Here is a 57,671-nt window from a genome sequence, read left to right as displayed (position 1 = left end):
ATTCACTGAATGGTTCTTTGGATGAAATAACCAAGCGCTATGAAGCATCGGTACTATCGCGTTTATATCGTGATTATCCGAGCACACGAAAATTAGCAAAACGTTTGGATATTTCGCATACGGCAATTGCCAATAAACTCCGAGAATATGGTCTTAATGCAAAAAAAGAGCAAGATTAAATAAAATGAATAAACGTTTAATGTTTACATTTGCGACAGTCCTGTTTGGTGCGAGTGCTTTTAGTCAGGCTGATACAACCATCCCAAACGACGGATTGAATAAATATTGCCAAGATGAAAATCAAACCATGGATGAAATCTATGAAAATGGGGCTCTGACTAAATGTTATTTTATGGGCAATACTTTATCTGAGGCGTATAAACAATACCGTAGTGGATTAACTGAAGATGGTCCGCTATTTTTAGCTGAAAAATTAATCATCAAGAAAAATATGGCAATGCCTTGCCCAGTAGAAGGGTGTATTGCAATTAATTACCGCTGGGATGGCGATAAAAAGTTAAACATTGTTCAAGAGTTTGAGGGTGGTGAAACACAGTTACAATTTACACAAGAGAATAAAGGTACCGCGTTAGAAATAACTCAACAGATGGACTAATTTTTTTTAATAACACAACGATGAATAAGCGGAGAAGGGTAAGGTATTTCCTTTAAACTCTTTTCGGCTTATTTTGCAGTTTACCTATTCTTTTTCTTTCCTATCTGAGCATACATTGAGCAATTCGCTTGCTTGTTGGCTATTTTTCCTGCTATATAACATAGACAGCTGCTGTATTGGGTACTCATCTTTTTTAATGGGGTTAAGCCTACAAGGAGTTGCCATGGATCAATTCACGATTAATTTTGTTGTCAATCTTAAGCTACGCGAATATATGGACCAATGTCATTATAAGAATGATATGTTTGAGTCAGCGGCGTCAGCAGCAGAGCTTTACTTAATGAATAAAGCGGCGGTTAAATACCTCACGAAGAAAAACCGTTTTACGTGGGAAGTGTTGGTCAAGAATGGACATAAGCCCCGTGATTTAATCATTGATATTCTAACGTCTTGTTGCCCTGTTACGCAGGATCAAGCGCTAAAAATTTTAAGTACCTTATCTCATACATTGATTAGCTACATGAAGGGTAATCAACTGTTTATTAATGTTGTTAATGCTAAAAATCATCACCCCCTTTATTGGGCGTATGTTGATTAATATGATAGCGATTGACAGATAATTTTGAGAGAAAAAGAGTAAAAAGCGGGAGAGCATCCCGCTTTTTTATTAGGAACCCGATAACCAAATAAGCTTATTTCAAGCTGTTTAATGCGCTATCGTAGTCAGGTTCTTCAGTGATTTCAGGTACTAACTGGCTATAAATGACTTGGTCATTTTCATCTAATACAACAACCGAGCGAGCGGTTAAACCTTTTAATGGACCACTTGCAATTGCCACACCATAATCATCAGCGAAAGACGGGCTGCGGAAAGTGGATAATGTAACGACATTATCAAGGCCTTCAGCACCACAAAAACGAGCTTGAGCGAAAGGTAAGTCAGCAGAAACACACAGAACAACGGTATTATCAAGGTCGTTTGCAAGCTGGTTGAATTTACGGACAGAGGCAGCACAAACACCTGTGTCAACACTTGGGAAAATATTTAATACTTTACGTTTACCGACATACGTTTCTAGTGTGGCTTCGCTGAGATCTTTTGCGACTAAAGTAAAAGGTTTTGCTTTCGTACCAGATTGCAAGAAAACACCATTAACTGCGATATCATTACCTTTTAATTTAACTGTTTGCGACATGAATTTTTCTCCCGTTTATAAGTTGTATCAGTGCTAACTTAACCTGTTTCTTAAGGAAAATCTTTGCGATAAAAGGTTTTCATTCAGACTAAGTTAGACCTTTTGAGTTTTACATTCTATTGATGACCAAAATAAACTGTATACCGAAAAAACTAACTGTATACCTTAACGCATAAGTGGCGCAAGGACGTTACTTGTATAGCTGATTAGTTTCTCATAGTCAGCGATTATATAACTGATAATCACGAGTAGAGTTTACGTTTTTTATTATATTGTCTTTTAAAATACATTATTGATTGTAACAAAAGTAAGGCTATAAGTATCGGTTTCTTTAGCAATCATCAGTTTATCAGCGGAATTATAAGGGGACGGGCGAATGCATTAGAGGGCTATAACAATTAAAGTAAGTCTTCTATTGAAAAATCGTACCAAAGATTAATTTCTTATTCAGCAAGTGTATTCATAAATTAAACTGGATGTATGGATTTTTAAAACATGAAAGCATATGATGCGAAAAGGAAAGTATTCTACTCTGTATGGATGTACCCACGATAAATTCGGTAGTGCTGTTAATGCGTTAGTCTTTTTTCAATACTGTGTCGCTAAACATTTAGCTGATTTCGATTATATTAACAAGATAGAAAATAACATGCATAAACCTTCATTCTCTCCTTTAGCTGTATTGTTCACGTCATTTTTTCTTGCTACACCAGCTATTAGCGCAGTTATTCCTGCTGGGGTAATTTTAGCTGATAACCAAAAAGTAACTCGCCATTTGAAAGATGAGCCTGCGTCTTTAGATCCTATTAAATCTGTCGGGTTGACCGAAGCACAAGTTATGCGTGATTTATTTGAAGGCTTAGTGAACCAAGATAGCCATGGCAAACCTGTTCCTGGCGTTGCGCTCAAATGGGAGACCGCAGATAACCGTATTTGGACATTTACGCTAAGGCCAGACGCGCGTTGGTCAAATGGTGAACCTGTCACTGCGGATGACTTTGTGTATAGTTGGCAGCGTTTGGTTGCACCTACAAATACATCACCATTTGCATGGTTTGCTGCACTGGCTGGGATTAATAATGCGCAAGATATTATTGATGGAAAGTTACCTGTAGAGCAATTAGGTGTAGAAGCGGTTGATAAACACACATTAAAAATTACGCTGAATAAACCTGTGCCGTATTTTCCCTCTTTAGCTGCAAATTTTAGTTTGTATCCAGTTCATCGCACAACGATAGAAAAATTAGGGGCGGACTGGATAAAAGTAGGAAATTTAGTTGGCAATGGTGCTTTTACGTTAGCTGATCGTGTTGTAAATGAAAAAATTGTTTTAACACCGAACCCGTTTTATTGGGATCATAAAAATACGGTGATTACCCAAGTCACATTTGTTCCTATTAACCAAGAATCTCATGCGACAAATCGTTATTTAGCAGGGGATTTAGATATTACTGAATCATTCCCGAAACAGCGTTATCAAAAATTATTGCAAGATATTCCTAATGAGGTTTTCACACCAGACCAATTAGGAACCTATTATTACGCATTTAATACACAACGTGCGCCAACGAGTGACGTAAGGGTGAGAAAGGCATTATCGATGGCCATTGATCGCCAATTAATTGCCGGTAAAGTATTAGGCACTGGTGAAAAACCAGCTTATTATTTCACTCCTGATGTGACGGATGGCTTTAAACCTGAAAAGGGGCTTTATAACAGCCATTCGCAAAAAGAGTTAGATCAACAGGCGAAAACATTATTACAAGAAGCAGGTTTTGGGCCAAATCATCCATTAGAGCTAACCTTATTGTATAACAGTTCAGAAAATCACCAAAAAATTGCTATCGCGATTGCATCGATGTGGAAGAAAAAATTAGGGGTGAATGTTAAGTTAGTGAATCAAGAATGGAAAACATACATTGATAGCCGTAATACAGGGGATTTTGATGTTATTCGCGCATCTTGGATTGGTGATTTCAATGAGCCTTCAACATTTTTATCACTGCTAACATCGCAACATAGTGGCAATATTCCGAAGTTCAATAGTTCGCAATATGACCAAGTGATGAGCTCAGCAAGTATTGAAACCAATGCACAACTGCGAAACCGTTATTACAATAGTGCAGAGGCTATTTTGGCAAAAGAAGCACCAATTGCACCCATTTATCAATATACCAATGCACGGTTAATCAAACCTTGGCTTAAAGGCTATCCTATTGAAAATCCAGAAGATGTAGCGTATAGCCACAGCTTCTACATTATTAAACATTAAGCGAAAGTATTCGGCATGATCTGCGGTCTGTATTATGTACAGGCCGTTTTTTATTTGTGGGAGTTTAAAAAAACTCCTTCCACTGGAGAATGGGAAGGAGGACCAAAAAGGAATAAACACTACCTTTTTATCATAAGAAATTTATAAGTAAGTTTATTGCTTGTTTGTGTCAAACTAGTGGTATTTTTTAACAAAAATGGCTATCTTTTTTTATTAAAGTCTATTTGATTATTTTTTGTATCTTATTGATCTCATTCGTTAGCTATGGATAGATACGTAAAGCGAATTATCAAACATTTCGTTGAAATAATTGCAATATTTCCTCTATTCAATTAAAAATAACTTATTATTTATAAAAGGGAGATATTGCATGGCGTTGGTTTATGGTTCGTTATTTGAAAACTCAAATCCGGTACATGCATTTCAATTAAATGGAGATGGAGGGCTACTCCCGATTGACGTTAATGCGAGTGCAACGCAACAATCTCCGTTTTGGCTTCATTTTGATTATAAAGACCCGCAAAGTTTTAATTGGATACAACAGTCTGAGCTATTTAATGACCAAGTTAAATCCGCGTTGTCAGGGCTGTCAGGGCGCTGGCGCTTGATTCGAGTTGGTGATGGTATTTTATTGACACTACAAACTTTAAATACCAATGCAGGGCAACGTCCAGAGCAACTTGTTGCATTTCGTGTGTTTATTAATAACCGCATTATTATTTCCAGCCGTCATCGTAAAGTGAATTCATTGGACGCTGTAATTGATGACCTGAAAGAAGGTGTCGGAGCGCAAAGTACAGGTGACTGGCTTGTTGAAGTCGCAGATTCGATTACAGACGAAATTAGTGATTTCACGGACTCTTTGCATGAACGCTTAATTGAATTAGAGGACGTGATATTAAATGGCGAAATTCCTGAACGTGGTGAGTTAGCTTTATTACGTAAACAAATTATTGTTGTACGCCGTTATATGGCGCCACAAAGGGATATGTTATCCCGTTTAACGACAGAAAAATTACTTTGGTTGGATGATACTGACCGTCGTAGAATTCAGGAGGTTTCGGACAGATTAGGCCGTTGTATCGAAGATTTGGATGGTTTTATTGCTCGAACTGCAATTATTTCTGATGAAATCACCAATATGATGACCGAAATGATGAACCGCCGTATTTATACTATGTCGCTGATGGCGATGATTTTTTTACCAACGACATTTTTGACGGGATTATTTGGTGTCAACTTAGGCGGGATCCCAGGAAATGAATTTCGTTTTGCCTTTAGTGTATTTTGTGTATTACTTGCTGTATTAATCGGAACAGTACTGTGGTGGCTACGAAAAAGCCGCTGGCTCTAAATTCGATAACTTATTTTGTATAACCAGACCTAGTTTGAGATAAATCAATAAAACTAATGGAGTTTTAGGGCACTATTACTCCCGCAGGTGAATGCAACGTTGAGCGATGAACGTTGTGCTCCATAATTGTAGTTTTTCTCATATTGAGTTCTTATACAGAATAATTGACCACTGTAATGCCGATGTAATTTACATCGGCTTTTTTTTGCTTAAAATCTGATAGCAAAAAATAACCTCCAGTCAGGAGGTTATTTAAACGTTTATTTCACTTCGACAATATCTAAGCGCTGCGCAGTAAAATCGGGAGCATCATCTTCATCAATGAAGGATTGTGTTGGCATCTCTTCTCTATCAAAAGCTAAATCACCACCATCAATGACGTCATCACCATGAGAAATATTTTTGAAATCAAAAAGTTCAGTGTCACATAAGTGAGAAGGGACAACATTTTGTGTAGCACGGAACATGGTTTCAATGCGGCCTGGATAACGTTTATCCCAATCACGTAACATTTCTTTAATCACTTGGCGCTGTAAATTTGGCTGTGAACCGCACAGGTTACAAGGAATAATTGGGAATTCTTTCGCTTGCGCAAAACGTTCAATATCTTTTTCACGGCAATATGCAAGTGGGCGAATAACGATATGCTTTCCATCATCACTCATCAGTTTTGGCGGCATGCCTTTTAATTTGCCACCATAAAACATATTTAAGAACATGGTTTGCAAAATATCATCACGATGATGCCCTAACGCGATTTTTGTTGCGCCTAATTCTGTTGCTGTCCGGTAAAGAATGCCTCGACGCAAGCGTGAGCATAAAGAACAAGTTGTTTTTCCTTCAGGTATTTTTTCTTTCACAATACCGTAGGTATTTTCTTCAACGATTTTATATTCAACACCTAGATTATCGAGATAAGCAGGTAGAATGTGTTCAGGAAAACCAGGTTGTTTTTGGTCAAGGTTAACGGCGATTAACGAAAACTGGATTGGTGCGCTTTTTTGTAAGCTTTGCAAAATGGAAAGTAAAGTATAGCTGTCCTTCCCACCGGATAAGCAGACCATAATGCGGTCGCCATCTTCAATCATATTGAAGTCAGCAATAGCTTGCCCAACATCACGGCGAATTCGTTTTTGCAATTTATTTAAGTTGTACTGCTCTTTATTGGTTGTCATTCTATAAGATTCTATTGCGGGTTGTCATTTATGTTGCTGATAGATAATGGTTTTATAAAGTTTAATTAATGTTTTTATTATTCGTTTATAAATCGCTATTAGCAAAAATCTGTGAAAAGAGGCTCATAATAACAGAATCGAGGGGAGGAGTGATACTTGTTAGTAAAAAGACACCTTGAACATACGAAAATCATTTAGCTCAAGGGTTATATATCATGTTTATCTGATTGAATAAATAGGGGTTAGCATTTAGGCTAAAATAAAGAGGAGGAAATATGCCAGCAACGAACCCTGTAGATCTTATTGCACTAACACTCGCAAATACAATAAAAATGGTTGTAACCCCAATCGATTATGCATTCCAGAGCGGGGCGGTCGGGGATTTATTTTACATTAGTTGGCTTTTGTTCAACTAGCTGTAGATAAAATGATGCTATCTAAAAAGGGAAGCTATAGCTTCCCTTACTTGCTTATATAATGAAATAACGGTACTAAAATGGTTTAATTAACCCGCTAATTCATTGCATAACGTCTGTAATTCATTGACGAATCGGCCTACATGAAACCCATCGCAAACCGCATGATGGACTTGAATCGAAAGGGGCAATAGTATTTTATCGCCTTCACGATAGAATTTTCCCATCGTAAAAATAGGTGTGAAATTACTAGTGATATTGGCAATATTCAAATTAAAACTTTCAAAAGACACCCAAGGCAATGAAGAAATATAAAAAATATTTTCTGCTTGCACTGGTTGAGGGGCTAGTTTTACATCATCTTTATGTAATGCTAACTGATGATGGTAATTTTTCATAAAAGTCTGAATGTTATCAGAATACTCGCACCACAAAGATGAGAAGGTTTCTGTTTGATTATGAAAAATAGTGAAACTAGGGTGTACTTTTTCCCATAAAATAAGCTCATCATCTTTTTTCGATAATTTAAATTCATCGTGCCTATTCACCAATGAAGAAAGTAAGTAAATCATCGTAGGATAAAAGCGATAGTCACGTAATGATATAAAATTACCTAACGATGTTATGTCAACCTTGACTGTTAGGCTGAACCCATAGTTCACGTGTTCATTATAAACATGGTAGTGTTCTTTTCGTTGCCACGTTTCAACGTTAAATCGAATATAACTCATTGTTTTTCCCTTCTAATAATAAAAAAATAACGTTATTAGAAGGGATGTTTTTCTGCTTTTGAAAACAACATAAATTGCCTCTTGATAGTCATGGATAGTCTTATATTAATAATCTCATGAATATTGTCGAGAACAATATTAGTAACGTCATAAAAAGAGCATTTTTGACGCGAATGTTGCGTTGTAATTAGCGTAATTTAGTTTTACCTTTCTGAATTTAGGTAAATGTTAAATAATAAGTTTAAATCTATGTTAAATATTTTAGAAAACATAACAAGATGGTCAATGAATATTGATAATGAGCCATCTTCATACTTTAGATAAGTGGTTTCAGAAATGGAAATTTTCTTCGCCATTTCTTGAGATGATATTTGGCATTCTAAGCGTTTTTTCTTAATGAAATACCCTAAAGCTATATTACCTGATTTTTTATTTGTCATAGTGATTTTTCTAAAGTTAAATTTTCTTCGATTATCATGAATAAAAATGAATATTCAATAGGAATAAATCTGTAAATCAAATAGAGAAAAAAATTTGATAATCGATGGATAAACCTTTATGAATAATAAAAAACATGAATTAGTCATTAAACGATTTTGATTTAAATCATTTAATAAAGCTAAAATATATAAATATAGTTTTTTATTCTAAAATTAAACTTGGATATTTGGCTGGGTTTATGAAAATATTGAGTAATAGCAGATACTATCTTGATTTTTTTTATTTAAAGATAGTATCTTCACATTTTTATATTAAATCGATAACGCAATTTCGACTGCTTTTTCTGCATGAATCGCGGTGGTATCAAAAATTTTTACGCTTGTATCTTTCGAACCAACCAGTAGTGTGATTTCAGTACATCCTAAAATGATACCTTCAGCACCTTGTTCAACAAGGGATGCCATAATTCGTTGGTATTCTTTCTGGGATGAATTGTGGACTTTTCCTAGGCACAATTCATTATAAATAATGTCATGGATAATTTTTCTATCATCACTATTTGGTGTCAGCACATCTAATCCATATTGTTCTACTAATCTATTTTTATAAAAAGATTGTTCCATGGTAAATGCCGTACCTAATAAGCCAATTTTTTTTAATCCAGCTTGAATAATACGCTCACCAGTGGCATCGGCGATATGTAGTAATGGGAGCTGTGCATGAGTTTCAATCTCATTAGCGACCTTATGCATTGTATTGGTACATAGGATGAGAAAGTCTGCACCGGCAAGTTTTAATCGTTTTCCTGCATCTGCTAAACATTGAGCAGCGAGATCCCACTGGCCATGAGCTTGATAATGTTCAATTTCAGCAAAATCAACACTATAAAGCACAATTTTAGCTGAATGTAGGCCGCCTAAACTTTGCTTGATGGATTCGTTTATTTGTTGGTAATAAAGTAATGTGGATTCCCAACTCATGCCACCAATTAAACCGATTGTTTTCATTTGAAGACTCCGAGTAAATGATTTAGTTGTAGGGCTCACTATACTGATAACGCTTATATAAGCACAAGATAAGAGTATAAAAGCGTTAAAAATGAGGTTGTAAAGATGTAAGTTATCGGTTGGTTTTATTTGAATATTTAAGTTAGTTTGTATTTATTTGTGGATTTAACATTAATAAATGTATGGTTATTGAAGCTCATAGAGGCAAAGTTATATATTTAACTAGTAAAGTAAATAATATTTACGCTTTAATGATGGATTTTAAGCGATATACAGCTATTATCATAAATGAATATACGTTATACCTACAATTAATGGCGACAATAAAATGAATTTTTTTAAAGTGATCATCGCGATACTTATTTTTGGCGCTGCATTTTTACTCGGTGCATTGTACATGAAGCCAACACAACTAAGTTTGGTTGAGCAAGTTAAAAAAAATGTAAATGATGTTCTTGCATATCCACAAGCTGCAAAATTTAAAAATATTGAATACCATTTTTCTCGTTATACTGCGGATGATGGTAAGGTAGGTTATGTTTGTGGAGAGGTATTCCGTTACAAAAATGACAAGCCTGACGGATATAAGCGTTTTATCGTAAAAGCATACACCCATGATGATGAATCACGAATGGATATTTCTATCCCTTTTGTTGAAGGTGGTCATGAAATTCTATTACCAGAACAAGTTAATCAAATTTGGAATGAAAAGTGTTCTAGCCCCGCATCTCCACTAGAGTAATTAAATGCGTACTAATGACAGTTAGTGCGTATTTTTAATACTGCTGCTATACAATCTTTTATTCGGCACCTTTTAAGATGATTGGGCCTTCAATAGGTATTAATAACCAATACTGAGTAGGTAAATCTCAAATAGCATTTACCAAGCGAAATTACTGACTAAGAATGTAATTATATTATTTCATTTCACATTGAAATTAATAAGTTTAATTACATTAAATAACATTAAATTACTGCTATACTGGTTAGGTTATATTTTGTTTTATGTTTGATGTAAAACAAAAAAATGCCCTTGTGGTCAACGAAGACTATATTTTTGATATTCATGAAGCTAATGAATTTAAATTGACTAGTATAAGGAGTCGATAATGGTTAGTAATAACAGTGCACGTCGTTTATTAGGAATGCCTTACAAGCAAAGTCGTTCTAAAAAAAATATTCGTGTATCAATAGGTTCACAAGATAATAAAACTGTCGCTGTTCAAAAAAATAAAGCGACAGAAAAGAAAACATACCATTCAGTAACTGTGTTTTACCCTGAATATGTTGTGAGTTAACTGAGTGTATGTGACCCTCTAGAGTTTTCTAGAGGGTTAAATATGACTGAGAACTGTAAATTATATTTCCATCCTCTTTATCCTTCCTCAAGATATTTTGATCAAATTTTGTGATCGCGACATTCAATTTTAGTTTCTTCAAAAATAAGTGATAGTCATAAATAATTTTAAACGATAACATTAGTATTCAACTAAAAATGTAGAATAGAATATTGGATGCTTTAGAATGAAGTCTCAATTTTTGTTTTGGTTTGTATTTTGTTTTTTCCTTTCAGGGTGCTCAACTCAACTCAAATCTGATGAAGAAACCAATCGTTTAAAATTTAGTATTCAACACGCAAATACTGTACCGATTAAAGATACGGTAGAACCGTTAGCAGTATCTGATATGTTACCTGGCGATATTCTGTTGTCATCTGCGACGGGCTTGAATTCTTGGGGAATTCGTTTGTTTAGTATCAGTGGCGTAAGCCATGCCTCTATCTATTTAGGCCTTGGGGAAGTCGCTGAGTCTGTTGGTAGTGGTGTGAGGATCATTACATTGCAGCAAGCGGTTAAAGATTCGAATAATATGGTGGTATTAAGGCAGGCTGGGTTAACCTCGCTTCATGCGGATAAGCTACGTGAATTTTCAGTACGTAATAATGGAAATAAATATAACTATAAAGGCATCGTTATGATAGCCCCGTGGATGATCACAAAACGGATATGTGAATTACCTTTAATAGGTGAAACAGTGCGGAATTTTTGCCTTCGTACATTAGCAACTGTTCAATTAGGGGATGATATTGACCAAGCGAATGGCTTTTTTTGTTCGCAGTTCGTCTTAGATGCTTATAAATATGCAGGTATTCCGTTATTTGAGGGAAATTCATCTTGGATAACCCCTGCGGATATATTGCATATGCACACAGATGATGTGCCGACATTTATGCCAACTCAACGCTTAGTTTATGTCGGCCACTTAAAGTCATGGAGCTTTAGTAGCGCAATACGTAAAAAATGACAACATGCTGAAAAATAAATAAAAAAAAGGCCAACAACTAAGTTGGCCTGCTAAACTGGAAGCAATGTGAGCAATGTCGTTTGTGACAAACCTGAGTGATTTACTCAAGTATTCACGAGGTAAAAGATAACCATTCTCATTTAATAAATCAACCCCTTTTTTTGTATTGCTACTACGGGTTTTTTAGTGGCTGAATTGCCTTTTATTTCAAATAAAACAATGTGTTGTGTTTTTAATTGCTACATTTTTGAGTTTTTCGACAAAAAAATTTTTAAAAAAAATCATAATAATGAGATTATTCCCGTCTAGATAAATCACTTAAGAGCGAAATTAAGATGGGTAAATTAAAGATTGGAGTTATAGGTCTAGGAGGAATTGCGCAAAAAGCCTATTTGCCTATTTTAACCAAAGAAGAGAATTGGCAATTCGTTGGTGCATTCTCGCCAAATCAAGCAAAAGCAAAAATCATTTGCGATAGTTATCGATTCCCCTTATTCAACAACATTGATGCACTTGCCGCTCAATGTGATGCTATCTTTGTTCACAGTGCGACGGCGAGCCATTTTGAGGTGATACAACGCTTATTACAGGCCAATGTTCATGTATATGTAGATAAACCATTGACTGAACAGATTGCGCAATCTGAGCAATTGATTGAATTAGCACATCAACAGCAAAGAACCTTAATGGTTGGTTTTAATCGCCGATTTTCCCCTTTCTATTCAGCGTTAAAACAAAATACACAATGCTTTTCTTCTATTCGTATGGATAAACACCGCACCTATAGTGTTGGGCCTAAAGATGCGGCTTACACATTGTATGATGATTATTTACATGTAGTTGATACTGTACTTTGGCTCGGGGGCTTCGAGGCTGTTTTGAGAAGTGGAAATATCCAACAAACCAATAGTGGTGAATTATTTTATGCGGAACATCATCTACAGGCAGGTAATTGCTGGCTAACAACCTCAATGCACCGTAAAGCGGGCAGCCAACAAGAACAAATTATTGCTGTTGCTGAGGATGAGCTGCACCAAATCACTAATATGGATCATTGGCGTTGCGAAACCGCCGCAGGGATCAGTGAGAAACAGCCAGGTAATTGGGATTCCATTTTAGTGCAACGTGGCTTTGATGGCGTTGTACGTCATTTCATCGACTCAGTAGCAAACCAGACACAACCGCTCATTAGTGCAGAGCAGGGCATTATTGCCCAACGAATGGTTGAATCTATGTTGTTACAGTTACAAAATGGCTGAATCAAACAAAATGGCGAACATTAAAAATTGGGGTGTTCTGCTCGGTATATTTAATCGACTCTGAAAATACATTATTGAGGTCACATCATGTTAGATTTACAAGATAGCTCGGATGTATTGTTTATTGCTGGATTTGGCCCAATAGTGGCTGATTTCGAAAAAAGTCAGCATTTTTATTTAGGTGTTTTAGGGCTGCCATTAAAACCGATAGAAAATGGTAGTCAATATTTGATTTGCGAGCCGGAACATCTTGATGGTGTTAAACATTTTGCACTTTGGCCTTTAACTCAAGCCGCACAATCGTGTTTTAACAAAGAGCAATGGCCTGCAGATATTCCTATTCCACAAAGTTGGATAGAGTTTGAGGTTTCTGATATTGAAAAAATGACCCAAACCTGCCAAAAGCAGGGTTATAAATTGCTAGTAAATAACCGGATGGAACCATGGGGTCAAACCGTAACACGTTTATTAAGCCCAGAGGGAATGCTAGTGGGTTTAACGGTCACACCATGGTTAAGGGAATAGTGTTTGAATTTGTCGCTAGAGATCTCATTTATCTTTTAGAATAAGAGACATTTATGCGTAATTGTTTATAATTTTGTTGTAGAGCTTAATTTTAACATTTATTTAGGAGGGGTTATGTATAAAACGATTCTGGTCCCTATTGATTTAACTGAAGACGAATTAACCAGTAAAGCGGTTCGCCATGCAGTTAATTTAGCAAAACAATCAGGTGCAAAAATTCACTTAATCCATGTTTTGCCTATTTCATCTGCAATCATTAATGCATACGCGTTAGGTTATATGGAAATAAAAGATCGTGCGACAGTAAAAGCGGAAGAAGACATGAAAATGTTGATGGATACGATTGACTTACCTCATGAGGATGTCAGTTATACCATTACTTTTGGCTCACCACGTGATGAAGTCATCAATACTGCGAAAGATATTAATGCCGATATCATAGTGGTTGGTTCTCGCCGTCCTAATATCACCACTCACCTATTAGGTTCAACTGCGGCAGGTATTGTTCGTTACGCAGAAACATCAGTACTTGTTGTTCGTTAATTAATATGAAAGGAGCCTACATATGTTGTAGGTTCTTTTTTATTTGTATTGATTAAGCTATAGAGGTAACGGTGTTTAACCTTATATTTGTTCAATTTAGTTAATAATAAGGTTCCGTTAGGTTTATATGGAAAAGTTTTCGAAAGAATTACTGCGTATTGAGCATTTTGTTCTCAGAGTAATACGTTTTTATTTACTCGCTCTTTTGGTTTTTTTCCTTGGATTATTGCCTGGTATTATCGGTTTTTATTTTATTGAAGGGCACTCCATTGTGGAATCAATGCTAAATGCACTCTCAATGTTGAGTGGGCAATCTATTGAACCCGCACCGATAACACAGGGCGGTCGTTTTTTTATTGCAATTTATGGTTTATTTTTGCAAAGCGTATTTATTATTAGTATTGGGTTGCTTGTGACTCCCTTTATTCATCGTATTTTGCACAAATGGCATTTAGAAGAATAAACTTTTTGTAGTAAAAGCAGGGAGCTTCACAGCTTTTTAACGATAGCAATACTATACTTTTAACGGCTTAATGATAATTATTCACCCGCAATACCTAATAATCAGATCGTGAAAATGAACAATAATACGGTTTGAAAAACGGACAAACACAATTAATAAGGGGCATCGTATGTATAAAACAATTTTGGTTCCCGTGGACATATCTGAAGATGTTTTAACAGATAATGCATTAAAGCATGCGGTCTATTTGGCAAAAATTTCGAATGCAACAATTCACTTATTTCACTCTGTTCCCGATGTTTCAAGATTTTCGATGAGCTACAGTTATCACTATGATTTACTGTCTTCATTTGCGAAAAAAGCAGTAGAGCGTTCTGAAGAACAACTCAAAGAAATTATTGAAAAGATTGATTATCCTTCAGATAAAATCACTTATAAGGTGGAGTTTGGTTCCCCAAGAGACAAAGTTTTAGCAGAAGCGGAAACTATTAATGCTGATTTAATTGTGATCGGCTCTCGTAATCCGAGTATTTCAACGCACTTATTAGGTTCGAATGCATCCGGTATTGTTTCTTATGCGAAGATATCGGTACTTGTTGTCCGTTAAAATAAAAAACAGCCTGATTTTCAGGCTGTTTTTTTGAATGCATGGAAGATAGGTTTATTTGGTTTTAACCGCTTCTTTAGCTTGTTCAATCGCTTTTAGTGCTTGGCTGCAAGCTTGCTCTTGAGCATCATCTGGGTAGCTAGCCAAGGCTTTTTTCGCCTCTTCTAACTGAGACTTCATCAGCGCAATTTGCTCTCCCGCGTTGGCTTCATCTTTATATTGTTCTTCAGCTTGTTTAACAAGTTCATTCATTTCTTTAAAGTAGGTATCACACGTTGCACCTGCATTCGCATTAAAGGCAGCAACAGCTATAAATAACCCACATACAATCGGAAGAGTTTTTTTCATCATATTTTCGCTTTCAAAAGTCACAATATAATCAGGATAACATTCCATATTAAAAAACGCACCACTCAACCTTTATTAATATTTTAAGTGATATTAATTTTAGTCATATTGAGATTATTCTTGCACAATAATTTATGGAATAGCATGTTTTGCAAAATACAAATGATAATCATTATTGACTGGTCTTAAATGAAAAGTGTACACTCTGGTACACTTTAATGAAGCTCAGTGAGATTGTTATGCAGAATAAAATTATGGTGAATACCAACAATTGGCCTGTTTGCATTATGAATGCATTCCCATCTTCGATGGACGAAACGCGTTTATGGTTAGAGGAAATGGACTTACTCCTTGCGCGAAGAGAGCAATTTAGCTTGGTATACCCACCGATTGCGCCGAAAGAGAAACCATCCGCAGAGGATATTGAAGGCATGAAATATGTGCGTCGTTGGTTAAAGCATGCCAAAGAACCGATGGAGCAACATTGCCGTGGGATGATTGTGACATTATTGCCAGATGGGAGTGATAGGGCGGAAAAAGAGCGTTTAGCGCCGATGCTATCTGCGTTGTATGGCCCAGAGGTGTTATTGGCGAAGGATATCCATGCCGCTAAAGTACAAGCTCAATCCATTTTAGCCTGATGGAAAGGCTAAGCACTTATTTTACGAATATAACTGGCGATGATATCAACAGAAAGCGCAATTTGCTGATTGATAAATTCATCGCTGGGTTTGAAGTTTTCGACACTGAATGTGGTAATAAATACATCTGCTTTGAGCATTTCCAAAAACCGTGATGAAATACTTAATAAGGTTTTCTCATCGACATTAACGTCAGGTAACACGACTAATTTTTGGGTGAGTAACCGATAGCTTTTTACAGGGCCTTGTTCGAAAAATGCTTGGCTGATTTCAGGGAAGCGGTTGTACTCCCCGAGGATCAATCGGTATAAACTGATCGATTGTGGTTTAAGCACACTGAGTAAGAAGCGTGACCCATAAAAGGCCAATACAGACTCAATCGTATTGAAATGATGAGTTTTTTCATCTGGTTCTGAAAAAATTTCATCAATCATATCGGCAATAACTGCGGCAAATAACCCTTCTTTATCCCCAAAGTTTTTATAAAGCGTAGAACGAGACCCGCCCGCACGTTCAATCACCATATCCAACGTTGCTCCCTCAAAACCATACTGAAGAAACACATCCGCTGCTGCCGCAATAATGGCTTGATGGCGGAGTCGGCCTTTTGGGGTTTTGGCTGAGAGTGAACTATTCATGAATGATTGATCCTACCATTTCGTGTGAACGATGAAATAAAGTGGCAATTTTACCAAAAAAGTTTAAATCAGGTGGCCTGAATCGCAGATTTACCTGAAAGAGATCATGATTTAAGCTGATGGTTGGCTCTATGATATTTGTAAAGACTAACATGTTTAAGTGAATTTCTGAATGCTTGTCACAATCTTGGGGGCGCAATGGCGGGATGTACGTTAAATGAACAACGTTTATTAGAGGAAGATTCTGTTGAAATGCAACGGGAAATCACTCGGTTTTGCATCGAATGTGGCTTGTTACTGCTACAACATGGTGCAGAGAGCATGTTAGTAGAGCAATTAACAACTCGATTAGGTATTGCACTCGGTGCAAGCCAAGTCGACAGTGCGATTTCATCAAACTCTTTAGTGTTAACAACCATTATTGATGGCCGCTGCTTAACTTCAACACGACGCATTATCGACCGTGGCATTAATATGCATGTGGTGACAGAAGTGCAACATGCCGTAATATTAGTTGAACATCATTTATTAGATAGAAAACAGTTGCAAAAGAAATTGTCTTTCATAAAACCCTTGCGTTATCCACGTTGGTTGATGGTGCTAATGGTTGCATTATCCTGTGCGTGCTTTAGTAAACTCAATGGTGGTGGTTGGGAAAGTGCTTTAATCACGTTCTTAGCCAGTGGTTGTGCGATGTACATCAGGCAGGTTTTAACCTCCCATCAAATGAACCCATTGATTAACTTTTGCATTACTGCTTTTGTGGCAACCTCTGTTTCGGGGTTATTACTCAAAATTCCTTATTTGGCGGTAACAGAAACCATTTCGATGGCGGCGAGTGTCTTGCTGCTTGTACCAGGGTTCCCGTTGATTAATGCTGTTGCGGACATGTTTAAAGGTCACGTAAATACAGGTTTAGCACGCTGGACAATGGCCAGTTTACTCACACTGGCAACCTGTATTGGTGTGGTGTTAGCGATGACTATTTGGGATCTAAAAGAATGGGCATAGAATTTTTGTTAACATTGATTGAAAAAATGGTGTTAGCCGCTATCCCAGCAATTGGCTTTGCCATGGTATTTAATGTTCCTGTGCGGGCACTTAAATATTGTGCGTTGCTCGGCGCAATTGGCTATGGGTCTAGAATGATTTTGATGGCACTAGGGCTACAAATTGAATGGGCGAGCTTCCTTGCCGCAATTCTCATTGGCATCATCGGTATTCAATGGTCGCGCTGGTGGTTAGCCCACCCAAAAGTATTTACGGTCGCGGCGGTGATCCCCATGTTCCCTGGTATTAGTGCCTATGTGGCGATGATCTCGGTAGTGAAACTTTCCCAGTTTGGTTATAGCCCTGAGTTAATTGAAGTTTTAGTGACGAATTTCTTAAAAGCCTCTTTCATTGTTGGTGCATTGTCTATTGGTATTTCATTACCCGGTTTGTGGCTGTACCGTAAACGCCCAAGTGTTTGATATTCAATAAAACCTAAGTGGTATTTTTGCTTTATTAAGCAGACTGCCACTTGGCGTTATTAACGATAAAAACTAACATAAACTATTAAATTTGCAGAAATTCTGATGGCGTAATTATTTAATAAAAATAGGCAATCGCTGATACCATTAATGTTTTAATTTGATTAGAATATAAGATATTTTCTATATGCATTAGGGTGTTAGCAATAATACTAACGTATCTATATTAATTTTTCGCTTATATTCTGATTAGTGGTGTTATTTTGAAACAGTCCAGTTTTTTGTATTTCTTCCGTTTTATTCTGCCTTTCTTTCTCTTTTTACCTTTTTCTTTCTCTTTTGCGGCGCCTAGCTCATTTACGCAAGCGAAAGTGCTCAGCAAAACGCAAGTCTATTCCGATCAAAGCAAGCAAGGTGAAGGAACGATTTACTGCGGCTGCCAGTGGGAGTGGGCTGGCAAAAGTGGCGGGCAAGTGGATTTAGCCTCTTGTGGCTATCAGGTACGTAAACAGCAAAGCCGTGCGGAACGCATTGAATGGGAACACATTGTACCTGCGTGGGTATTTGGCCATCAGCGCCAATGTTGGCAAAATGGTGGGCGAAAAAACTGCGTTTCAACAGACCCCGTTTTTGGTCGCATGGAAGCTGACTTGCATAATTTGGCACCTTCCATTGGTGAAGTGAATGGAGATCGAAGCAATTTTAGCTTTGGCCAATTATCGACAAATACGCCTTATCCGTATGGAATGTGCCGCAGCCGTGTTGATTTTAAACAAAAGGTATTTGAGCCCCGTGATGAAGTAAAAGGGCAGGTTGCTCGTGTCTATTTTTATATGCATGACCGTTATAATTTGTCTATGTCACGTCAGCAGCAGCAACTCTTGATGGCTTGGGATAAAAAATTCCCACCAAACCAGTGTGAACGCAACCGTGATGAACGTATTGCCAAAGTTATGGGGCACCATAATCCCTTTGTGACAGGGCAAAAACAGTGGAGTTTAAACCACAAGAATGGTGGCGAGGGAGTAAGATTTTCCCCAGTTTCAACGGTATCATCACCTAAGCAGCCTGAAAAACAAACTAACTTAGTCAATTCAGCTGAAGTTAAAGGTAATAAAAATTCTAAAAAGTATCATTTCTCCCATTGTTCGGGTTTTAAGACATTATCAGATAAAAATGCAGTCATGTTTGCGAATGAAAATACTGCCCAAGAAGCAGGCTATCACCTAGCGGGGAACTGTAAACCGCGTTAATAACAAAGTAAGCGTCAATAATGGATTGATTATTGGCGCTTTTTTAGGGTGATAATTTGAGGTGGCATATAAAACACAAAAATGTGTTAAAAAAATGTTGCTTTCTGAAAAAAATTAGCGCTATATTTAGGGTAAGTAAAAACTGCAATAAAAACAGCACTTCACTGAGTCACAAAAAATATTGCAGTTTGTCATAATAGTGTCATACAGATTCATTAGTTTAACGGTATCGCTGTCACAGGAGAAACTAATGGTAAGTAAGTATTTGTTAACACGAACACAAGACCGGTTAGCCTCCATCATGAAATTGTCATGGTGAGATGACTAACCGGTTTTTTTATGGCCAGTTAAAAATAAAGAGGATTGAACCACAATACACTGTTTTGTCGTTAACCAAGAGCTTGAAGGGAGCTCCTCTCTGTTCTGAATAGTTAGTCATCTGAAATTGACATCACTGATACCTGGAAGGGTTAATACTATGAGTAGACAGAAAGCTGCAACAAAAGCACGTCGTGAAATGAAACGCTCATCACGTAAAGAACGTTCTGGTCGGTTTGACATGAATAACGTTGCGTCCTTCGCCGAGCTGACAGGCATTGAGCCTATCGGTATGGCAAAAGAACGCCGTGATGGCTCACCAATCCTGCCACGAAATGAAGCTCAAAAGCTCTATATTAATTCGATTAAACACAAGCAGTTAATTTTTGCCAATGGTGAAGCGGGCTGTGGTAAAACCTTCATCAGCACTGCGCTAGCCGCCGATGCATTGTTTAATAAAGATATCAGTAAGATCATTGTGACAAGGCCTGTTCTTCAGGCAGAAGAAGACCTCGGTTTTTTACCAGGGGATATGTCAGAAAAGTTTGCGCCGTACTTTCGACCTGTGTATGACGTTCTAGCAAAACGGCTAGGGAGTTCGTTCCTGCAATATTGCTTGCGCCCTGAAATTGCGAAGGTAGAAATTGCGCCATTTGCTTATATGCGTGGTCGAACTTTTGAAAATGCTGTTGTGATTTTAGATGAGGCTCAAAATGTCACGGTCACCCAAATGAAAATGTTTTTAACGCGTTTGGGGGAAAACGTCACGGTGATTGTGAATGGGGATGTGACCCAGTGCGACTTACCTGATGGGGTGCAATCGGGTCTTGCAGATGCGTTACAACGTTTCAGTAGTGATGAAATGGTCTCGATGGTGAACTTTACCATTGATGATTGTGTAAGATCCCAATTGTGCCATAAAGCGTTATTAGCCTATAACGACTAATTGATTTGCCTCGAGAGTAACGAACATATGCCCCATAAGTGATTACTGGGGCATATTCTTTATCAGTCACTGATTATTAATGGTACAGCATTTCGTGGACGATTTGCTCGTCAGTTAATGAATACGGGTAATAGGTTGGCCAGTTGTCTAATTGCCCCAGTAGTTTTTCTTGTGACTCATTCCCCATATATAAATGGAAATGCCCTGACGTTTGCGGCTCAATGATATGGTCGCTAAATTGAATGTATTTTGGTGCTTTAGACTTAGCATCTTGACATTCAAATAGGTAGCGAACGCCTTTTTTACCCGAAGTATAATGCAAAATTTTATAGCCTGAGTACGCATATTGGCAGCTATTGACGACACCGTCTTGGGTAAATTCAATGACGTTATTTTCGATGCCAATACTGTCAACATCTGTGGCGTAGCCTTTTTTGTAGTAATCGCGGTATTCTTCAACTGTTTTATCTTTATTTTTCTGCGCTTTACTTTCTAAAACAGCATCCAACTTTCCATTTAATAATAAGGGATTTACTGATTCCCATACACCTTGCCAGTCACTTAATGAGCGGTCTTTGACATCAGAATCTTCAAAAATGCCTTTTGAAGCTTGAAGTGCTTTTTCTGATTGTGGGTGTGCGTGACTGTGTGAGCCGTGTGCAATAGCAGAAAAACTGCTAATGGCAAAAGCTACGCTGAGCGCTGCATTTAATAATGTGTGTTTATGCACTGTCATTTCCTATTTTGATGATGTCTTTTTTTATTATGTTATAACATAACATTTATCGCAATAAAAAATGTGCAGGCTAGGGTAATTTGATACAAGTAAACGAAAAAAGAGGAGGTAACGGCTAGAGAGACGCTTATCAGCGATAACGCAACTGATAAGCGTTGAGGGTAATTTAAAGCAGGATTAATCGTCAGGGTTATCCATTACAGCATGGCGTTCATGGTGATAACCTTCTTCATCATAGCCATGTCTCCAGTAAGGGATTGCATAGATATCATCGCGGCCAAACCCTTTTTCGCGGCGAACAAAACGACGTAAATCACGAATAATTTGGTCTTCACCTGCTATCCAAAATGCACAATCAGTGGCAGGAATATCCCATGATTTAAACGTACTAATTAACTCAGCGGTTTTGCTGATATCGCCACAAATCCAGATAATTTCAACTTGAGCTGGTTTTTTAAGTGGGCGTATATCCGCTGGGTTATCCATGCGTAGCACCACTTTACCTTGGGCATCTGATGGCATTTTTTCTAATAATGCGGCGATGGCAGGCAGTGAACTGGAGTCCCCGGCCATAAAATAGTGTTTTCGACTTGGCAGCAGCGGGTCTGGGCCTCCAGGGTTAGTGATCCCCATCCAATGACCAGGTTTAGCATCACGGGCAAATAAATAGGCTGGGCCTGTCGCACCATCATGCATGGCAAATTCAATATCGATTTCGCTGAGGTTAGGGCGGATCGCTCTTACAGTATAGGTGCGTACAAATGGGCGAGGTTTATCTTCAGGCCAACTACGGCCTTCTTTGCTGAGGATAGGCAGAGCTGGTTGGCTGGTTAAGTCAGGGGCTAAAAAGATTTTTAAATGTCCACCTTCGCTGTCGGTTGGGTAGTCTGCAAGCTTTTCACCGGTGAAGGTGATGCTACGAATCGAGGGGCTGACATCAGTAATGGATTTAACTTGAATAAGCTGCGGTGGCGCCGGGCGGTAGATATTTTTTTCAACGGGTTGGTCAGTAGCCACGGACGGTCTCCTTCGTTAATGATAATTTTATTATTTGGTAATTATTATCATTATCATATCACGAATATTAATTATTTAACCATTTATATTCATCCTATCTGCCTCACACAAAACAAAAAAGTGCCTTAGGTATCAACATAAGGCACTTAAGTCATCTACTTCACTTTCATCCCAGCGGCCGTCATCATCAACTTAAACACGGAAGAGAAAGCAAATAGCGCTAATACACTTCCTAGCCAGATAATTGCCATCCAACCGAGTTTTTTCCACCAAGGGGAAACCACGCCGGTATCAATGGTAGCCTTGGTCTGGGGTAATTTTTCCTCTGAAGACATAGTAACTCCAATAGGTATAAACCAAAATAACAGGAATAATGAATAACGCGCCCACTAACATAAAGCCTAAACTTTCAGAAGGGCCTGCTGCGTCACGGAAGCTAATTGCAGGTGGAATTAGTGTCGGCCAAATGCTGATCCCAAGACCGGTAAAGCCGAGGAATATCAACATCAATGCAGACAAAAATGGCACGCTGTCATGTTGCTGGCGCTTCGCACTTTTTAAGATTAGCCATGTGCAACCCAGAACCAGTAATGGAACTGGCAAGAAGAAGAACAAGTTTGGCAGCGTGAACCAGCGGTCAAAAATGGCTTCATTAAGCATTGGGGTCCATAAGCTAATAACGGCAATTACTGCAACCATCAGCAAGGTTAATGGACGCAGAATGCGGTACATCGTGCGGCGTAGGTGCCCCTCGGTTTTCATGATTAACCAGCCGCAAGCCAGCAAGGCATAAGCAACAACTAAGCCAAAACCACAAAACAGTGGGAAAGGGGCAAACCAATCAAAGTAGCCGCCCATAAAGGTGCGGTTTTCCACATGGAAACCTTGGATAAAGGCACCCACAACAACACCTTGAACAAACGTGGCAAAAATAGAGCCCCAAATGAATGCGTGATCCCAATGGCGGCGGTGCGATTCGTCTGCTCTAAAGCGAAATTCAAATGCCACACCACGGAAAATCAAGGCCAATAGCATAAAGGTCAGTGGGATTGATAACGCATCTAACACAATGGCATAGGCAAGGGGAAATGCGCCAAATAGGGCTGCACCACCGAGTACAAGCCACGTTTCGTTACCATCCCAAACGGGGGCAACGCTGTTCATCATTAAGTCACGGTCTTGGCTATCCTTTAGGGCTGGATAGAGAATACCAATCCCCAAATCGAATCCATCCATGACGATGTACATCAACATACTAAATACGATGATGACAAACCAAATGAGAGGTAAATCAATGCCCATGAGCTGCGTCCTCCGCGATACCTTTACGAATTAATTTCATCATGTACATGTAGCCGATACCGAACACCCCACCGTAAACCACAAAGAAGGCGATTAAGCTGATGCTCATGTGCATTTCACCGTGGGCGCTGACGGCATCAGAGGTGCGCTGCAAGCCATACACCACCCAAGGTTGACGGCCAATTTCAGTCGTAAACCAGCCCGCTAAAATGGCAATCAAGCCAGAGGGTGCCATGACAAACATAAAGCGCAGGAAGGTTTTCGATTCATACAGGTTTTTACGATAACGCAGCCATAATCCCCAAACTCCAGCGGCTATCATTAACAAACCTAAACCGACCATCACGCGGAATGACCAAAACACCATGAATACATTTGGTCGGTCTTCTGGTGCGTACTCTTTTAACGCAGGCACTTGTTTATCAATGCTGTGGGTTAAAATCAGGCTCGCAAGATACGGAATTTCGATGGCATATTCGGTTTTTTCTTTCTCTTGGTTTGGAATACCAAACAAGATAAGTGGTGTGGCTTCTCCTGGTTTGTTTTCCCAGTGGCCTTCCATCGCAGCAACTTTAACGGGTTGATGTTTCAGCGTATTCAAGCCGTGCGCATCACCGATTAACGCTTGGAGTGGGGCTAACACTAAAATCAACCACAGCGACATGGAGAACATTTTCTTCATCGCACTGGATTTGTTGCCTTTGAGCAAATGCCAAGCCGCAGAAGCACCAATAAAGAATGCCGCCGCAAGGAACGCTGCTGTGGTCATGTGCAATAAACGGTATGGGAAAGATGGGTTGAAAATGACCGCTAACCAATCAACGGGGACGATGCGACCATCGATGATTTCGAAACCTTGCGGTGTTTGCATAAAACTGTTGGATGCCAAAATCCAGAAAGTGGAAATGATGGTACCCAATGCAACCATGCAGGTGGCAAAAAAGTGCAGTTTTTCACCCACGCGGTTCATGCCAAACAGCATGACGCCAAGAAAACCCGCTTCAAGGAAGAACGCGGTTAACACTTCATACGTGAGTAATGGGCCCGTAATTCCGCCCGCAAAATCTGAAAAGAAACTCCAGTTGGTACCAAATTGGTATGCCATCACCAATCCAGATACCACGCCCATTCCGAAATTAACCGCAAAAACTTTGGTCCAAAAATGGAACAGTTTTATATAGTCTTCGTCACGTGTTTTTAGCCATAAGCCTTGTAGCACCGCAAGAAAGCTTGCGAGCCCAATCGTAATGGCTGGGAAAATAATATGGAACGAGACCGTAAACGCGAATTGTATACGGGCAAGTTCCAGCGCAGTTAGTCCAAACATATTGACCCCTGAGTGGATATGTTAATGGCACGCTGCATTTAAAGCCTTGGTGGTCACAATCGAGGTGCTTATCCCTAGCAAAAAAAATTGCGCACACCGGAATGCTAATCATCGCAATCCGACTAAAAATGTTTTGTGCTTATAGTTAAAAAAAGTCAGGTGAATGTGTGGATAAGTAGAACATGAGACGATAAACTATAATAGTAACAATTATTGAGTTATTAACTATAACAGTTGAGGCGGCAATGACGAGATATGAACAGTTAGCAGCGCAAATTCGTCAACAAATTGAAGATAATATCTGGCAAGTTGGTGACAGATTACCTTCACTTAGGGAAAGTGTTAAACAATCAGGTCTGAGTTTGATGACTGTGGTGCAAGCATACCAATTACTTGAGAGCCAAGGATGGGTCACGGCACGTCCGCAGTCTGGGTACTATGTCGCTAACCGAAATAATGCTTTTGCGGCTGCAAAAGGGGGAAAAGGGCTCCATTTAAATGAAAATGTAGAGATTAACGCCTCAATATTTGGGGTATTACAAGCTTGCAAGGACCCAGATATTATCCCATTTGGCTCTGCGTTTCCAGAACCTGCGTTATTGGATGACCCGAAATTAGCCAAATCACTGGCATCCGTCGCGAGGCGTTTAGCCAAATTTAATACGCCCGCTAACTTGCCGCCGGGAAATGAACAATTGCGCCGTAATATTGCCCAGCGTTATGCGACACAAGGTATTCATGTCGCCCCTGATGAAATTGTCATTACCGCAGGTGCGATGGAGTCACTCGTGCTAAGTTTGCAGTCAGTGACCCAGCCCGGGGATTGGGTGGTGATTGAATCCCCTGCTTTTTATGGCTCATTGCAGGCAATAGAGCGGTTAAAACTTAAAGCAATTGCGATTAAAACTGACCCTTTATTTGGCATTGACCTTGATGCATTAGAAGACATTGTTGATAAATACCCCATCAAAGCCTGTTGGTTAATGACCCATTATCAAAACCCGCTAGGCGGTACAATGCCACAAACCAATAAAAAACGGTTGGTGGATATTTTAAATAAACATCAAATTGCATTAATTGAAGATGATGTTTATGGCGAGCTGTATTTTGGCAATAAACAACCAATCCCTGCAAAAGCACTCGATACGAAAGGGCACTTTTTCCACTGCTCCTCATTTTCAAAATGTTTAGCACCCGGGTATCGAGTGGGATGGGTGGCAGCAGGGCATCACGCAACGAAAATTCAGCATTTACAGATGATGAGTACAGTGTCAGCAAGTGTTCCCACACAGCTTGCTATCGCGGAATACCTTTCTCTAGGGGGGTATGATGGCCACTTACGTAAATTGCGCGTTACCATGGAGCAACGGCAGCACCAGATGTTAGGCGCAATCGCGAAATATATGCCGCCTTCTGTGAAGGTGAATATGCCCAAAGGTGGGTATTTTTTATGGTTAGAGTTTGAACCGCCGTTTAATGCAATTCGGTTATATCAATTAGCATTAAAAGAAGGTATTAGCATCGCACCGGGTAGTATGTTTTCAACAAGCGACCAGTTTAACCATGCATTTCGTTTAAATGCGTCTTTTACATGGACTGAACGTATAGAAGAGGCGATGAAAACCTTAGGTCGGTTATGTCACCATTTAATAAAAGAGAAGCGCGATTAGTCACATTATCGTTGTAAATTCATTGCCTTGAAAGATTAACTTTGCGACTCTAAGTAGAAATCTAAAACAGTGAATGACAACGTTTCGGGAGGTAATGTGAAAATTAAATGTTTTGATATCACCGACTTGCCAAACCTTGAGTGGAATGATGGAGGCGGGGCTAGCCAAGAAGTTTTTTGCTGGCCTGTGGCTTCAGATTATTCATTACGTGCAAGCATTGCTACGATTAATCAAGATAGCTACCTTAAACGCTACGCTGAAGGTGAAAGGCTAGTTATCTTGCTCAATAACCAAGAAATAACATTAACCGATCATAAAAACTTTATGCAGCGGTTGAGCTATGCTGGGGAGTATGCTCAATTTCCGGCTCAGCAATATGCGGCGCTCAATGTGAGCCAGCCGAATACACAGCTATTGAATTTTATTTTCCGAGCAGATCGCTGGGTAGCCAAAAGTACTTTAGTGACAAAAATGTGTAAATTACCCAATAACCAAGCGGGACTCGTTTTTGTGCTAAGTGGCGAATGGGCTGTGTCTGGCGGGAACTGTAACCGAATGGCAGTTGGGCAAGGCGGTTGGTGGTTACCGGATATCGGCGAAGGTGAAGTGGCTCCCTTGAGTGCCGATAGCCTGTTGATTTGGATTGAATTACTACCGCGCTAGCTCGCCGCTAACCCTATGGCAGCAAAGGTTAACAAGCCACCAGCTACCCCCTCAGTGATGCGGCGTTTATTGTCGTTATAACCTTGTTTCTTATGCATGGATGCAAACAGCACACCAATGATCCCATAAATCACCACACAAGAAATAATAAAAGTGGCAGAAAGGATTAACGATTGAATTGCAACACTTTCGCTCAACTGAATAAAATTAGGTAAAATTGCAAAATACACCAGTAAGCCTTTAGGGTTTAAAAAACTGGTTAAAAATGCCTTACCAATCACTGCTTTATTCGACACTTTTTGTATTTTGACTTCACTGGCTTTCATTGCAGACATGATCATCCGCACTGCAAGGTATGCCACATAGGCAACACCGACCCATTTTATTGTGTGAAATACCATCGGTGAGGCTGCAACAATTGCGGCTAGGCCAAGTGCGGCGAGTATTGCATGGGCAACGTAGCCTAAAATAATGCCTAAATTAGCTTTCCAAGCGGCACTTGCCCCACCTGAAAGCCCTTGTGCTGAAATAAATAAAATATCTGGGCCCGGTGTGCAAATCAGTGGGATCACGGTAGCACTGAATAATGCTAATGTGTGTAACTCCATACGATGACCTCTTTGGTTTTTATTGTTGATGAGGCAACTGGCCAGCTGCGTAAAAATTATAGCGATAATGCAGTAGTATAGGGTTGTTTTATTGCTTGAAAATAACAATAAATTGGCATTGAATATCAATAACTATTAATAATTTAGTGTTGGATATCAACAAAAATGAATATGATAAAACTTGATGCTATTGATAGGCGCATTTTGCAAGTATTACAGCGTGATGGAAAAATACAGAATGTCGAACTGGCTAAGGAAGTCGGGCTTTCCCCATCGCCTTGTTTGCGTCGTGTAAAACTGCTCGAAGAGGCAGGCGTCATAAAGCGCTATGTAGCGGTGCTTGATGGGGCAAAAATTGGGGCGGGCTTGTCGCTATTTGCGCGTATTTGGTTTAAAACTCAGGATGCGAAAACCATCAACCAATTTGTTGAAGACATCAAGCAGATGCCAGAAGTGGTGGAATGCCACCTAATGGCGGGGGAGTGTGATGCGCTAATCCGCATTGTTACTCATGATCTTGCCTCGTATCGCCGCTTTCATGCTGACCATTTAACACAAATAAGCAGTATCCAAAGTATTAAAACTGAAGTCCCTATGGAAACGGTTAAGGTCACTTATGCGTTGCCGCTGTAGCAATTACGGCTGGATAAATTTGGCGGGAACGTGCTCAGTTAACCAAACATGGTTATCTGATAAGTAAAATTGATAACCTAACTCTATCATTTTTTGGGCTTCAATTACCAAAACGATGGGCTTGCCGTGCCGTGCGCCTACACGGGTTGCCGTCTCTGTGTTGTCTGATAAATGGACATGGTGGCGGTTACCTGCTAATAACCCTTGTTGCCTAATTGAATCGACAAAACGAGTTGCTGTTCCGTGGTAAAGAAACTCTGGGGGAGCTTGTGAAACGTGATTCAGGCGAACCTGTTGGCTTGAATGCCCTTGTGCTGCGCGGATCATGGTGTGTTCAGCATTGAAGGTAAAGCGCTTTTTATTGTTATTTTCGACGACATACTCTAATAGTTCACGGGTGAGTTTTTTCCCGTGACGGTTAGCGTGTAATAATAAATTATCGACACTAACCCAGCCATCTTGGTCAAGTGTGAGCGAAATAGATTCAGGTTTGTGGCGTAAAACGTAGCTTAAGAACTTGCTAATTTGAATTGTTTTGTCTTGCATATACTGCCTGTTAATAATATTTATTTTCTTTAAGTTTAATTTAATTAATGACTAAGTGTGATTAATTAGTAAAATCATAACGAAGTGACAGAATAAAAACGATGTAAATAATCCTAAAATGTTTTTTGTCAAAAAATTATTTTTTCTAATCAATTAAAGACAAATGCCTGATTGCTTCGATAGCAATTGACCTGAATTAGTTAAAAATACTTTCTATTAAATTACAGCCACGGGTAGAAAATCTACAATAGGTCGTGCTAATGATATTTATTACCTATTGATTTGAAATTTAACGTTACATTTTGAAAAATAATTATTCATTTTAAATATCAGGGTAAATATAATTTTTCTTGATGGTTTTTAGTATGAGTGCAATTCGAAATATAAATTAGTATATAACCATTCATAATGGGATTGAGTAGTATGTTGTTTATAACATATTGAGTATATGAGGAATTTATTGGTAAATAACTGAGGGGTAAATACGTTGAAATAGAATTTTTTGTTGATCCTGCGCAATTTCATTTTGCTTCAATTATTTATACTGAGCTTATTAATATGACAAATAATAGCTAGTTTTAATTTTCGGATTAAATAATCTCAATCTCACCGTAAATGTACTGTATATACTGTTTTTTCGCTATTAATGACAGTCAAAATTAATCAAATAATTAGATGTTAATTGCATGGCCATATTCTATAACAAAATTGGTTTATAAAATATCTTCCTTTATTAAAGGTAAATGAATGATCTACCCGATGACAGATAGCATGCTGTCCACACTCAAAAATGATAAATTAACACGCTATGCTATGCGCTATTTAGCGATTGAGGAAAAGACGCAATCTGCTATTTCAGAGTATGGTTTAGATTTTGAAATTCGTTTTTCACAGCAAACTGAAATCCAACAACTGAAAACTGAGTTAAAAGCGCTAGGGGCGATTTTTGCAAATAATGGCAAGAGTATCCACAGCGGCTGGCTCTCTAGCGCCTGTGTGCAATGCCGTACGGGGGAAGGGAGCCATACCACATTCTTGTCTTTAAAATGCCACCGTGATTGCTATTTCTGCTTTAATCCGAACCAAGAAAATTATGATGATTTTCAACAGGAAATGCGCGATGCACTAGGCGAAGTCGACGCGATTGCTGAGCAAGGCTATCCATTATCCCACATTGCATTAACGGGGGGAGAGCCGCTGTTATTTCGTGAAGAAAGCATTCAATTCTTTCGACGTGTGCAACAAAAATTACCGCAGGTTCACACCCGCTTATATACCGCAGGTGACCCGCTAGACCGCAATACGGCGCTTGCATTAGCCAAAGCAGGGCTACAAGAGGTGCGTTTTAGTATCAAGATTGATGATCCAAAAGAACGTATTGAAAAGGTATTGCACCGTATTGCGTTAGCCCGCGAAATTTTCCCTACGGTGATGGTGGAAATGCCTGTTATCCCTAATACTGAAGTGCAAATGTATCAGCTACTGCACCAACTCGATGACATTGGTATTGATGGCATCAATTTATTGGAGTTTTGCTTCCCTCTCACCAATAGCCATGAATACAAAGCCCGCAATTTTGAGTTAAAAAACCCACCTTATGAGGTGTATTACAACTATTGGTACGCTGGTAGCCTTGCGGTTGCGGATAGTGAATTAGCCTGCTTACGAGTGCTGAAATTTGCTTTAGAAAAAAAATTATCCATTGGTGTGCATTATTGTTCCTTAGAAAATAAACATACGGGGCAAGTGTACCAAAGTAACGCGTTTTTCCAGCACGATGAGCACGTCATGGGCCCCCATTATTTTTTCTCCACCAAGGATTATTTCTTTAAAAGTGCCAAGGTGTTTGGCGATGATTGCGAGAAAGTGGCCCACTATTTAAAACAAGCCAATGTTCCTTTCGAACAAGAGTTACTCCACGGTTTTTTACAATTTAACCCTGAATCGATTTTATCTTTGCAACCGCTGGCAAATCTCCCCATTGCACTGACTTCTCACATCGTTGAACCAGATGAAAACGGTAATCCACTAATTAAAGAAGTGCGCATTGAGCTCACTACACCCACTGAATTTTTATTGACCGATATACAGGGAGGTTCCTGTGAAAAATGAAAACCCAACGTTAGATTTTTTGTATGCAAGGCAGTTTGCTTATGACGTATTGCGCCGTTTACTTATGGAAGAGCCGACACCTGAATTACTGCGATATTTGAGTGAGGCAGGGTTGGCGCTATTTCCCTGCGAAGACAGTTTGCCTGTGATGGCGGATGCAGTGAGTGCGATGCAAACCGATTTGCAAGCCCGCAGTTTACAAGCGGGTACTGACGGTTTTGAGGATTTGCATTGGGATTTCACGCGCTTATTTCTTGGGCCTGATGCTCCAGCGGCGGCGCCATGGGAGTCGACTTATGTCTCACGGGACAAGCTGTTATTCCAAGAAAGCACTCTTGCCGTGAAATCATTCTACCAAAAATATGGATTTGAATTAGGGCACAAAGAGTTCGAAGCCGCAGACCATATTGGTTATGAATTAGATTTTATGTGGAATCTGAGTCAGAAAATTGTTGAATGCACTGAATTAAAAGCTGAACTCACTGACGAGTCAAAAGTGTTATTACAGGCATCGTTTTTATTCTTAAATGACCACCTTTTGGCATTTATTACCCCATTTTGCCGCGACCTACATAACCACGCGAATACCCCATTTTATCGCCAGTTGAGTGCACTGTTAGAACCATTTTTACGAAATGATCAAAATAAAATCAACGAATTAGTCAATTTATAATAATAAAACGAAAGGAAGAGGTAAGAGCAATGTCAGAAAGACAGAAAATAGCCTTAAGTCGACGTTCATTTATAGCGTGGACATCGGCGGCATCGGTGATGGCCACATTACCGATGAGCAAACGGCTTTATGCATCAACACCCGAAGAAGAAAAAGCCATTGTCCAAGCCACTGATGCCGTCACTAAAGGGAAATGGAAGCCCGTTGCGTGTTGGCATAACTGCGGTGGGCGCTGCGTCAATAAAGCGTTGGTGGTCGATGGTGTAGTGGTTAGGCAAAAAACCGATGACGTGGTTGCCGACTCGCCTGATTTTCCACAGCAACGCGGTTGCTTGCGTGGGCGCTCTCAGCGTAAGCAAGTTTTTGGTGCAGACCGCTTAAAATACCCAATGAAGCGCAAAGGGTGGGCTCCGGGTGGCGGTGACAAAAGCTTACGTGGGCGTGACCAATGGGTGCGGATCAGTTGGGATGAAGCCCTTGGTATTATTGCCACTGAGACAAAACGTATTAAAGAAATATACGGTAAGGAATCTATTTGGATCACCGGTGGAAACGGTGTTGATATCCAAAACGTGTACGCTAAAGCAGGCGGCTTTGTGGGGGATTGGGGAACCACCTCATGGGGGGCTTGGTTTGAAACACCTGCTCACCTCGGTTTATTGGAAGGGTTTTATACTTTCGGTACCAATGACCGCTTTGATATGCGTAACTCGCAACTTATTGTGATGTGGGGCGCTAATCCGGCATGGAGCAGCCCGGGTAGCCCAACTTATAACTATTATCAGGCAAAAAAAGCGGGTGCGCGTTTTATCAGTATTGACCCGAGTTATACCACGACAGCGGAATTAATGGATGCAGATTGGTACCCAATTAATCCGGGTACTGACCATGCGCTGGCACTGGGTATTATGTCTGCGCTTTTGGAAATGGATAGCCCAGATAACCCATTAATTGATTGGGAATTTTTACGCCGTTGTACCGTTGGCTTCGATGAGAAAAATATGCCTGCGGGTGCTGACCCGAAAGGCAACTTCAAAGATTATTTATTAGGCACGTATTCCGGTGAACCAAAAACCCCTGAATGGGCAGCGAATATTTGTGGCTTATCAGTGGCAGACATTCGTACATTGGCACGTGAAATTGGTGGAACAAACCGTGTTGCATTACTAACAGGTTGGGCACCTGCACGTATCCATAATGGTGAAGGATGGGTTCAAGCATTCTCCACATTAGGTTTTATGACTGGGCATATGGGGCGACCAGGGCGCATGACAGGGGTGAGTTGCCACTTTGCCGCGGGCAATAATGGCACACGCTTAGTGATGGCTGGCGCAAGTGGTTTACCTTCAGTGCCTAACCCTGTGAGCTTGAAAATCAACCACAATGAGCTTAACCGAGCGTTGCTGGAGAAGAAATTCCGCCAGCGTGGGGTGGGCGATGTGGATGCAAATATCCAAATGATCATTCACCCGTTCAATGCGACGTTACAAACGCGGGCGAATATTACCCAAAGTATTGAAGCCTATAGAAAAGATGTCGAATTAATCGTGACAGCTGCTTATGTTCCACATACCTGCGCAAAATACTCCGATATTGTTTTGCCTGTCACGACCGAGTGGGAACGCGATGGCACTATCTTAAACCCAAGTAACCGTGAAGTTATTATTGCTGCCGTGAATGTGACTCCACCACTTTATGAAGCAAAAAGTGACCAATGGATTGCCAAAGAACTGGGCACACGCCTTGGGATAGATGTGGACGAAGTCTTCCCTATTTCAGAAAAACAGCAGTTTTTCAATAAGCTCAATGGGGCAACTATTATCGGGGAAGATGGCCAGACTAAAGAACCTCTACTTACCATCACCCAAGCAGATATTGATGAATGGCAAGTTACAGGGAAACCACAGCAAGGCCGTTTAACGCTGAATGAATTCCTGACGGTAGGTAAATACCAAGTACAACGTACAGAGGGTGACAATTACGGCTATATCGCCTATGAGGACTTTATTCGCGACCCGCAAGCTAACCCACGCCCAACCCCAAGTGGTAAATTTGAAATTTATTGCCAAACATTGGTGGAAAAAGCCGATGAATGTGGTTGGACCAAATTGCCACCAATCCCTGAGTACATTCCTTCTGCGAGTGGTTATGAAGCCAGCTTCAAAGACTTCGCTAAAAAAGAGAAGGGGGATTACCCGTTCCAAATCTACAACCCACACTATTTACGCCGTTCACACAGTACTTTAGATAATGTGCCGTGGTTACGTGAGCAGTGGCCAAGCCCGATTTATATCAATGCATCTGATGCTAAACGCTTAGGGATTAAGCATGGTGAAACGGTATTAATTACCAGCCCTCATGGGAAGATTGTTCGCCCAGCGCTTGTCACACAAACCATGAAACCGGGTGTCGTGGCTTTACCTCATGGTAGCTGGACGGATGTCGATGAAAAAACAGGGATAGATATGGCGGGTGCAGATAATACGCTGACGATCCAAGTTCCGACGGGGTTAGGCACATCAGGGTGGAACACGATGCTATGTAACATCGAAAAATGGGACGGTGACCAGCTAGTTCCTGATGTTGCCATTCCACAGCGTATTATTTTTTAAGGGGCGATAAATAATGGATAAACAAGTCGGATTTTATATCAATGTTGCCGCCTGTATTGGCTGTAAAACCTGCGTTGTAGCGTGTAAAGACAAAAATGACCTTGAGGTTGGGCGTAATTTTCGCCGCGTATACGACATCGAAGTGGGGGAATACCCCCGTCCGCGCCGTTGGCATTTATCGATTGCGTGTAATCACTGTGATGACCCGCAATGTGTTAGCCACTGCCCAACAACGGCAATGCACAAACGTGAAGAAGATGGTGTTGTCTTAGTCGACCACGATAAATGCGTCGGTTGCCGCTATTGCACATGGGCTTGCCCATATGAAGCTCCGCAATTTGATGCAAGCATCGGCATGATGACCAAGTGTGATACCTGCATTGATTTACGCGAGCAAGGGGGGAACCCGATGTGTGTTGATTCCTGCCCAATGCGTGCGATTGAATTTGGGCTCATCAGTGAGCTGCGTAAAAAATATGGCACGAATGCAGATATTGATGGTTTGCCAAGTTCAAGTATCACCAAACCCAACCTCGTTGTTGGCACGAAAGGATAAGGAGAATTATCATGCATGAATTTCCATTGGTGATTTTCACCTTATTTATGCAGGCATCCGTTGGCTGCTTGGTGGTTTCACTGTTGTGCTCTTGTCGCATATTAGAAGGAAGTGAAAAAACACAGCTCCTTAAAAAGCCTGTTGTGGCGAGCTTTGTTTTAGGGTGCGTAGGGTTATTGGGCTCGTTGTTCCATATGGGTAATCCATTACATATGTTTTACACCATGGTGCATGTTTCTAGCTCTTGGATGAGCCGTGAAGTGTGGGCAACCGCGATTTACATGGCACTGTTATTCTTAAGCACAGCTTTGTTGTTACTCAAAAATAAAGCGAATAATGCATTGCTAGTTCTCAGTGCCATCGCAGGTTTAGTGTATATGTACGCAATGTCAGCACTGTACGCAAATACACTCTTTAACCTTTGGGGTGGCTTATTTACTTACGCCAGCTTCTTTGGGGCTGTGTTATTGGTTGGCGGTGTGATTGCGGCTTCATTGCTAGTGGGTGGCCTGCGTTCTTTGGGTAAAGAAGATCAACTTAAGCGTGTGGTTAAAACTTCATTGGGTGTGGGTGTAATGGGTATCTTATTGATGCTACTCGGTGCATTATCATTATTGAGCAATATCGGTGAGCCAATTTATATGGGTATGACTCCGCGTGAATTGCCTGAAGGATTACTTAGCCTGAGCATTACCCGTGTGGCGTTAATCGCGGTAGGCATTTTGTTTGTTGGGCGCTTATTATGCCAAAAATCAAGCCAATCAACGAATGCTACGCTGGTGATGTCATTTGCTGCATTGTGTATTTTTGTTGGTGAAGGTGTTGGTCGTATCGTATTTTTCTCTCTCGGAGGCTAATTTTAACCCTTGAGTTATTGGAAATCCGAAGGCAACCCTTCAGATGGAGGTTGTTGACAAAGCAGGATAAAAGCGTGGTTTTTCCTGCTTTGTGTTATCAGCCGAAAATCAATAAATTGATTTTCCTTTGTTTTTTTCAAAACCTACCCAACCTGCATCCAAACCTAATTGGTTTGTCCACAGTCTGAAATCCGAAGGCAACCCTTCGGATTTTTATTTATTTTTTTTGACCTAAAAAAAGAATAATAACTAATAATTTAATTAGTTAGGCATTTTTATTATAAAAAATAGCGTAAATTTGGTTGATTATTACTAATGATTATAATTATCATTACTGATCTTAATCTTCTTTGTTAACTCGCCTTTTATGAACTTGAAAACTCGCAAACTACTTTTGCCATTGGCAATTTCTGCTTCATTGATTTCTCACTACGCTTTCGCGGCCGATAACGCTAAAAATGACCAAATCACCGTCACGGGTAACTGGCTTGAAAATACCGAAGACAGCGAAGTGGTATTTAACCATCCCGGTGCACGAACCGTTAAAACACAACAACAAATTAAAGAAACGGGCAGTGAGACCATTGCGGATGCACTAAAAGGCATTCCCGGTGTTCAAGTGCGTGAAAGTAATGGAACAGGGGGAAGTGATGTTTCCTTAAACGTTGGTGTACGCGGTTTAACCTCACGTTTATCGCCGCGTTCAACGATCCTACTTGATGGAATGCCGTTGGCGGCAGCGCCTTATGGTCAGCCACAACTTTCCATGTCGCCACTCTCGTTAGGCAGTATTGAATCCATTGATGTTATCCGTGGAGGGGCATCTGTACGTTATGGGCCACAAAACGTAGGTGGAGTGATTAACTTTGTGACCAAGCCCATTCCAAAGGCGTTTGGTGGTGGGGTAGCGGTACAAACTCAAGGAGCGAAAACCGGCGGGTTAAAGACCTTAGTGGATGCTTCATTAGGTGGCTCTAAAGCAGATGATTCCGCAGGTGCCATGATCCTGTATTCAGGTTTGCATGGGCAAGGCTATCGCAAAAGCAACGATAATACCGACATTGATGATTTTATGTTGAAAACCCGTTATGCCATTACGGATAACGACGAGCTATTAGCGAATTTTCACTATTATCACGCGATGTCTGGAATGCCGGGCGGGTTAACCCAAGCTCAATATAATGCAGACCCGTTCCAATCAACACGACCATATGACCGTTTTGAAGGGAATCGCCAAGATATGTCATTGAAATATAAGCATGAAGAAGATGACAAACAATTCGAATTAATGACGTGGTTCAGCAAAAGCTACCGTGGCAGTTATATTGAAAGCGACCATAAAGACAAAGCCAACGAAAGGCGTCTGGTTTCTTACCCGCGGCACTATACCGCGTATGCCATTGAGCCAAGTTATTCTCAACTCTTCCGTTTTGATAACATGTCCCATGAAGTGACCGTAGGCTACCGTTATTTAAATGAAACCGCTGATGAAAAAGCCTATCGCTCAAATTGGTACCAAGCTGGCACACAAAATACACGTCCAAGCACCAATGACTACTACCAGCATACCTCAGGCGGGACAGAAGCGCATGCGATTTACCTCGATGACACCATTGATGTCGGCAACTGGACTATCATTCCGGGTATTCGCTACGAAAACATCAATATTCATTTAAACGACAGTTTTAAAAATCAAAACCGCAGCAAACGTTACAGTGAACCACTTCCTGCACTGGCGGTGATTTACCATATTGATGATGAGTGGAAATTATTTGCTAATGCCAGCACCTCATTTGGTAGCTTGCAGTACTTCCAATTGAATACGAAAGGGGTTGGCAATTCGCCAGCTAACGGGTTAAGTGCAGAAAAAGCCCATAACTACGAAGTGGGCACAAAATATGACAATACAGCGCTCTCTTTAGAAGCGACTTTATTCTATATCGATTTCGATGACCAACTTCTTTATGTTGAAAATACAACCGGTTGGACTAACTTAGGCGCGACGACTCACCAAGGTGTTGAGCTAGCGGCAAGGTACAATTTAGCTGATCTCACTGATGCGCTTGATGGTGTGAGTGTGTATAGCACTTATACCTATACTAAGGCAGTCAGCAAGAAAGGGGATTTCGCCCATAAAGACTTACCGTTCTATTCACGCCAAGTGATCACCGCAGGTAGCCGTTATGAAACAGGCAATTGGGTGTGGAACCTAAATACCTATGCGCAATCAACTCAGGAATCACCAGGGACAACAAGCCATTATGTAACCGAACCAAGTGCAGATGGTCGTTATGGAACAATACCCGGTTATATGGTGTGGGATGCTCGCGGGGAATACCACTTTGGTAAAAGTTTGTCTGATTTAACGCTATCCGCTGGTATTAAAAACTTATTTGATCAAACCTATTTTACTCGTTCGACGGATAACAATTATGGGATCTACGTCGGGCAACCGAGAACATATTATGTTCAAGCGTCGGTGAAATTTTAATTAAGATAAGGCAGGATGATGATAAATCGATTTATCAATAAATATTGCTTATTTGGGGTGTTGGGTATGTTCTGTGCAGCGACGAGTTTCGCTGCACCTATTACAGTGACCGATATCGCGGGGCGGGACGTTACCGTTAATGCCCCCGTTTCACGGGTGATGCTGGCGGATAGCCGTGTGCTGGTGGCATTGAATATCTTGCACCCACAAACCCCATTAAAAGGCATTGTTGCTTGGGATGATGCACTTATCAAAAAAGCGCCCGACTTAAGCGCGGCGTACAGTAAAAAGTTTCCTGAACTGAGCAAGATTCCTGTTTTTCCAAATCCTTATACAACTGACTTTAGTGTTGAAAAAGCTTTGGTAGCTCAACCAGATTTACTGATTTTTGATATCGGTTTGAAAAGTAAGTTGACGGAAAGTGGCACATTGTCGTTACTGGAAAAAAGCGGTCTGCCTGTTATTTTTATCGACTTTCGCCAATACCCGCTGAAAAATACCATGCCAAGTATGACATTATTAGGCCAAGTGTTCGGTGAAACACAGCAAGCGGAGGCATTTAACCAGTTTTATCAAAAAAGATTGGATTTGATCCGCAGTAAAGTGGCAACGCTCGATAAAGGTCAACGCCCAAGTGTGTTTATCGAAAGAGCCGCGGGGATTTCTGGTGAAGATTATTGCTGCAAAACCTTTGGAAATGGCAATTTTGGTGAGTTTGTTGAAACGGCAGGGGGAAATAACCTCGGTTCACAGTGGTTCAGCACTGGAATGGGCGGTGAAATTAACGAAGAGCAGTTAATCCACAGTAATCCTGACTATTATTTAATGACTGCCGCGGATTGGGACAGCACACGTAAAGGCAGCTCTTCAGTGCCTTTAGGGTATACGGGCGATAAAGCTAAATCGCAGGCTAGGTTAACCAAGCTGATGGAGCGCCCTAAGCTACGCTCATTAGCGGCATATCAAAACAAACAGGTTTTAGCGCTATACCAGCAATATTATGATACCCCGTTTAATATTATTGCGGTGGAAGCGATCGCGAAGTTTTTACATCCAAATTTATTTACCGAACTCGACCCACAAGCGGATAGCGATTATCTGCACAAAACCTTTACAGCATTAGAGGGCGATGGTGTGTTCTGGGTTAAAGCTGAGTAAAAGTTGCCTTCTTTATTGGCCTGCTTGAGTGTAAAAGCAGGCCAATATTTTGATAATACTAATCTGAATTAATTATGCTTTTTTGACCACAGGTAACATAATTTTCGATGGGTATTTTTGGGAAATGTGAATACTATTATGTGCCACTTTCCATGTTCTATCCCCTGCAATAGTTTCCCCTGTATTGGTGTTGAAATCATATTTGGGAAAGTTGCTACTGGAAATGTCTAGTCGAATACGGTGTCCTTTCACAAAACGGTTAGCGCAAGCAAACGGTTTGATTTTAATTTCAATCACTTCATTAGGGGTTAACAAGTTTTTTTGCTCATACCCTTTATGAAAACGGCAGCGGAAGATCCCATCGGTAATATTCATTGCATAACCTTGCGGGTAATCTTCACTAGGCGGGTAAATATCGATTAATTTAGCTGTAAAATCAGTATCTAAAGCATCGCTGCTCACCCACAATGACACTTCAATATCACCTGCCAAACAAATATCTTCTTGTAAAATCTCAGTTTCAAAAACCAAAACATCAGAGCGAGCAGAAAGTGGCAGGTTATTTTGTTGGCTGCCAAAAAAATCAGGCAGTTCACGTTGGTCGAATGCACCACCCCAAAAGATAGGTTGGCCTGATGTTAAAGCACCACCGATAGTTGGAACGGGGTTCTTAGGGTCATAACAATAGGATATTGTTGTTTGCTTAGAGGACTCTTCACGCTGGAGAGATTGATTTTCCCAGAGGAAAAAAGGGGTATTTTCAACATTGGGTAATGGCCACTCTTGATGGTGAACCCACTCACCGCCATGTTCTAAACGCCCCTCGTGATTGAGTTTACCGCTACCGCCACCCATCATGAAAAAAGTGATATCTTGCTGCTGTTTTGGTGGGTTAAGGCCTTTTAAATGTGTTTCAAACCATGCTAAGCGGCATGCTAACCAATTTTCACTGACATTGTGGTCAAAGGCGGCCACTTTACCAAATTCAGCATTACCGCTATGGGTAACATTTCGGTCACCATGCAACCAAGGGCCCATGATTAATTTCTGTGGCGATTGTTTTGTTGTGGTGAATGCACGGTAGTTATCTAATGTCGAGCTGACATAGGCATCATACCAACTGGACATAAATAATACGGGAATATCGGGGATCTGGTCGTAATAGCCTTCTGCGTAGATACCGATTTTTTTCCAGTAATCGGTAAAACACTCCTCTTCCCATTGCTCGAACAGATAAGACTCATATTCAGGCACATGCGTTAGTAATGTATGCCCTTGGTGCCATGGCATAGCAGCAAACCAGTGGTGGACATTCTCTTGTGATAACGCCGTTGAAACCGTGGAGGATTGTTGAGCGATAGGGCTGAGTTTCGCTTGTTTAAACGCCCAAGTGGCTTGTTTGAGCTCAAAAGCACCCCCTTGGCGAATACCACACTGAAATGCATTAGCAAAACCACCGGAATCTAACACCATGGTCGATAAGCCTGGTGGGTTCAAACAGGCCATCGCTAATTGTGTGTGCGCGGCGTAAGACAGCCCCATCGAACCGATTTTTCCGTTACACCAAGGTTGATTCATAATCCATTGCAACGTATCGAAGCCGTCCTCTGCCTCATTAATATATTTAGTGAATTTGCCTTCTGATTCATAACGGCCACGACAGTCTTGATAAATAACAATAAAGCCCGCATGGGTGAAACAACGCGCCATCTCTTGACGCGTTATTTGGCGCCCTGTAACTGTTTTTTCAGAACGGGAAGGGGCCGTTTTATCATAAGGTGTGCGTTCAATAATCACAGGGCAAGGTGAGCCCTCAGCTCCCTGTGGAAAATAGACATCCGTTGAAAGGGTGATTCCATCACGCATAACAACGCGGAAATTCTTCATATCCATACGGCTAATATCCTATGGTGACTGCGATAGTGAGTAAGCCAATACCAACAGCCATAAAAATTAAAAATAGCGGGAAAATATATTTTGCCCAAGTTGTCCAGCTAACACCTGCGGTGGCTAAAAAGATAAGCAACCCACTGGAGGTAGGGGTGATCATATTGGTCAGCCCATTACCCATTAAAAAAGCGAAAACAGTCGTTTGTGGGGAGACGCCTGAAATTTCACCTACAGGGCCTAAAATAGGCATGGTGACAGCGGCTTGCCCTGAAGTCGAAGGGATGGCGACGTCTAATAATAATTGGGAAATAAACATGCTATATGAGGAAACATAAGCCCCATGGTTACCCACTAAACCAACCAGTTGGTGAATAATCGTATCGAGAATTTTCCCTTGGGAAAGAATGATTTCAACAGCGGTTGCAAGCCCGATAAGCACACCTGCAATCAGCACTTTTTTCATTCCGCTGACAAATGCATCTGCTGCTGCGCTGGCTGTTAGGCCACTGCAAAAAGTTAAAACTACGCTTAAAAATAAATAATAAGCGGATAAATCATTATTCTTCCAATGCCAGCGATTAGACGCATAGACTAAAAAAGCCACGCCAATGGCTAGCACGATTAACATTAACTTATGGCGGCTCGTTAGTGCGCTTGACTGGCTATTTTCTTCAACGATATAGCGGGTTAATGTGGTTTTACGGATACTGTAAAAGACAAACAAAATGCCTAAGCTGATAAAAATAAAGTAGGCGGCAACCCGCATGCTTAAACCGCTGAATACGGGCAGACCAACTAGCGGCTGAGCAATGGATAAAGCATATGGGTTAGTAATCGATGCGAGGTAACCCACTTTAACGGCGATGGCAACAATCGCAAGGCCGATAAGTTCATTAAGCCCAACACGTTTCATCAACGCTATCACCATCGGGATCACCAAAAGGTACTCTTTGGCTAACCCCATAAAAGTACTTCCCATGGAGAAAACGATCATTAAAAAAGGGATTAATAAGTAAATATTGCCTCGAGTAACATGCAATAGCCTTTCAAGCCCTGATTCGATTGCCCCAGTTTTATTGAGGATCCCAAACATCCCCCCAATAAACAGCACCATATAAATGAGGGGCGATTGCTTAATGATCCCCTCTGGAATGGCTTTAAATAGTTGGATTAAACTGACGGGAGCCGCTTCATTTTCAGCGGGCTTTTCGGTTCCTAAGATTTGCTCAAAGTTCACTTCTTTAGAAATTGTTTGATAGGAGTCAGGAATGACTTTTTTACCGTCGCGTTCATATTGCCCAGACTCAACAAAATAGGTCATTAAAAAGGCAATAATTACGATGGTTAACATCACTAAAACGGGGTTCATCTGCCAACCTGGCGATGCACTTTGCTTAAGGGGTTGTGTTGTTTGCATGGTGTAGTCTCTTTTATTGGTTTAATTATTAGGGATAAAACCGAGTTGCCTCGAGATACGTAAAGCGGACTGAAGAAGTTGTTCTGTCATTTCTTTTTCTTTTTCATCAGAAAAACGGCTAAGAGGTAGGCTGATGCTGAGTGCTGCAATGCAATCCCCATTTTGCGTAAAAATCGGAGCTGCAATTGCACCAATTCCGGCTGTTAATTCCCCACGCGTAATGGCAAAGCCCCGAGAATGTATATCTGCGAGTGTTTGGGAAAGAGAAGGGTTTTTTATCGTAAACTGGGATTGCACATCTAAGGGTGAATAGGCAAGTAAGACCCTTCCTGAGGCACCTGAACCGAGGGCACGACGATTACCCGCTTCACTACGAACTTGGAGTGATTGCCCTGATGGTTTATGTAAAACCTGAAGCACTTCATCGTTATCGCGTATACGCAGCTGAATGTTTTCATCAAAGCGTTGACGCAGCTGTTCTGCTTCAATGTCAGCCACTTGGATATAGTCAATTTGTTGACGTGCGCAATTGCCTAAGCTTAATAATTGATGCCCTAAATGATAGGTGACGGGGCTTTCATTTTTCTGCACAAAATGTCGGTTTTCTAATGTGCAGAGTAAACGGTAGACCTTAGATTTGTTCATACCGGATAAACGCGCGAGTTCGCTTAACCCAAGGTTATTTTTCTCACCTAATAACATTAGGATCAAAAGGGCATCATCAACAGCCGTCACAATATTATCTTTCATGCTAACCTCAATCGGTTTATACAGTAAACCACTGGTTTATATAATAAAATTAGCATGGAGAATAACAAAAAAGGATTCAAGGGAGTTGTTAATAAATTGTGAGGTGAGTAAGGGTTTTTAAAATGAAATTTATACCGAAACTAGGAAGTATAGTGATGTATTTTTAAATAAAACAATAAGTTAATTTCACTTGGAATAGAAAGGCAATTTAAGGGCGGTTCGAGAGAATAAAATATGTCTGATGACCAAATCGCCCCAAAATACCCGTTATCTGGTTCGCCTAGTAAAATTGATCATGGCGCCTGCGATAATCAACGTGACACCAATTAATTGCAAATAGGCATTTTGGCTTTGTATTCCATTAACCATATCTATTACTAAGCTTGATATCATTTGGCCGCAAATGGCGAGTACAGATGTTAACATCACCCCTAAAAGTGGCAAAACATAGCTATTGATGACGACAAAAAAGGCGCCGATTATCCCTCCAACGAAGGCAATTATCGGAATATCGTTAAGGTTACATTGATATTGGTTTAGGCTTAATACAATGACCGTTAAGAATAAAAAGCCAATTACGTGATTAATTAAAGCGCTATAGAACGCATTGTGGTGCTGAGCGAGTTTGCCGTTGAGTGTTCGACTCGTCACGATGCACACACCATTGAATAACGCGATGAAAATATAGAGTGTCATTTTGATTATTTCCCAATAATTAACAAGCTACTACCACTAATTAATAACACGCACATTAGAAGATCCTGCTGCGTAATTTTGCGCTTTGTTACGCCAAACCAGCCAAAAGCATCCACCAATAAACTGAACAATATTTGCCCTGTGATCATTAAAATAATGCTGCCAGAGAGTGAAAGGGGGCTGTTCACCGTAATTGCAGCAAGCAATACCGTAAAGCCACCCGGGATCCCCCCGAGGTACCACAGTATTTTGCCTTTTGTTGCTGGAGCTTTGGGTTTTCGCTTTTTTACGGAAAACAGATAAATGATCAATGAAAATAGTGAGCCGATAGCATGGGTGATCCATGAAGCGGTTAGTGGCGAGGTAAAAAGCGATAAATAGCTGTTTGCCATAATCATTAAAGATAATAAAACGCCAGAGGTTAATGCCATTAACGATAAAATATACTTATTATTCATGATGATAAGACTTATGAAATTGAGTTGTGTTTCTATGGCGATAAGGTATTCTGTTTTTAGTTCCGCATCAAGAAAACACACTGTTTGCTTTTGGTTGACAATAAATGGGTTTATCAATGGATAATATGAATGCGTTTCCTATTTTGATTGCAGTTGCGGATGCTTTAAGCCTGACAAAAGCAGCAAGTTCATTGAATATGACAAAATCAGGAATTAGCAAAGCTATCAAAGAGGTTGAGGATGCATTAGGCATTAAATTGTTTCACCGAACCACCCGAACGGTGAGTTTAACGGAGGCAGGGGAAGCCTACATCAGCTATATTCGCCAGTCATACCAATTGGCCATAATGGCAAAGGATGTCGCATCACAATTTAGCGATAAAACAACGGGGACATTACGAATTTCTGCACCGATGTCATTTGGTACATTGCACCTTGCAAAAATGCTTCCGCTGTTTATGAACCTATACCCCGAACTTAACGTTGAATTATTTTTTGATGACAAAGTGACGGATTTGATTGCCGATGGATATGATATCGCTGTGCGTATTGGTGAGCTGCCTGACTCTTCTCTTATAGCGCGTGAATTATCCCCTTGCACCAGTGGTTTATATGCATCAAAAGGCTATTTAGCGCGGTTTGGTACGCCAAACAAAGTGGCGGATTTACGTGAACACAATTGCATGTCTTATTCATTTTATCAAGCAGGGCAAGAGTGGGTATTTTACCAAAAAGGTAAAAAATTTAGCCATATACCGAAAGGCTCGTTTCGGGTAAACAATAGCCAAGCTTTAATTCAAGCGGTGAAAGCCGATATTGGGATAGCGCTGTTGCCGCATTTTATTACGATGATTGATGGTGATGATGAGCTGGTTCCATTACTCACGAATTACCAATTACCCAATCATTATATTTATGCAGTTTATCCCGAAAAAGAATATTTACCCCGCAAAATTAAAGTATTTATTGATTTTTTACAGGCTCAGTTTGCACAGGGCAGTGAATACCAGCAGCGTATTAAAAGTTAAGCTGATAGAAAGTGAGTATTCATTGATTGTCTGCTCATGTATTGCTATTAATGAGCAAACAAATATTGGCTTTCTTTGCGATAGGTAAAATAAATGAAACTTGCACTCATTGGCTCAGGCAAAATAATCATGATGGCGCTAGATGCGCTAAAAACAATGCAAGGCATTGAATTAGTGGCGTTGTGTGTTAGGCCAGAAAGTGTCGAAAAAGGTGAAATACTTCGCCAGCAGTTTGGTATTGCGAAACTTTACACCGATTATCATTCATTATTACAAGACGATGAAGTCGAAACGGTTTATATCGGATTACCAAACCATTTGCATTACCAATATACCCAGCAAGCACTGATGGCGAATAAGCACGTTATTTGTGAAAAACCGTTTACGCCGCACTGGGAACAGCTGCAAGCATTAATTTTATTATCTCAGGAGAAACAACGCTTTTTATTTGAAGCGATTACCTCAATTCATACACCTGAATTTGCAGTTATTAAACAAAATATCGGTAAAATCGGCGAAATAAAGGCTATTCAAGGTAATTACTCACAATATTCGAGCCGTTATAATGATTATCTACAAGGGCGTGTTCATGGTGCATTTGACCCAAAGCAAGCGGGCGGGGCGCTATATGATATAAACCTCTATAACATTTATTTATTGGCCGCATTAATGGGGAAACCAGAGAGCAGTCAGTATATTTGCAATAAAGGGTTTAATGGCATTGATACGTCGGGGATATTCACTGCGCAGTATGCGACGGCAACAGCGTCTTGCGTGGGGGCAAAAGACTCCGCCAGTCCCGGTTTTTTCATTATTCAAGGAACAAAAGGCTATATCCAAATTCAGGGGGCACCGAGCCTTTGCTTGAACGTGGAAGTGTGCATCGAAGGTGAAACATCCACCGTGATCCGCGATGAGTCTATCAACCATATGATTTATGAGTTTGCCTATTTTCGTGATCAAATCGCTTCGAAAAATCGCCAGCAAAGTGATGAATTATTGGCATTAGCATTAAGCGTGTCTAAAATTCTCACCGAAGCACGCGAAAATGTCGGTTTAGTATTTGAATAATGGATAAAAATTGGCAGTTTGGTGATAAGAGAAGCAAGCTGCCAATTCCTGTATATTTAAAATGAATACAATGAACTCACCGATTCACCAAGCTTTTTCGCCAATTCAGAAGATGCATACCTGTCCATCACCACTTCAATATAAGCTGCATTATCAGACGATTGGGCCGCGTTAATCGCAGCGTCAAGCTCATCACAGCTGCTGACTCGTTGGCAATACCAATCTTCGCAGCCTAATGCATGGGGTAATTGAGCATAATTCCATTGCGGTAAATCGTTGTAATAGGTTTCAGGATCTTTGCAAAGTAACCTTTCGATTAAATAGCCATCATTATTAAGCACAAAAATAATGGGTTTTAAGTTAAAACGGGCAAATTGGCAGATCTCTTGTGCAGTCAGTTGATGTGAACCTTCTCCAGTAACCAGAATGATGCGCCGATTAGGTGCTGCTAAGGCGGCACCAAAAGCGGCGGGTGTCGCCCAACCAATTGAACCCCATAAGGTTTGGTTATGAAACTGGGCATTTTTAGGCAGTAAAGCAAAACCTAAGCCCATTGATGCCGTACCTGTTTCTGCGATGATGATATCGTCTTCACGGAACAGGTTTTCGAGGCGAGGATAAAGATATTCGGCCGTAATTTTACCGTGTTCGTTTTGAATGGGAGCGCCTAATCCCTCGGCTTGGATTACCGTATGATTCAGCGCGGGCGCAAGCTTATTTAACTGATTAAGTACATCTTTCATATAGACTTGTGGATAAACCGCGGAGCCAACAATAACGCGGTCTGACAGAATATTAATACGGTTTTTACTGTTTATTTTTGCGGTGAAACTGCCAGAGTTAAAATCAGTTAATACCGCGCCAATACCGATTAAACAGTCACAACTTTCGACAAAATCGGCGACTTTAGGGTTCATTAAGTGCCCATTATACAGCCCAACATAGGTTGGGTTGGACTCGCTCAAAATGCCCTTATCCATAAACATGGTAGTGTAAGGTAACCCTGTTTTATCAATCAGTGTTTGTACTTGCGGTGCAAGGCCTAAGCGTGCGGTTAATATTCCCGGAACAAAACAGGCTTGGGTGGATGCGTTTAATTTCTCTAAGATAGCCGTTACCGCCGCAGACAGGGATTCACTATTACTTTTAGGAATAGCGGGTTTGTCCACATTTTTATCTGCCATAACGGGCATAATGGCATAGTCAGAAGGGAAGCCTAAGTAGACAGGGCGACGTTCTTGTAACGCGGTTGTAATTAAACGTTCAGTTTCAGCGATGCAGTTTTCAGGCGTTAAAATCGCGTGGGCACAGCTTAAATGCTGGCTCATTTGGTAAAATACATCAAAATCGCCATTTCCCAATGTATGGTGAACTAATCGATGATTTTTTTGCACACCACTTGCAGGCATGCCAACTAAATGAAAAATAGGCAAATGCTCAGCATAAGCACCTGCGATGCCATTTAAGGCACTTAATTCCCCAACGCCAAAGGTGGTGGAAAGAGCCGCAACACCTTTTATACGCGCATAGCCATCAGCGGCGTATGACGCATTGAGTTCATTGCAATTACCAATCCAGCGCATCGATTTATTTTCACAGACCGCGTCTTCAATTGGGAACGCGTAATCCCCAGCAACGCCAAAAACATCGTTGATACCGATTTCTTGTAAGCGATTTAAAACATATTCGATGACAGTCATTATATTGACTCCTATTAATCACATTAGATGATAATGTTGTTTAATATTATTTTTAGCGTATATATTTCTTAATAGGAAATCATTTATAATCATTCTAGCTATAACTAAAAATTATGGGTGAGGTATGGATATTCGTTCGTTACGCTATTTTGTTGAGGTTATTCAGCACAATGGGTTTAGTCGCGCGGCAGAACAATTGTTTGTCACCCAACCTGCCATTAGCCGCAGTATTAAAAAGCTAGAGGATGAGCTGGGTTATACCTTGCTAATCAGGGAGAACGATGGCGTCAGGTTGACGGATGAAGGGCGGATTTTGTTGGCTCACGCAAAGCAAATTTTGGCGCAATTTAAAAGTATGGAACAGGCATTAAAAGAAAAATCAGGGCCATTAACGGGGGTCTTACCTGTTGGACTACCCCCTGTGATTGCATCGACTTATTTTGCCGATATCATTATGGCATTCAGCCAACGTTACCCCCAAGTGGAACTAAAAATCCTTGAGTTAGGAACAAGGAAAATGCGTGATGCCATGTTAAACGGTGAGGTAGAAACTGCGGCTGTGATGCTCCCATTTGATGATGACCGTTTCGATTTGCATATTTTTTCAACCGACCGACTAATGCTATTAGTCAATGAGCAACATCCTTTAGCAAAACGGGATTACGTGAAGTTTGTTGAACTCGTCAAAGAGCCATTTATCTTCTTTTCTGATGATTTCCTGATTAATGAGCTTGTTATTAGTGCCTGTGGGATTTATGGCTATAAGCCCGTAATTTCAGGGCGCAGTAGCCACCTTGATTTAGTCACCGCGATGGTGAGGGCTGGCGTCGGGATAACATTGCTTCCAGATAGCATGTGGCGTAAAACGAGTTTGGCGGGGTTATCGATTATCCCTGTGATTGAGCCGATACTTGCATATGACTTAGCCTTAGCCACGCTGAAAAATAACCGGCAGAGCCGCCGTGCAAAAGCATGGCATGATCTTGCATTAAGCATGTTAAAAGAGAACGAATGATAACGTTATATTATGATAAGCCTATTTTATTTAAGAGTTATCCGCGGGTGATTTACGCATATTTTGCGTATAAAGTGCACTAAAAATAACACATTAAATCATGAGAGATGGGCAGATGGCATATTGGAAAGCAGGTAGCGTACCCGAGTTAAAAGGCTTAGAAAGCAAAGAACAAAAACAATTGTTTAAGCAATGTTTAAAAGAGGGTAAAACCCGCCTTGGAGCAAGATATTGGTACTTAAATGGCCTAGTCATACTCCTGTGTATTGCCCTTGGATTTCTATTATTTGCGTTTGAATTATATATCGGTGGTTTTTTAGGTGGCATGATAATTGGCGGGGGAATTGGCTTGCTGTTTGTATTCATTGTGCAAACACCAACGGTTGAAGCTGGGCGAGCTTGGTTACAAGAGCAGGGTTATCCAAAAGCGGAACAGTAACCTTGTTTGAGAAAAAATGGGCTTTTAATGCAATAAAAGCCCAGAGAAATTGCCGCAATAATGTATTTTGATTAGCCTCCTTGCGGATGGCGCAATAACGTATAGCGATAGAGCAGCTGCTTGAAATGATTATCAATCCGTTGGTATTCTGACTCTGCGACGGTCCCTTGGGCTTGCAATGCCTCCAAACGCCTTAACTCCTCTTCTAACGGCATGCCTTGGTTAAAATATTGTCGCGCATTAAAAATAATCGTTTTGAGCTCAGAGCCAGTAATGTAGCTACGGGGTTTGCCGTCTAAACTATCGAGACGAATACTCAACTTATTGAGCTGTTCCATTCCTTGTGCCCATTGATTTAGCTGAGTTTGGGGTAAGGCGTTAGTCTGAATCGTTTGCTGCCATTTATCATTGAAAGAGCTGACGTTGGCTTGTTCACTGTATTGGTCAGCTAAATAATTCACCATATTTAGGCCATATTGTTGCGCCCAAATGGGGGAAAGCGCCCCTAACTCCACCAAATAGCTATCAATAACATTGAGTTTATCGTTGGTAACCTCGGGGCTCTGGGTGAAATTGGGGTGTAGCTGTTGGTCTAATAAAGCGGCAATATCAGGGGTGAATTCTGCAAGTTTAGGGAAAACTTGCGCCATTTCCTGTGAATTGTTCCATGGTGATAATGTATAAAAAACCGCGGCAGATGAAACGCCTGTTATCAGCACGCCGACAAAAAAGCCGATACCAATGCCACGGCGAAAAGAAGGGGGTGCCGATTGCTTCGTCGGTTCAACTTTCGAAGAGAAGGTGGCGTTTGCTTTGATAGCAATCGGCGCGGCTGCTGTGCGTGCGTGAAATGTAGACGGCGCTGTTTTTGGGATATGTAACGGGGTAGAGGGGATAAAGCCGTTTTCAGGCGCATCCGTACTCTCTAAATTGCGGGCTTGGTTGGTGAGCAAATTGTGCAGTTTATCGAGTTGAGTGAGGTGTTTTAATTCTAATGCTTGCAGCTGTTGTTCAATCTTACTTAATGCAGACTCAGCGTGGTACAACGCAGGTAAATCCGCATAAACAGGGGTATTCCCCCGTAACCCAGCAACTAACTGTTGGCTTAAAACCGATAAAATCTCAACGCGTGCGTGGGTTTGTAGCGGCCATAAAGTTTGCCAGTGTTGGGCAAGCAAGTGTTGCAATAGCGCTAACCCTTCACTGAGCCCAGCCATTCCAGATTGGTGCTGGCGGATTAGCGTAAACCATGCCGCAGTTTGTAGGTCGGCACCGTTTTGGCTAAATAACGACAGGCATAACCCATGGGCCCTCGCCCAATCAATATCGGGGCGAGCAGGGTGGAAACGCTTGTTTAATTCATCTTTTAAGGCGGAAAAATCGCTCAGAGTTCGCGGGTCTCCCCCTACATTTAAGGCAGTTAAATCAGAATTCATAGTCACCCCAAAAATCAGTCTTCAAGAAAATTAAATTTGGCTAAATTGTTTTTTTAAATGATGAAGTACAATACGACCGTCAGGAACAAACTCTGTGCCATAACGTATTAGCCCCTGTTGATGCAGTTCTACATCAAGGGTGTAACGCAACGAGCCAAAGGTTTCTTGTGGTAATAACGCCAGTGAGAGCGTTTTAATGCGCGGTTCATATTTCAGGAGCGTAGTGGATAAAACGTCCATAATATTGTGTGCAGTACCGGGGAGGCCTTGGATCATCTTACTCATATCGGGTAAGCCATAATCGGGTAAATGGCGAATACTGCCAGCTCGTGAATTTAAGATGCGCCGAATATTTTCCATGACGGAGATAATAACTTGTTCGTTGGTATCCACCGTATCAATAGGTAATCCCCCCGAAAAATACCCCGTCAGCATTTCGTACAGCGACGGTTGGCTCATAGCTTATAGTTTCCTAATGGGTTTAAGGTCATGCTTTGCTCGGTGAGCACTAACCGGCGCGGGTCATCAGGTAATAGACGTTTTTTCGGGATCACCACGCGCCAGTCATCGGTAATTTTATCTGGGTTATTAAACATGGCTGCAATGGCGACAAATTCGGCACCTTCTTCCATTGGCATATCGACGGCAATGGATTCACCGGGGCGAATACGAATGTCTTTTTGCGCTACAAGAGAACTCTTTAAGATTTCACTGTCTCTATCAAACAAGGTTTCGTAATCACTGTTATCGAAACTATCCGCATTTTTTAGTTGGTAAATCCGGATGACCGTAGATAGCGAAGCTCCATTGTCGTCGGTATTTAGCGCATCACGCGCCACAAAATCCAAATGAACCACTTTAACTTGCTTATAAAAAATGGATTTTGCAACGTTACTTGTGCCATCACTGACCATTTGAGTTAGCCCACATCCCGTTAAGCCGAAAGAAGCCGCTAACAAAATTGAAATACCTGTAGAGGTTAAAAAGCGATTATTTTTCATTGAATTACTCTTATTGTTGAAATCGATAATTGGCATAGTCTTGATGCTGTTGGTGCGCGAAATGGGGCGGTAGGCGCTGATAAATCCCTAACCCGATGGTGACATCGGGGGGAGTACGTTGCGTTGATGCCTGTTTTCTCATAACCGCGGTACGTCCCAGCTGGGCACCTTGATGGGGTTTGGCATTGAGCGTCGCATCAGGCAACAAGTCGCGAGGCAGCGTTAAATTCAAGCGGGCATTCACTCGTGCGCCAAGGTAAACATGCAGCAATGCCATCAGGTCTTGGTAGAGGTTGCCATCGGGTAACCAATCCCGCGCCTCATTAAGATCGCGGGTATAGAGTTGGATCAGTATTTGGCTATTAACATCAAAGGCATATTGGCCTAACACGGGTTTATTACGCAGTGAAATCGGCTGCTGGCAAGACAGCGAGGTACTAGAGGCTAATTCAATTCTGCGTGGGTCATGGGGCTTGATTTTCACCTGCGTATGGGGGGCGAGTAGCTGAACTAACGAAATCACCCCTTCCGCAGTGCGGTTGGGTAAACGCATGGTGCCTAATAAGGCTAAAAAGCGCGATAATGGCGTTTGTACGTGTTCAGCGCAACCGGGGATCCCCAACCCAATCAAGCCATACAAATATTGTGACGTTTCATCTTTTCCGCCCGCTTCATAGGTTGCGGGGTAAGAGTATTTACGCCAAATTCGGTAAAACTGTGTAGTAAGACGATGGTTAAAAATATCTAAAAAGTCAGTCAGCGCCTGAGTACCATCACGATGTTGGGCGATATCATCCAAATAAGCGGTGGGTAATGGCGAGGTCACGCCATACAACCCTAAAAAGGTGGTACGAATACTGGGGGTGTTGCTATTTCGGTAATTGTCATCCTTGTCGACTCCCTTGATTTCTGTAACAGGGAAGCCCATACCACGGTGCGGTCGAAAGCGGATTGGGTCAGTTTTCGGATCTTGTGTACTGCCTAGTGTAGAGGGGGCAACCAGCTGGCAAAAACGATAAAAGTTGATAGCGGGCAGGTTCTCACCTAATGCCTCGATTACCGCAGCAGCTGAGGCGCTTGGTTTTCTGTCCATTGTAAGCGTTGTCCTGTCGGTAAAATGTGGAGAGTCAGTTGGTTAAATAAATGCACGTCGGTATACAACTCAAAGAAGCGATTGAGTAATTCACCAAATAAATGAATATCGCCTTCACCATTGAAGCCATTGCTATCAAGGGTAATATTGATGGCAATCCCGCGTTGTAAAAACCCTTTTTTAAAGCGTTCGATAAGCTGATGTTCAACCTGAACAATGGCGTCCAATTGGCGCTTGTTCATGTCATCATCGCTCCAGTCATAAAGGGCAAGCGTGCCACGTAGCACTTCTGCGTTATCCATCATATTTAAAAAGCTTGCCCCAAGGTGGCTAAGCACTCGCCAATGAAAACGGTCTTCAACCGGGGGGTAGCAAGGTAATGTTGGTTTGCAAAGATTACGCACGCTAACGGGTACTTGTAGGTTTCCTTCGGTTCTATCCAATAATGTGCTTTGTAATGATTTGCGTGGTAATTGGCCATTAGTGCCGGTTATTTGCAGGGAAAGCGTTTGTTTTTCATGCAATTTTTTTACATCGTGATCTTCCCCGCCTAAAATTAACCATGTATTGTGCAACCCTGTGACGCCGCGCTTCACACGGGTGTGAAAATAGTGCGTCGGGGCAGTGTGGCGCAGCATCCCGCCGCGGTGACGGAAACTAGTGAAAGGCACATAATGGACGTCTTGACCGCTAAGAATACCCTGCACCGTATCAACAGAATAGATTTCGGTATAGCCGTCCTGTAATCGCTTAGGCTGCAAAAGATATTCGCTTTCTAACCCATTGACGGTTAAGGGGTCGGCTTCCATATTAAATAAGTTGACCACCGGAACGCAGTTCATTTTGATATTGTCAGTGTTCAGGGTTAAATCGCTGTCCCATTTTGAGTTCAGCACGATATCTAGCTCGAACTCAAGAGTGCCCGCAGGGAGCGTCATCTCGTTAAGCCCATGTAAATCGACAAATAAAAATTTTTGGCGAAAGGTAAAATATTCCAATAACAGCTGATAGCCGCTAAACGTCGTACCGCCTTTGGGCCATAAATGGTCGTCTGCCGCAAACCCGCCAGGTGAAAACCATAGTGGCAGGGTGATACGGTCTGCGGATTGCGGAAGCTTCAAATAAGTGGCATAGATTTGCTTTGTGAATGCAAGATGCAAGGCATAAGCGGTAGGGATATCACCAGCGAGGTAAAATGACAGTGCGCTCAGGTCGATTTGACGCCAATCAACGAGTTTGCTGCATTCAAATTTTAAGTGGATCACCGACAGGCCATTCGGTTCAGTGCCTAAACTCACATTGGTTAAGCTAATAGGTGCTAATTTCAGCTCCCTTGTTGTGCGGTAGCGGCACACGGTTTTTTGTGGGCCGATAGGGCGTGAAAGCACTTCAAAATGCGCAGGGATATGGCTGTTCATACTGACGTTGTCGAGGGCCGGAGTCAGCTCAACAACGGAAAGTGACGGTACAGTTTTCAGGTAATGGGGCCACAATAAGCTGACCAGCCCTTCGGTGAGCTCAGGTAAGTCATCATCAATTTTTTGGCGTAGCTGCCCCATTGAAAAGGCAAAACCCTCAAATAACCGTTCCACAAACGGGTCAGGGGTGCCCACTTTGTCTAAATCGAGCATCGCCGCTCTGTCTGGGTGTGCTTGCGCAAATTCTTTAGCGGCTTCCCGTAAGTAGCGCATTTCTGCATCGTAATAACGCAGGGTCAAATCATCCATTCTTCAATCTCTTTTTTATTAGGGGTACAAAACCAGTGCGCGAACAGGGTCAAGGCGGGTGAGCTCTGCTAATAACTGGCTCATTTGCTGGTTTAAGGCTGTTTTATCCGCGCTATTGCGTTGGGCTTTGCTGCGCAATAAGTGTAATTGGCGGGCTTTTATCTCAAAAATATACTGCGGTTCCCAATGGGCTAATGGCATGTGCTCGGCTTGTTGGTCGAGCTCTTGCAACACATTAAGGGCAAGCTCATGGCGGGAAAATTGCTCAGCTACCCGTGCCATCACTAATTGTAATAACCACTTTTGCCGAGGGGTGCGAATATCAGAGCGGTTCATCAACCACCCTAAGGCTTTTTCGATACCTTGGTTATCGGCTTGGGTTAACGCTTCTTGCTCAAGGGCTAAAATCGACTCTTGGTCAGCTTGTGGCGCATGGTCGGTGGGCATGCTATGCAGCGAGTGGATGTTTTCTTCAAATACCTGCTGTTTAATCCAATTGAGGGTGACATCATCCGCAAAAGGGGTGCCATCTTCCCACGCAAGCGCTTCTAACCCGGGTAAGCGTGTTAAAAACAATTTAAGATCTGCCACAATCACGTCAGCCCAGCCATCCCAAGGCGCAGGGGATTTGCTTAAGGCTTGGTAAAGGTACCACTGCACATCTAACCAAAAATGGTTAACACCTTCAGTAAACAAACGGTCGGCTTGTTCCGCTAACTCAATCCAATTTTGTTGCAGATACAAGCGTTTTAATTGTGCTCTGGCCTCTGAGCGTGGGGGGGCTAAGCGGGTGCAACCTTGCTGACTTTGCGGTGGGGCTTGGTGCAGAGTATCCCAACGAACCGCTTTCATTAAGCGATGCCCAGATAACCAACCATTGGGCTGGTTTCGCAGGTAAGTGGCCAATATTTTGGCTTGGTCGAGCAACTCGCGCCCTGATTGCACAGGGGCTAGAGCACTGCTCGATGCATTGACTGTGGTGGTATGGGCACTGCGTGACTCGTCAGAGCTACGAATATTTTGCGGTACCACACTGTTTGCGCCCCCCGATTGGGCGAGCCGTTTTTCAAGGGCTTTTAACAATGAAGCCAATTGAGGTCGGCTTGCTTCATCCCATGTCGAAAATGCATTCACTAGCGCACTTAATAGGGCGATAATGCGGGTGAACTCTTGTTGGTCGACCTCAGGGTAAAGGGACAGACTATCCAGAACACGTTGCCCTGCTAACCATTCAATTGCCGATTTACGGCTATTGGGGCGAGCAGGAAGTAAGCTTTCTTGGTAGCGAGAAACTAACCCCGCCATTAGCCCTAATGCATCGGCAAAGCCAGATTCCCCTTCTTTGTGTAAGCGCGCCCAAACATAATAAGTGACAACGCGCAGGTCTTTACACTCGGTGGTCAACAGCTTTTCAGCGAGCGTACAAATCAGGTTGGTATCTGCGCCAGAAAGTTTATTCACTTCCTCACGCATAATTTCAAAGTCATCATTGTAGCCGGGGTCTTCCCCAACGGGGGAATCAGGGGTAATTGGCAGCAACCAACGCTCCCAAAGCGCAATTTGTTGTTGCTCTAACTGTTTGGCCTTTTCGAGATCTTCCGCAAAGCAAACGGCACGTAACGAAGTGAGTAGTGGCATGATATTTTCCTAAGCAACTAATCCAAAAAGATTTTTCTAGGCAGCACAAAATTACGCAGGGTTAACAGCGCAAGGGGGCCTTCCCCCATTTCGGTGCGCAGCATAAAGGGCAGGGTATTGCCGTTCTTAGTTTGCCACGACACGGTATAACTGCTGGTGGTGCCTGCATACGGAGCGACTTGGGCGCTTTCCAATAAACGGATCACCCCCCACACGCCGCGGTGGTCTGCCAGTAAACGGGTGCCTGAGGTGGTGCTCATCCAGCGCAGTGACGCACCGGAGGCGATGGTATCCCCTGGCCACACAAAGCGTTGCCACTCGGGGAATTGGTTGTCGTAGGTCAGCGTCTGTTTATCAATCACCAAAATGGTTTGCATCACATCACGGCTGGTGGAGGGGCGAATTTCAAAGTACAGGCGCGCTTCCCCGTTGGCGAACGCCACATCCCCCAAATGGCTTAAGGTATCTAACGCCTTGAGGAACTCAGGGTTAAAGCGCAGCCCTTGGGCGGTGGTGTTGTTAGGTACCCAGCGGTTGCCCTCTTTACGTAACACCCCGTTAAGGCGGGTTTCTAAAAAGCGCTGAATGCGGCCATTATCGGGGCGTAAATATTGCGCCATCAACGGCAGTGAGATTTCGCTCTGGGTATTTTTTAGCGGGTAGCGCCCACCAAACGCGGCGTTCCACTCGTTGACGATGGCATTTTGCCATTCGGCGTTGATGCCCTCGGCGGTCGGGGTAAGCAGTTGCTCCCACGCTTGGTTCATCGGTTGCACCAACAGGGTTTCGCCAAAGCCGCTCCACTCTTGCCCAAGGCTGGCGGCGA

General features: G+C 41.5%; 59 protein-coding genes (1 of these 59 running past the window's edge). 32 read left to right on the top strand and 27 right to left on the bottom strand.

Features of this window, described 5'->3' with window-relative positions; all coding sequences use genetic code 11:
* The 3 genes from tyrR to ABWP91_RS16365 form a co-directional block, all read left to right on the top strand.
* Positions 1–179, top strand: the 3' portion of a protein-coding gene (gene tyrR / locus ABWP91_RS16375; protein ID WP_353244148.1) for a transcriptional regulator TyrR. The gene continues 1,381 nt to the left of window position 1, outside the view; only the last 179 of its 1,560 coding nucleotides appear in the window; its start codon lies beyond the left edge, outside the window; the stop codon is at positions 177–179.
* A gap of 5 nt (positions 180–184) precedes the next feature.
* A complete protein-coding gene (locus ABWP91_RS16370; protein ID WP_353244147.1) occupies positions 185–616 on the top strand; it encodes a hypothetical protein in 432 nt (143 codons plus the stop codon).
* A 223-nt stretch (positions 617–839) separates the two neighbouring features.
* The gene (locus tag ABWP91_RS16365) at positions 840–1,214 is read left to right on the top strand and encodes an ATP-binding protein (protein WP_353244146.1); all 375 of its coding nucleotides are present in this window, start codon (positions 840–842) and stop codon (positions 1,212–1,214) included.
* A gap of 94 nt (positions 1,215–1,308) precedes the next feature.
* Here ABWP91_RS16365 and tpx read toward each other — a convergent pair whose 3' ends face one another.
* Complete coding sequence (tpx, locus tag ABWP91_RS16360) at positions 1,309–1,812, bottom strand: thiol peroxidase (RefSeq protein ID WP_219248624.1); 504 nt, start codon at positions 1,810–1,812, stop codon at positions 1,309–1,311.
* 649 nt (positions 1,813–2,461) lie between these two features.
* Between tpx and ABWP91_RS16355 the strand changes: the two genes are divergently transcribed.
* Both ABWP91_RS16355 and zntB read left to right on the top strand, forming a co-directional pair.
* Positions 2,462–4,084, top strand: a complete 1,623-nt coding sequence (locus tag ABWP91_RS16355) for a peptide ABC transporter substrate-binding protein (RefSeq protein ID WP_353244145.1) — start codon at positions 2,462–2,464, stop codon at positions 4,082–4,084.
* A 370-nt stretch (positions 4,085–4,454) separates the two neighbouring features.
* Positions 4,455–5,438: a zinc transporter ZntB gene (zntB, locus tag ABWP91_RS16350; RefSeq protein WP_353244144.1), complete on the top strand. Its 984-nt coding sequence runs from the start codon at positions 4,455–4,457 to the stop codon at positions 5,436–5,438.
* A gap of 260 nt (positions 5,439–5,698) precedes the next feature.
* Here the strand turns inward: zntB and ttcA are convergent, their stop codons facing one another.
* The 4 genes from ttcA to ABWP91_RS16330 form a co-directional block, all read right to left on the bottom strand.
* On the bottom strand, positions 5,699–6,613 hold the full coding sequence (gene ttcA, locus ABWP91_RS16345) for a tRNA 2-thiocytidine(32) synthetase TtcA (RefSeq protein ID WP_353244143.1): 915 nt from the start codon (positions 6,611–6,613) through the stop codon (positions 5,699–5,701).
* A gap of 505 nt (positions 6,614–7,118) precedes the next feature.
* On the bottom strand, positions 7,119–7,760 hold the full coding sequence (catA, locus tag ABWP91_RS16340) for a type A chloramphenicol O-acetyltransferase (RefSeq protein ID WP_353244142.1): 642 nt from the start codon (positions 7,758–7,760) through the stop codon (positions 7,119–7,121).
* 203 nt (positions 7,761–7,963) lie between these two features.
* A complete protein-coding gene (locus tag ABWP91_RS16335) occupies positions 7,964–8,200 on the bottom strand; it encodes a helix-turn-helix domain-containing protein (protein WP_353244141.1) in 237 nt (78 codons plus the stop codon).
* 312 nt (positions 8,201–8,512) lie between these two features.
* On the bottom strand, positions 8,513–9,208 hold the full coding sequence (locus ABWP91_RS16330) for an aspartate/glutamate racemase family protein (RefSeq protein ID WP_353244140.1): 696 nt from the start codon (positions 9,206–9,208) through the stop codon (positions 8,513–8,515).
* 328 nt (positions 9,209–9,536) lie between these two features.
* Between ABWP91_RS16330 and ABWP91_RS16325 the strand changes: the two genes are divergently transcribed.
* The 8 genes from ABWP91_RS16325 (at position 9,537) to ABWP91_RS16290 (ending at position 14,909) form a co-directional block, all read left to right on the top strand.
* Positions 9,537–9,950, top strand: coding sequence for a hypothetical protein (locus ABWP91_RS16325; protein ID WP_353244139.1), 414 nt, complete (start codon positions 9,537–9,539; stop codon positions 9,948–9,950).
* Between the two features lie 367 nt (positions 9,951–10,317).
* Positions 10,318–10,506, top strand: coding sequence for a stationary-phase-induced ribosome-associated protein (sra, locus tag ABWP91_RS16320; protein ID WP_353244138.1), 189 nt, complete (start codon positions 10,318–10,320; stop codon positions 10,504–10,506).
* Between the two features lie 226 nt (positions 10,507–10,732).
* Positions 10,733–11,512: a YaeF family permuted papain-like enzyme gene (locus tag ABWP91_RS16315; RefSeq protein WP_353244137.1), complete on the top strand. Its 780-nt coding sequence runs from the start codon at positions 10,733–10,735 to the stop codon at positions 11,510–11,512.
* Between the two features lie 335 nt (positions 11,513–11,847).
* A complete protein-coding gene (locus ABWP91_RS16310; RefSeq protein WP_353244136.1) occupies positions 11,848–12,771 on the top strand; it encodes a Gfo/Idh/MocA family protein in 924 nt (307 codons plus the stop codon).
* Between the two features lie 87 nt (positions 12,772–12,858).
* Positions 12,859–13,296 (top strand): VOC family protein, encoded by a 438-nt coding sequence (locus tag ABWP91_RS16305; RefSeq protein WP_353244135.1) that lies wholly within the window; start codon positions 12,859–12,861, stop codon positions 13,294–13,296.
* A gap of 114 nt (positions 13,297–13,410) precedes the next feature.
* Positions 13,411–13,839 (top strand): universal stress protein, encoded by a 429-nt coding sequence (locus ABWP91_RS16300; protein WP_273804234.1) that lies wholly within the window; start codon positions 13,411–13,413, stop codon positions 13,837–13,839.
* 127 nt (positions 13,840–13,966) lie between these two features.
* Positions 13,967–14,302, top strand: coding sequence for a hypothetical protein (locus ABWP91_RS16295; protein ID WP_353244134.1), 336 nt, complete (start codon positions 13,967–13,969; stop codon positions 14,300–14,302).
* A gap of 169 nt (positions 14,303–14,471) precedes the next feature.
* A complete protein-coding gene (locus tag ABWP91_RS16290) occupies positions 14,472–14,909 on the top strand; it encodes a universal stress protein (protein WP_353244133.1) in 438 nt (145 codons plus the stop codon).
* A 54-nt stretch (positions 14,910–14,963) separates the two neighbouring features.
* On the opposite strand, the gene ABWP91_RS16285 is transcribed toward ABWP91_RS16290, so the two are convergent.
* Positions 14,964–15,257, bottom strand: a complete 294-nt coding sequence (locus ABWP91_RS16285) for a DUF5339 family protein (protein WP_353244175.1) — start codon at positions 15,255–15,257, stop codon at positions 14,964–14,966.
* Positions 15,258–15,496: 239 nt separating this feature from the next.
* On the opposite strand from ABWP91_RS16285, the gene ABWP91_RS16280 reads away from it, so the two are divergent.
* Positions 15,497–15,898, top strand: coding sequence for a hypothetical protein (locus ABWP91_RS16280; protein WP_353244132.1), 402 nt, complete (start codon positions 15,497–15,499; stop codon positions 15,896–15,898).
* A gap of 8 nt (positions 15,899–15,906) precedes the next feature.
* Here the strand turns inward: ABWP91_RS16280 and ABWP91_RS16275 are convergent, their stop codons facing one another.
* Positions 15,907–16,536: a TetR/AcrR family transcriptional regulator gene (locus ABWP91_RS16275; RefSeq protein ID WP_353244131.1), complete on the bottom strand. Its 630-nt coding sequence runs from the start codon at positions 16,534–16,536 to the stop codon at positions 15,907–15,909.
* Positions 16,537–16,734: 198 nt separating this feature from the next.
* Between ABWP91_RS16275 and ABWP91_RS16270 the strand changes: the two genes are divergently transcribed.
* From ABWP91_RS16270 to phoH, 4 genes are all read left to right on the top strand, one after another.
* Positions 16,735–17,547, top strand: a complete 813-nt coding sequence (locus ABWP91_RS16270; protein ID WP_353244130.1) for a threonine/serine exporter family protein — start codon at positions 16,735–16,737, stop codon at positions 17,545–17,547.
* Positions 17,538–18,008 carry a threonine/serine exporter gene (locus ABWP91_RS16265; protein ID WP_353244129.1) on the top strand — a complete coding sequence of 157 codons (471 nt, stop codon included), beginning with the start codon at positions 17,538–17,540 and terminating at the stop codon, positions 18,006–18,008. Before ABWP91_RS16270 ends, ABWP91_RS16265 begins: the two co-directional genes overlap by 10 nt.
* A 281-nt stretch (positions 18,009–18,289) precedes the next feature.
* Positions 18,290–19,261 carry an endonuclease gene (locus ABWP91_RS16260; protein ID WP_502935821.1) on the top strand — a complete coding sequence of 324 codons (972 nt, stop codon included), beginning with the start codon at positions 18,290–18,292 and terminating at the stop codon, positions 19,259–19,261.
* A 478-nt stretch (positions 19,262–19,739) separates the two neighbouring features.
* Positions 19,740–20,525, top strand: a complete 786-nt coding sequence (phoH, locus tag ABWP91_RS16255) for a phosphate starvation-inducible protein PhoH (protein WP_219248586.1) — start codon at positions 19,740–19,742, stop codon at positions 20,523–20,525.
* A 76-nt stretch (positions 20,526–20,601) separates the two neighbouring features.
* On the opposite strand, the gene zinT is transcribed toward phoH, so the two are convergent.
* From zinT to ABWP91_RS16230, 5 genes are all read right to left on the bottom strand, one after another.
* Entirely contained in the window at positions 20,602–21,255 is a 654-nt protein-coding gene (zinT, locus tag ABWP91_RS16250; RefSeq protein ID WP_502935820.1) for a metal-binding protein ZinT, read from the bottom strand.
* Positions 21,256–21,438: 183 nt separating this feature from the next.
* Complete coding sequence (locus ABWP91_RS16245) at positions 21,439–22,278, bottom strand: siderophore-interacting protein (protein ID WP_353244127.1); 840 nt, start codon at positions 22,276–22,278, stop codon at positions 21,439–21,441.
* A gap of 155 nt (positions 22,279–22,433) precedes the next feature.
* A complete protein-coding gene (locus ABWP91_RS16240) occupies positions 22,434–22,613 on the bottom strand; it encodes a DUF2474 domain-containing protein (RefSeq protein ID WP_353244126.1) in 180 nt (59 codons plus the stop codon).
* Positions 22,570–23,580, bottom strand: a complete 1,011-nt coding sequence (gene cydB / locus ABWP91_RS16235) for a cytochrome d ubiquinol oxidase subunit II (protein WP_275074814.1) — start codon at positions 23,578–23,580, stop codon at positions 22,570–22,572. Before cydB ends, ABWP91_RS16240 begins: the two co-directional genes overlap by 44 nt.
* Complete coding sequence (locus ABWP91_RS16230) at positions 23,570–24,907, bottom strand: cytochrome ubiquinol oxidase subunit I (protein WP_353244125.1); 1,338 nt, start codon at positions 24,905–24,907, stop codon at positions 23,570–23,572. Before ABWP91_RS16230 ends, cydB begins: the two co-directional genes overlap by 11 nt.
* Positions 24,908–25,152: 245 nt before the next feature.
* On the opposite strand from ABWP91_RS16230, the gene ABWP91_RS16225 reads away from it, so the two are divergent.
* Together ABWP91_RS16225 and ABWP91_RS16220 are read left to right on the top strand one after the other, a co-directional pair.
* On the top strand, positions 25,153–26,577 hold the full coding sequence (locus tag ABWP91_RS16225) for an aminotransferase-like domain-containing protein (protein WP_353244124.1): 1,425 nt from the start codon (positions 25,153–25,155) through the stop codon (positions 26,575–26,577).
* A 96-nt stretch (positions 26,578–26,673) separates the two neighbouring features.
* A complete protein-coding gene (locus ABWP91_RS16220) occupies positions 26,674–27,240 on the top strand; it encodes a HutD/Ves family protein (protein ID WP_353244123.1) in 567 nt (188 codons plus the stop codon).
* On the opposite strand, the gene ABWP91_RS16215 is transcribed toward ABWP91_RS16220, so the two are convergent.
* Positions 27,237–27,848 carry a LysE family translocator gene (locus tag ABWP91_RS16215; protein ID WP_353244122.1) on the bottom strand — a complete coding sequence of 204 codons (612 nt, stop codon included), beginning with the start codon at positions 27,846–27,848 and terminating at the stop codon, positions 27,237–27,239. The two genes, ABWP91_RS16220 and ABWP91_RS16215, sit on opposite strands and share 4 nt — an antisense overlap.
* 165 nt (positions 27,849–28,013) lie before the next feature.
* Between ABWP91_RS16215 and ABWP91_RS16210 the strand changes: the two genes are divergently transcribed.
* The gene (locus ABWP91_RS16210; RefSeq protein ID WP_353244121.1) at positions 28,014–28,481 is read left to right on the top strand and encodes an Lrp/AsnC family transcriptional regulator; all 468 of its coding nucleotides are present in this window, start codon (positions 28,014–28,016) and stop codon (positions 28,479–28,481) included.
* 3 nt (positions 28,482–28,484) lie between these two features.
* Here ABWP91_RS16210 and ABWP91_RS16205 read toward each other — a convergent pair whose 3' ends face one another.
* Positions 28,485–29,027: an RNA 2'-phosphotransferase gene (locus ABWP91_RS16205; protein ID WP_353244120.1), complete on the bottom strand. Its 543-nt coding sequence runs from the start codon at positions 29,025–29,027 to the stop codon at positions 28,485–28,487.
* 747 nt (positions 29,028–29,774) lie between these two features.
* On the opposite strand from ABWP91_RS16205, the gene ABWP91_RS16200 reads away from it, so the two are divergent.
* The 7 genes from ABWP91_RS16200 to ABWP91_RS16170 all read left to right on the top strand — a co-directional run bounded on the left by ABWP91_RS16200 (position 29,775) and on the right by ABWP91_RS16170 (position 39,486).
* On the top strand, positions 29,775–31,139 hold the full coding sequence (locus ABWP91_RS16200) for a radical SAM protein (protein WP_353244119.1): 1,365 nt from the start codon (positions 29,775–29,777) through the stop codon (positions 31,137–31,139).
* Positions 31,129–31,812: a TorD/DmsD family molecular chaperone gene (locus tag ABWP91_RS16195; protein ID WP_353244118.1), complete on the top strand. Its 684-nt coding sequence runs from the start codon at positions 31,129–31,131 to the stop codon at positions 31,810–31,812. The genes ABWP91_RS16200 and ABWP91_RS16195 overlap by 11 nt, the downstream gene beginning before the upstream one ends.
* 29 nt (positions 31,813–31,841) lie before the next feature.
* Complete coding sequence (locus ABWP91_RS16190; protein ID WP_353244117.1) at positions 31,842–34,424, top strand: molybdopterin-dependent oxidoreductase; 2,583 nt, start codon at positions 31,842–31,844, stop codon at positions 34,422–34,424.
* 13 nt (positions 34,425–34,437) lie between these two features.
* Positions 34,438–34,980, top strand: coding sequence for a DMSO/selenate family reductase complex B subunit (locus tag ABWP91_RS16185; protein ID WP_273804248.1), 543 nt, complete (start codon positions 34,438–34,440; stop codon positions 34,978–34,980).
* Between the two features lie 11 nt (positions 34,981–34,991).
* Entirely contained in the window at positions 34,992–35,837 is an 846-nt protein-coding gene (locus ABWP91_RS16180; protein WP_353244116.1) for a dimethyl sulfoxide reductase anchor subunit family protein, read from the top strand.
* A gap of 367 nt (positions 35,838–36,204) precedes the next feature.
* Complete coding sequence (locus ABWP91_RS16175; RefSeq protein WP_353244115.1) at positions 36,205–38,328, top strand: TonB-dependent receptor family protein; 2,124 nt, start codon at positions 36,205–36,207, stop codon at positions 38,326–38,328.
* 66 nt (positions 38,329–38,394) lie between these two features.
* On the top strand, positions 38,395–39,486 hold the full coding sequence (locus tag ABWP91_RS16170) for an ABC transporter substrate-binding protein (protein WP_353244173.1): 1,092 nt from the start codon (positions 38,395–38,397) through the stop codon (positions 39,484–39,486).
* Between the two features lie 72 nt (positions 39,487–39,558).
* On the opposite strand, the gene ABWP91_RS16165 is transcribed toward ABWP91_RS16170, so the two are convergent.
* From ABWP91_RS16165 to ABWP91_RS16145, 5 genes are all read right to left on the bottom strand, one after another.
* On the bottom strand, positions 39,559–41,379 hold the full coding sequence (locus ABWP91_RS16165) for a CocE/NonD family hydrolase (protein ID WP_353244114.1): 1,821 nt from the start codon (positions 41,377–41,379) through the stop codon (positions 39,559–39,561).
* A gap of 4 nt (positions 41,380–41,383) precedes the next feature.
* Complete coding sequence (locus tag ABWP91_RS16160; protein WP_353244113.1) at positions 41,384–42,793, bottom strand: YfcC family protein; 1,410 nt, start codon at positions 42,791–42,793, stop codon at positions 41,384–41,386.
* A gap of 21 nt (positions 42,794–42,814) precedes the next feature.
* Complete coding sequence (locus ABWP91_RS16155) at positions 42,815–43,543, bottom strand: IclR family transcriptional regulator (protein ID WP_353244112.1); 729 nt, start codon at positions 43,541–43,543, stop codon at positions 42,815–42,817.
* 267 nt (positions 43,544–43,810) lie between these two features.
* On the bottom strand, positions 43,811–44,239 hold the full coding sequence (locus ABWP91_RS16150) for a DMT family transporter (protein WP_353244111.1): 429 nt from the start codon (positions 44,237–44,239) through the stop codon (positions 43,811–43,813).
* Positions 44,240–44,244: 5 nt separating this feature from the next.
* Positions 44,245–44,697, bottom strand: a complete 453-nt coding sequence (locus ABWP91_RS16145; protein ID WP_353244110.1) for a DMT family transporter — start codon at positions 44,695–44,697, stop codon at positions 44,245–44,247.
* A 116-nt stretch (positions 44,698–44,813) separates the two neighbouring features.
* Between ABWP91_RS16145 and ABWP91_RS16140 the strand changes: the two genes are divergently transcribed.
* Both ABWP91_RS16140 and ABWP91_RS16135 read left to right on the top strand, forming a co-directional pair.
* A complete protein-coding gene (locus ABWP91_RS16140) occupies positions 44,814–45,725 on the top strand; it encodes a LysR family transcriptional regulator (protein WP_353244109.1) in 912 nt (303 codons plus the stop codon).
* Between the two features lie 93 nt (positions 45,726–45,818).
* A complete protein-coding gene (locus ABWP91_RS16135; protein WP_353244108.1) occupies positions 45,819–46,796 on the top strand; it encodes a Gfo/Idh/MocA family protein in 978 nt (325 codons plus the stop codon).
* Between the two features lie 56 nt (positions 46,797–46,852).
* Here ABWP91_RS16135 and ABWP91_RS16130 read toward each other — a convergent pair whose 3' ends face one another.
* A complete protein-coding gene (locus ABWP91_RS16130; protein ID WP_353244107.1) occupies positions 46,853–48,496 on the bottom strand; it encodes an alpha-keto acid decarboxylase family protein in 1,644 nt (547 codons plus the stop codon).
* A gap of 124 nt (positions 48,497–48,620) precedes the next feature.
* Here ABWP91_RS16130 and ABWP91_RS16125 point away from each other — a divergent pair, with 124 nt between their 5' ends.
* Together ABWP91_RS16125 and ABWP91_RS16120 are read left to right on the top strand one after the other, a co-directional pair.
* A complete protein-coding gene (locus ABWP91_RS16125) occupies positions 48,621–49,511 on the top strand; it encodes a LysR family transcriptional regulator (RefSeq protein ID WP_353244106.1) in 891 nt (296 codons plus the stop codon).
* 115 nt (positions 49,512–49,626) lie between these two features.
* On the top strand, positions 49,627–49,950 hold the full coding sequence (locus ABWP91_RS16120) for a hypothetical protein (RefSeq protein WP_353244105.1): 324 nt from the start codon (positions 49,627–49,629) through the stop codon (positions 49,948–49,950).
* Positions 49,951–50,021: 71 nt separating this feature from the next.
* On the opposite strand, the gene ABWP91_RS16115 is transcribed toward ABWP91_RS16120, so the two are convergent.
* From ABWP91_RS16115 to ABWP91_RS16085, 7 genes are all read right to left on the bottom strand, one after another.
* The gene (locus ABWP91_RS16115; RefSeq protein WP_353244104.1) at positions 50,022–51,386 is read right to left on the bottom strand and encodes a VasL domain-containing protein; all 1,365 of its coding nucleotides are present in this window, start codon (positions 51,384–51,386) and stop codon (positions 50,022–50,024) included.
* Between the two features lie 30 nt (positions 51,387–51,416).
* Positions 51,417–51,845, bottom strand: a complete 429-nt coding sequence (tssE, locus tag ABWP91_RS16110; protein ID WP_353244103.1) for a type VI secretion system baseplate subunit TssE — start codon at positions 51,843–51,845, stop codon at positions 51,417–51,419.
* Positions 51,842–52,387, bottom strand: a complete 546-nt coding sequence (gene tssJ, locus ABWP91_RS16105) for a type VI secretion system lipoprotein TssJ (protein ID WP_353244102.1) — start codon at positions 52,385–52,387, stop codon at positions 51,842–51,844. Before tssJ ends, tssE begins: the two co-directional genes overlap by 4 nt.
* Before the next feature lie 10 nt (positions 52,388–52,397).
* On the bottom strand, positions 52,398–53,480 hold the full coding sequence (gene tssG, locus ABWP91_RS16100; RefSeq protein WP_353244101.1) for a type VI secretion system baseplate subunit TssG: 1,083 nt from the start codon (positions 53,478–53,480) through the stop codon (positions 52,398–52,400).
* The gene (gene tssF / locus ABWP91_RS16095; RefSeq protein ID WP_353244100.1) at positions 53,444–55,207 is read right to left on the bottom strand and encodes a type VI secretion system baseplate subunit TssF; all 1,764 of its coding nucleotides are present in this window, start codon (positions 55,205–55,207) and stop codon (positions 53,444–53,446) included. Before tssF ends, tssG begins: the two co-directional genes overlap by 37 nt.
* Before the next feature lie 18 nt (positions 55,208–55,225).
* Positions 55,226–56,845 (bottom strand): type VI secretion system protein TssA, encoded by a 1,620-nt coding sequence (gene tssA / locus ABWP91_RS16090; RefSeq protein WP_353244099.1) that lies wholly within the window; start codon positions 56,843–56,845, stop codon positions 55,226–55,228.
* A 17-nt stretch (positions 56,846–56,862) separates the two neighbouring features.
* Positions 56,863–57,671, bottom strand: an 809-nt coding sequence (locus tag ABWP91_RS16085) for a type VI secretion IcmF C-terminal domain-containing protein (RefSeq protein ID WP_353244098.1), incomplete at its 5' end; no start/stop codon positions are given.

The organism is Providencia sp. (assembly GCF_040396775.1).
Classification (GTDB): domain Bacteria; phylum Pseudomonadota; class Gammaproteobacteria; order Enterobacterales; family Enterobacteriaceae; genus Providencia.
Note: the sequence above shows the minus strand (reverse complement) of the source record. Positions and strands in the feature narration are given on the sequence as shown.

Bases quoted from the DNA above. Each gene is read 5' to 3' on its own strand.
- ttcA (WP_353244143.1), bottom strand. From the start codon at position 6,613: ATGACAACCAATAAAGAGCAGTACAACTTAAATAAATTGCAAAAACGA.
- tssG (WP_353244101.1), bottom strand. From the start codon at position 53,480: ATGGACAGAAAACCAAGCGCCTCAGCTGCTGCGGTAATCGAGGCATTA.
- ABWP91_RS16155 (WP_353244112.1), bottom strand. From the start codon at position 43,543: ATGAAAGATAATATTGTGACGGCTGTTGATGATGCCCTTTTGATCCTA.
- ABWP91_RS16305 (WP_353244135.1), top strand. From the start codon at position 12,859: ATGTTAGATTTACAAGATAGCTCGGATGTATTGTTTATTGCTGGATTT.
- ABWP91_RS16210 (WP_353244121.1), top strand. From the start codon at position 28,014: ATGAATATGATAAAACTTGATGCTATTGATAGGCGCATTTTGCAAGTA.
- ABWP91_RS16370 (WP_353244147.1), top strand. From the start codon at position 185: ATGAATAAACGTTTAATGTTTACATTTGCGACAGTCCTGTTTGGTGCG.
- ABWP91_RS16290 (WP_353244133.1), top strand. From the start codon at position 14,472: ATGTATAAAACAATTTTGGTTCCCGTGGACATATCTGAAGATGTTTTA.
- ABWP91_RS16190 (WP_353244117.1), top strand. From the start codon at position 31,842: ATGTCAGAAAGACAGAAAATAGCCTTAAGTCGACGTTCATTTATAGCG.
- ABWP91_RS16295 (WP_353244134.1), top strand. From the start codon at position 13,967: ATGGAAAAGTTTTCGAAAGAATTACTGCGTATTGAGCATTTTGTTCTC.
- catA (WP_353244142.1), bottom strand. From the start codon at position 7,760: ATGAGTTATATTCGATTTAACGTTGAAACGTGGCAACGAAAAGAACAC.
- tpx (WP_219248624.1), bottom strand. From the start codon at position 1,812: ATGTCGCAAACAGTTAAATTAAAAGGTAATGATATCGCAGTTAATGGT.
- ABWP91_RS16125 (WP_353244106.1), top strand. From the start codon at position 48,621: ATGGATATTCGTTCGTTACGCTATTTTGTTGAGGTTATTCAGCACAAT.
- ABWP91_RS16355 (WP_353244145.1), top strand. From the start codon at position 2,462: ATGCATAAACCTTCATTCTCTCCTTTAGCTGTATTGTTCACGTCATTT.
- ABWP91_RS16335 (WP_353244141.1), bottom strand. From the start codon at position 8,200: ATGACAAATAAAAAATCAGGTAATATAGCTTTAGGGTATTTCATTAAG.
- ABWP91_RS16145 (WP_353244110.1), bottom strand. From the start codon at position 44,697: ATGAATAATAAGTATATTTTATCGTTAATGGCATTAACCTCTGGCGTT.
- ABWP91_RS16270 (WP_353244130.1), top strand. From the start codon at position 16,735: ATGGCGGGATGTACGTTAAATGAACAACGTTTATTAGAGGAAGATTCT.
- tssF (WP_353244100.1), bottom strand. From the start codon at position 55,207: ATGGATGATTTGACCCTGCGTTATTACGATGCAGAAATGCGCTACTTA.
- ABWP91_RS16240 (WP_353244126.1), bottom strand. From the start codon at position 22,613: ATGTCTTCAGAGGAAAAATTACCCCAGACCAAGGCTACCATTGATACC.
- ABWP91_RS16285 (WP_353244175.1), bottom strand. From the start codon at position 15,257: ATGAAAAAAACTCTTCCGATTGTATGTGGGTTATTTATAGCTGTTGCT.
- ABWP91_RS16170 (WP_353244173.1), top strand. From the start codon at position 38,395: ATGTTCTGTGCAGCGACGAGTTTCGCTGCACCTATTACAGTGACCGAT.
- cydB (WP_275074814.1), bottom strand. From the start codon at position 23,580: ATGGGCATTGATTTACCTCTCATTTGGTTTGTCATCATCGTATTTAGT.
- tssA (WP_353244099.1), bottom strand. From the start codon at position 56,845: ATGCCACTACTCACTTCGTTACGTGCCGTTTGCTTTGCGGAAGATCTC.
- ABWP91_RS16275 (WP_353244131.1), bottom strand. From the start codon at position 16,536: ATGAATAGTTCACTCTCAGCCAAAACCCCAAAAGGCCGACTCCGCCAT.
- ABWP91_RS16215 (WP_353244122.1), bottom strand. From the start codon at position 27,848: ATGGAGTTACACACATTAGCATTATTCAGTGCTACCGTGATCCCACTG.
- ABWP91_RS16310 (WP_353244136.1), top strand. From the start codon at position 11,848: ATGGGTAAATTAAAGATTGGAGTTATAGGTCTAGGAGGAATTGCGCAA.
- ABWP91_RS16135 (WP_353244108.1), top strand. From the start codon at position 45,819: ATGAAACTTGCACTCATTGGCTCAGGCAAAATAATCATGATGGCGCTA.
- ABWP91_RS16230 (WP_353244125.1), bottom strand. From the start codon at position 24,907: ATGTTTGGACTAACTGCGCTGGAACTTGCCCGTATACAATTCGCGTTT.
- tssE (WP_353244103.1), bottom strand. From the start codon at position 51,845: ATGAGCCAACCGTCGCTGTACGAAATGCTGACGGGGTATTTTTCGGGG.
- ABWP91_RS16115 (WP_353244104.1), bottom strand. From the start codon at position 51,386: ATGAATTCTGATTTAACTGCCTTAAATGTAGGGGGAGACCCGCGAACT.
- ABWP91_RS16315 (WP_353244137.1), top strand. From the start codon at position 10,733: ATGAAGTCTCAATTTTTGTTTTGGTTTGTATTTTGTTTTTTCCTTTCA.
- ABWP91_RS16325 (WP_353244139.1), top strand. From the start codon at position 9,537: ATGAATTTTTTTAAAGTGATCATCGCGATACTTATTTTTGGCGCTGCA.
- ABWP91_RS16330 (WP_353244140.1), bottom strand. From the start codon at position 9,208: ATGAAAACAATCGGTTTAATTGGTGGCATGAGTTGGGAATCCACATTA.
- ABWP91_RS16280 (WP_353244132.1), top strand. From the start codon at position 15,497: ATGCAGAATAAAATTATGGTGAATACCAACAATTGGCCTGTTTGCATT.
- tssJ (WP_353244102.1), bottom strand. From the start codon at position 52,387: ATGAAAAATAATCGCTTTTTAACCTCTACAGGTATTTCAATTTTGTTA.
- ABWP91_RS16165 (WP_353244114.1), bottom strand. From the start codon at position 41,379: ATGGATATGAAGAATTTCCGCGTTGTTATGCGTGATGGAATCACCCTT.
- ABWP91_RS16300 (WP_273804234.1), top strand. From the start codon at position 13,411: ATGTATAAAACGATTCTGGTCCCTATTGATTTAACTGAAGACGAATTA.
- ABWP91_RS16160 (WP_353244113.1), bottom strand. From the start codon at position 42,793: ATGCAAACAACACAACCCCTTAAGCAAAGTGCATCGCCAGGTTGGCAG.
- ABWP91_RS16265 (WP_353244129.1), top strand. From the start codon at position 17,538: ATGGGCATAGAATTTTTGTTAACATTGATTGAAAAAATGGTGTTAGCC.
- ABWP91_RS16185 (WP_273804248.1), top strand. From the start codon at position 34,438: ATGGATAAACAAGTCGGATTTTATATCAATGTTGCCGCCTGTATTGGC.
- zntB (WP_353244144.1), top strand. From the start codon at position 4,455: ATGGCGTTGGTTTATGGTTCGTTATTTGAAAACTCAAATCCGGTACAT.
- ABWP91_RS16140 (WP_353244109.1), top strand. From the start codon at position 44,814: ATGGATAATATGAATGCGTTTCCTATTTTGATTGCAGTTGCGGATGCT.
- ABWP91_RS16205 (WP_353244120.1), bottom strand. From the start codon at position 29,027: ATGCAAGACAAAACAATTCAAATTAGCAAGTTCTTAAGCTACGTTTTA.
- ABWP91_RS16200 (WP_353244119.1), top strand. From the start codon at position 29,775: ATGATCTACCCGATGACAGATAGCATGCTGTCCACACTCAAAAATGAT.
- ABWP91_RS16120 (WP_353244105.1), top strand. From the start codon at position 49,627: ATGGCATATTGGAAAGCAGGTAGCGTACCCGAGTTAAAAGGCTTAGAA.
- ABWP91_RS16365 (WP_353244146.1), top strand. From the start codon at position 840: ATGGATCAATTCACGATTAATTTTGTTGTCAATCTTAAGCTACGCGAA.
- ABWP91_RS16225 (WP_353244124.1), top strand. From the start codon at position 25,153: ATGACGAGATATGAACAGTTAGCAGCGCAAATTCGTCAACAAATTGAA.
- ABWP91_RS16175 (WP_353244115.1), top strand. From the start codon at position 36,205: ATGAACTTGAAAACTCGCAAACTACTTTTGCCATTGGCAATTTCTGCT.
- sra (WP_353244138.1), top strand. From the start codon at position 10,318: ATGGTTAGTAATAACAGTGCACGTCGTTTATTAGGAATGCCTTACAAG.
- ABWP91_RS16180 (WP_353244116.1), top strand. From the start codon at position 34,992: ATGCATGAATTTCCATTGGTGATTTTCACCTTATTTATGCAGGCATCC.
- phoH (WP_219248586.1), top strand. From the start codon at position 19,740: ATGAGTAGACAGAAAGCTGCAACAAAAGCACGTCGTGAAATGAAACGC.
- ABWP91_RS16150 (WP_353244111.1), bottom strand. From the start codon at position 44,239: ATGACACTCTATATTTTCATCGCGTTATTCAATGGTGTGTGCATCGTG.
- ABWP91_RS16130 (WP_353244107.1), bottom strand. From the start codon at position 48,496: ATGACTGTCATCGAATATGTTTTAAATCGCTTACAAGAAATCGGTATC.